This is a genomic window from Kitasatospora sp. GP82, from assembly GCF_029892105.1.
In the GTDB taxonomy this organism is placed as follows: domain Bacteria; phylum Actinomycetota; class Actinomycetes; order Streptomycetales; family Streptomycetaceae; genus Kitasatospora.
The window spans coordinates 113,640-170,449 of sequence record NZ_JARZAJ010000014.1; the positions used below are offsets into that span (position 1 = coordinate 113,640).

45 protein-coding genes and 6 pseudogenes are annotated in these 56,810 nt (G+C 71.1%); 22 read left to right on the top strand and 29 right to left on the bottom strand.

Features of this window, described 5'->3' with window-relative positions:
- Window positions 1-42 precede the first annotated feature (42 nt).
- Both P3T39_RS16850 and P3T39_RS16855 read right to left on the bottom strand, forming a co-directional pair.
- Window positions 43-882, bottom strand: a complete 840-nt coding sequence (locus P3T39_RS16850; RefSeq protein WP_280698475.1) for a class I SAM-dependent methyltransferase — start codon at window positions 880-882, stop codon at window positions 43-45.
- Between the two features lie 254 nt (window positions 883-1,136).
- Window positions 1,137-1,328: a hypothetical protein gene (locus P3T39_RS16855; protein ID WP_280698476.1), complete on the bottom strand. Its 192-nt coding sequence runs from the start codon at window positions 1,326-1,328 to the stop codon at window positions 1,137-1,139.
- A gap of 491 nt (window positions 1,329-1,819) precedes the next feature.
- Here P3T39_RS16855 and P3T39_RS16860 point away from each other — a divergent pair, with 491 nt between their 5' ends.
- Window positions 1,820-2,269: an RICIN domain-containing protein gene (locus P3T39_RS16860; protein WP_280698477.1), complete on the top strand. Its 450-nt coding sequence runs from the start codon at window positions 1,820-1,822 to the stop codon at window positions 2,267-2,269.
- A gap of 469 nt (window positions 2,270-2,738) precedes the next feature.
- Window positions 2,739-4,805, top strand: coding sequence for an HAD-IIB family hydrolase (locus tag P3T39_RS16865; RefSeq protein ID WP_280698478.1), 2,067 nt, complete (start codon window positions 2,739-2,741; stop codon window positions 4,803-4,805).
- 239 nt (window positions 4,806-5,044) lie between these two features.
- Here the strand turns inward: P3T39_RS16865 and P3T39_RS16870 are convergent, their stop codons facing one another.
- The 4 genes and pseudogenes from P3T39_RS16870 to P3T39_RS16885 form a co-directional block, all read right to left on the bottom strand.
- A complete protein-coding gene (locus P3T39_RS16870; protein WP_280698479.1) occupies window positions 5,045-5,932 on the bottom strand; it encodes an ABC transporter permease in 888 nt (295 codons plus the stop codon).
- The gene (locus P3T39_RS16875) at window positions 5,892-6,791 is read right to left on the bottom strand and encodes an ATP-binding cassette domain-containing protein (RefSeq protein WP_280698480.1); all 900 of its coding nucleotides are present in this window, start codon (window positions 6,789-6,791) and stop codon (window positions 5,892-5,894) included. The genes P3T39_RS16870 and P3T39_RS16875 overlap by 41 nt, the downstream gene beginning before the upstream one ends.
- Window positions 6,792-6,934: 143 nt before the next feature.
- A pseudogene (locus P3T39_RS16880) lies at window positions 6,935-7,375 on the bottom strand (MarR family transcriptional regulator); the annotation flags it as partial.
- A 51-nt stretch (window positions 7,376-7,426) separates the two neighbouring features.
- Complete coding sequence (locus P3T39_RS16885) at window positions 7,427-9,343, bottom strand: cellulase family glycosylhydrolase (protein ID WP_280698481.1); 1,917 nt, start codon at window positions 9,341-9,343, stop codon at window positions 7,427-7,429.
- A 606-nt stretch (window positions 9,344-9,949) separates the two neighbouring features.
- On the opposite strand from P3T39_RS16885, the pseudogene P3T39_RS16890 reads away from it, so the two are divergent.
- Window positions 9,950-10,285: pseudogene (locus P3T39_RS16890) on the top strand (transposase); the annotation flags it as partial.
- 83 nt (window positions 10,286-10,368) lie between these two features.
- Here the strand turns inward: P3T39_RS16890 and P3T39_RS16895 are convergent.
- Window positions 10,369-10,530 (bottom strand): annotated as a pseudogene (locus tag P3T39_RS16895) (aldo/keto reductase); the annotation flags it as partial.
- Between the two features lie 7 nt (window positions 10,531-10,537).
- Here P3T39_RS16895 and P3T39_RS16900 point away from each other — a divergent pair.
- Window positions 10,538-11,491, top strand: a complete 954-nt coding sequence (locus P3T39_RS16900; RefSeq protein ID WP_280698482.1) for a winged helix-turn-helix domain-containing protein — start codon at window positions 10,538-10,540, stop codon at window positions 11,489-11,491.
- A gap of 241 nt (window positions 11,492-11,732) precedes the next feature.
- On the opposite strand, the gene P3T39_RS16905 is transcribed toward P3T39_RS16900, so the two are convergent.
- Window positions 11,733-12,041 carry a hypothetical protein gene (locus tag P3T39_RS16905; protein ID WP_280698483.1) on the bottom strand — a complete coding sequence of 103 codons (309 nt, stop codon included), beginning with the start codon at window positions 12,039-12,041 and terminating at the stop codon, window positions 11,733-11,735.
- A gap of 213 nt (window positions 12,042-12,254) precedes the next feature.
- Window positions 12,255-12,413 (bottom strand): hypothetical protein, encoded by a 159-nt coding sequence (locus P3T39_RS16910; protein ID WP_280698484.1) that lies wholly within the window; start codon window positions 12,411-12,413, stop codon window positions 12,255-12,257.
- A 257-nt stretch (window positions 12,414-12,670) separates the two neighbouring features.
- On the opposite strand from P3T39_RS16910, the gene P3T39_RS16915 reads away from it, so the two are divergent.
- The 8 genes and pseudogenes from P3T39_RS16915 to P3T39_RS16950 all read left to right on the top strand — a co-directional run.
- Window positions 12,671-13,453: a hypothetical protein gene (locus P3T39_RS16915; protein ID WP_280698485.1), complete on the top strand. Its 783-nt coding sequence runs from the start codon at window positions 12,671-12,673 to the stop codon at window positions 13,451-13,453.
- 415 nt (window positions 13,454-13,868) lie between these two features.
- A pseudogene (locus P3T39_RS16920) lies at window positions 13,869-13,982 on the top strand (IS5/IS1182 family transposase); the annotation flags it as partial.
- 98 nt (window positions 13,983-14,080) lie between these two features.
- Window positions 14,081-14,818 (top strand): hypothetical protein, encoded by a 738-nt coding sequence (locus P3T39_RS16925; RefSeq protein WP_280698486.1) that lies wholly within the window; start codon window positions 14,081-14,083, stop codon window positions 14,816-14,818.
- Window positions 14,819-14,852: 34 nt separating this feature from the next.
- Window positions 14,853-15,122 (top strand): annotated as a pseudogene (locus tag P3T39_RS16930) (nuclear transport factor 2 family protein); the annotation flags it as partial.
- A 414-nt stretch (window positions 15,123-15,536) separates the two neighbouring features.
- On the top strand, window positions 15,537-15,827 hold the full coding sequence (locus P3T39_RS16935) for a muconolactone Delta-isomerase family protein (protein WP_280698487.1): 291 nt from the start codon (window positions 15,537-15,539) through the stop codon (window positions 15,825-15,827).
- Between the two features lie 97 nt (window positions 15,828-15,924).
- Window positions 15,925-16,296, top strand: a complete 372-nt coding sequence (locus P3T39_RS16940; protein WP_280698488.1) for a DUF4440 domain-containing protein — start codon at window positions 15,925-15,927, stop codon at window positions 16,294-16,296.
- 354 nt (window positions 16,297-16,650) lie between these two features.
- On the top strand, window positions 16,651-17,052 hold the full coding sequence (locus tag P3T39_RS16945) for a hypothetical protein (protein ID WP_280698489.1): 402 nt from the start codon (window positions 16,651-16,653) through the stop codon (window positions 17,050-17,052).
- Window positions 17,053-17,129: 77 nt separating this feature from the next.
- Window positions 17,130-17,351: pseudogene (locus P3T39_RS16950) on the top strand (MerR family transcriptional regulator); the annotation flags it as partial.
- 390 nt (window positions 17,352-17,741) lie between these two features.
- Here P3T39_RS16950 and P3T39_RS16955 read toward each other — a convergent pair.
- A complete protein-coding gene (locus tag P3T39_RS16955; protein WP_280698490.1) occupies window positions 17,742-18,269 on the bottom strand; it encodes a GNAT family N-acetyltransferase in 528 nt (175 codons plus the stop codon).
- A 308-nt stretch (window positions 18,270-18,577) separates the two neighbouring features.
- Here P3T39_RS16955 and P3T39_RS16960 point away from each other — a divergent pair, with 308 nt between their 5' ends.
- Together P3T39_RS16960 and P3T39_RS16965 are read left to right on the top strand one after the other, a co-directional pair.
- Window positions 18,578-19,549: a hypothetical protein gene (locus tag P3T39_RS16960; protein ID WP_280698491.1), complete on the top strand. Its 972-nt coding sequence runs from the start codon at window positions 18,578-18,580 to the stop codon at window positions 19,547-19,549.
- A gap of 1,010 nt (window positions 19,550-20,559) precedes the next feature.
- Complete coding sequence (locus P3T39_RS16965) at window positions 20,560-20,925, top strand: transglycosylase SLT domain-containing protein (protein ID WP_280698492.1); 366 nt, start codon at window positions 20,560-20,562, stop codon at window positions 20,923-20,925.
- A 167-nt stretch (window positions 20,926-21,092) separates the two neighbouring features.
- Here the strand turns inward: P3T39_RS16965 and P3T39_RS16970 are convergent, their stop codons facing one another.
- A complete protein-coding gene (locus P3T39_RS16970; RefSeq protein ID WP_280698493.1) occupies window positions 21,093-21,221 on the bottom strand; it encodes a hypothetical protein in 129 nt (42 codons plus the stop codon).
- An 833-nt stretch (window positions 21,222-22,054) separates the two neighbouring features.
- Here P3T39_RS16970 and P3T39_RS16975 point away from each other — a divergent pair.
- Window positions 22,055-22,696: a DUF4232 domain-containing protein gene (locus P3T39_RS16975; protein ID WP_280698494.1), complete on the top strand. Its 642-nt coding sequence runs from the start codon at window positions 22,055-22,057 to the stop codon at window positions 22,694-22,696.
- Between the two features lie 76 nt (window positions 22,697-22,772).
- Here P3T39_RS16975 and P3T39_RS16980 read toward each other — a convergent pair whose 3' ends face one another.
- A complete protein-coding gene (locus P3T39_RS16980) occupies window positions 22,773-23,642 on the bottom strand; it encodes an ABC transporter substrate-binding protein (RefSeq protein ID WP_280698495.1) in 870 nt (289 codons plus the stop codon).
- Window positions 23,643-24,125: 483 nt separating this feature from the next.
- Between P3T39_RS16980 and P3T39_RS16985 the strand changes: the two genes are divergently transcribed.
- Window positions 24,126-24,998: a polysaccharide lyase family 7 protein gene (locus P3T39_RS16985; protein ID WP_280698496.1), complete on the top strand. Its 873-nt coding sequence runs from the start codon at window positions 24,126-24,128 to the stop codon at window positions 24,996-24,998.
- An 89-nt stretch (window positions 24,999-25,087) separates the two neighbouring features.
- Here P3T39_RS16985 and P3T39_RS16990 read toward each other — a convergent pair whose 3' ends face one another.
- From P3T39_RS16990 to P3T39_RS17020, 7 genes are all read right to left on the bottom strand, one after another.
- The gene (locus P3T39_RS16990) at window positions 25,088-27,958 is read right to left on the bottom strand and encodes a condensation domain-containing protein (RefSeq protein WP_280698497.1); all 2,871 of its coding nucleotides are present in this window, start codon (window positions 27,956-27,958) and stop codon (window positions 25,088-25,090) included.
- Entirely contained in the window at window positions 27,955-29,772 is a 1,818-nt protein-coding gene (locus P3T39_RS16995) for a non-ribosomal peptide synthetase (RefSeq protein ID WP_280698498.1), read from the bottom strand. The genes P3T39_RS16990 and P3T39_RS16995 overlap by 4 nt, the downstream gene beginning before the upstream one ends.
- Window positions 29,773-29,830: 58 nt before the next feature.
- Window positions 29,831-31,699 carry an amino acid adenylation domain-containing protein gene (locus P3T39_RS17000; RefSeq protein ID WP_280698499.1) on the bottom strand — a complete coding sequence of 623 codons (1,869 nt, stop codon included), beginning with the start codon at window positions 31,697-31,699 and terminating at the stop codon, window positions 29,831-29,833.
- 28 nt (window positions 31,700-31,727) lie between these two features.
- On the bottom strand, window positions 31,728-32,900 hold the full coding sequence (locus tag P3T39_RS17005) for an acyl-CoA dehydrogenase family protein (protein ID WP_280698500.1): 1,173 nt from the start codon (window positions 32,898-32,900) through the stop codon (window positions 31,728-31,730).
- A gap of 88 nt (window positions 32,901-32,988) precedes the next feature.
- Window positions 32,989-36,108, bottom strand: a complete 3,120-nt coding sequence (locus tag P3T39_RS17010) for an amino acid adenylation domain-containing protein (protein ID WP_280698501.1) — start codon at window positions 36,106-36,108, stop codon at window positions 32,989-32,991.
- A 214-nt stretch (window positions 36,109-36,322) separates the two neighbouring features.
- Entirely contained in the window at window positions 36,323-37,630 is a 1,308-nt protein-coding gene (locus tag P3T39_RS17015; RefSeq protein ID WP_280698502.1) for a condensation domain-containing protein, read from the bottom strand.
- Between the two features lie 57 nt (window positions 37,631-37,687).
- Entirely contained in the window at window positions 37,688-39,025 is a 1,338-nt protein-coding gene (locus tag P3T39_RS17020) for an MFS transporter (protein WP_280698503.1), read from the bottom strand.
- A 451-nt stretch (window positions 39,026-39,476) separates the two neighbouring features.
- On the opposite strand from P3T39_RS17020, the gene P3T39_RS17025 reads away from it, so the two are divergent.
- Entirely contained in the window at window positions 39,477-39,674 is a 198-nt protein-coding gene (locus tag P3T39_RS17025) for a hypothetical protein (RefSeq protein ID WP_280698504.1), read from the top strand.
- 56 nt (window positions 39,675-39,730) lie between these two features.
- Here the strand turns inward: P3T39_RS17025 and P3T39_RS17030 are convergent, their stop codons facing one another.
- The 3 genes from P3T39_RS17030 to P3T39_RS17040 all read right to left on the bottom strand — a co-directional run bounded on the left by P3T39_RS17030 (window position 39,731) and on the right by P3T39_RS17040 (window position 42,413).
- Window positions 39,731-40,345, bottom strand: coding sequence for a thioesterase family protein (locus tag P3T39_RS17030; RefSeq protein WP_280698505.1), 615 nt, complete (start codon window positions 40,343-40,345; stop codon window positions 39,731-39,733).
- Entirely contained in the window at window positions 40,342-40,665 is a 324-nt protein-coding gene (locus tag P3T39_RS17035; protein ID WP_280698506.1) for a hypothetical protein, read from the bottom strand. Before P3T39_RS17035 ends, P3T39_RS17030 begins: the two co-directional genes overlap by 4 nt.
- Before the next feature lie 833 nt (window positions 40,666-41,498).
- Window positions 41,499-42,413: a LysR family transcriptional regulator gene (locus tag P3T39_RS17040; RefSeq protein WP_280698507.1), complete on the bottom strand. Its 915-nt coding sequence runs from the start codon at window positions 42,411-42,413 to the stop codon at window positions 41,499-41,501.
- A gap of 236 nt (window positions 42,414-42,649) precedes the next feature.
- Between P3T39_RS17040 and P3T39_RS17045 the strand changes: the two genes are divergently transcribed.
- Entirely contained in the window at window positions 42,650-43,405 is a 756-nt protein-coding gene (locus tag P3T39_RS17045) for a sulfite exporter TauE/SafE family protein (RefSeq protein ID WP_280698508.1), read from the top strand.
- A gap of 236 nt (window positions 43,406-43,641) precedes the next feature.
- Here the strand turns inward: P3T39_RS17045 and P3T39_RS17050 are convergent, their stop codons facing one another.
- The gene (locus P3T39_RS17050) at window positions 43,642-44,739 is read right to left on the bottom strand and encodes a chemotaxis protein (RefSeq protein WP_280698509.1); all 1,098 of its coding nucleotides are present in this window, start codon (window positions 44,737-44,739) and stop codon (window positions 43,642-43,644) included.
- A 138-nt stretch (window positions 44,740-44,877) separates the two neighbouring features.
- Complete coding sequence (locus tag P3T39_RS17055) at window positions 44,878-45,444, bottom strand: GNAT family N-acetyltransferase (protein WP_280698510.1); 567 nt, start codon at window positions 45,442-45,444, stop codon at window positions 44,878-44,880.
- Window positions 45,445-45,812: 368 nt separating this feature from the next.
- Here P3T39_RS17055 and P3T39_RS17060 point away from each other — a divergent pair, with 368 nt between their 5' ends.
- Complete coding sequence (locus tag P3T39_RS17060) at window positions 45,813-46,313, top strand: PucR family transcriptional regulator ligand-binding domain-containing protein (RefSeq protein WP_280698511.1); 501 nt, start codon at window positions 45,813-45,815, stop codon at window positions 46,311-46,313.
- A gap of 70 nt (window positions 46,314-46,383) precedes the next feature.
- On the opposite strand, the gene P3T39_RS17065 is transcribed toward P3T39_RS17060, so the two are convergent.
- The 4 genes from P3T39_RS17065 to P3T39_RS17080 form a co-directional block, all read right to left on the bottom strand.
- A complete protein-coding gene (locus tag P3T39_RS17065; protein WP_280698512.1) occupies window positions 46,384-47,619 on the bottom strand; it encodes a serine hydrolase domain-containing protein in 1,236 nt (411 codons plus the stop codon).
- A 191-nt stretch (window positions 47,620-47,810) separates the two neighbouring features.
- The gene (locus P3T39_RS17070; protein WP_280698513.1) at window positions 47,811-48,431 is read right to left on the bottom strand and encodes a hypothetical protein; all 621 of its coding nucleotides are present in this window, start codon (window positions 48,429-48,431) and stop codon (window positions 47,811-47,813) included.
- 163 nt (window positions 48,432-48,594) lie between these two features.
- Window positions 48,595-49,311 (bottom strand): hypothetical protein, encoded by a 717-nt coding sequence (locus P3T39_RS17075; protein WP_280698514.1) that lies wholly within the window; start codon window positions 49,309-49,311, stop codon window positions 48,595-48,597.
- Window positions 49,312-49,429: 118 nt separating this feature from the next.
- Complete coding sequence (locus tag P3T39_RS17080; protein WP_280698515.1) at window positions 49,430-49,891, bottom strand: MarR family transcriptional regulator; 462 nt, start codon at window positions 49,889-49,891, stop codon at window positions 49,430-49,432.
- Between the two features lie 108 nt (window positions 49,892-49,999).
- Here P3T39_RS17080 and P3T39_RS17085 point away from each other — a divergent pair, with 108 nt between their 5' ends.
- Entirely contained in the window at window positions 50,000-50,842 is an 843-nt protein-coding gene (locus P3T39_RS17085; protein WP_280698516.1) for an SDR family NAD(P)-dependent oxidoreductase, read from the top strand.
- A 270-nt stretch (window positions 50,843-51,112) separates the two neighbouring features.
- Here P3T39_RS17085 and P3T39_RS17090 read toward each other — a convergent pair whose 3' ends face one another.
- On the bottom strand, window positions 51,113-52,627 hold the full coding sequence (locus P3T39_RS17090) for a hypothetical protein (protein WP_280698517.1): 1,515 nt from the start codon (window positions 52,625-52,627) through the stop codon (window positions 51,113-51,115).
- A gap of 984 nt (window positions 52,628-53,611) precedes the next feature.
- Here P3T39_RS17090 and P3T39_RS17095 point away from each other — a divergent pair.
- Together P3T39_RS17095 and P3T39_RS17100 are read left to right on the top strand one after the other, a co-directional pair.
- Window positions 53,612-55,084, top strand: a complete 1,473-nt coding sequence (locus P3T39_RS17095) for a cytosine permease (protein WP_280698518.1) — start codon at window positions 53,612-53,614, stop codon at window positions 55,082-55,084.
- Window positions 55,085-55,287: 203 nt separating this feature from the next.
- Entirely contained in the window at window positions 55,288-56,637 is a 1,350-nt protein-coding gene (locus tag P3T39_RS17100; RefSeq protein WP_280698519.1) for a phosphodiester glycosidase family protein, read from the top strand.
- Window positions 56,638-56,810: the final 173 nt, after the last annotated feature.

Genomic DNA, 56,810 nt, shown 5'->3' on the forward strand with positions numbered 1-56,810 from the left:
CTCGCCGACTCACGCCAGATGCCACGGCCCGCCCGGCTCCGTTCAGCCGGTGGGACGGCGGGCGCCGGCGAGGACGGCGCCCGCGGGGAGAGCGACGAGACCGGTTCCGGGTTCCCGGTAGGGGGCCACGGCGGTGTCGTAGTGGTGCTTGATCGCCGCCGCGGTGGCAGGGTTCTGACGGGCGATGACCGAACCGGTCAGCGGCGTGCCCGCGACCACGGACGCCCACCATTCGTCCGGATCGACCCGGTGGAGCCATTCCAGGCCTTCCGCGCGGGGCTCGGTGAAACCGGCCTCGGCGAGGAGCTCGCGGAACGCCGCGGGACGGTCGTCGGCACCCGCGAGGAAAGGACCGGCGGTCGGGAGGTCGGGCGGATAGGGGATGCCGGAGGCTGCCACGGCCTCGCCGAAGACCGCTGTGGCCCGCATCGACGCGCGGTCCCAGCAGGTCAGCGCGAGCCTCCCACCGGGACGCAGCACGCGGAACAGTTCGGCAAGACCGGCTTCGGGGGCGCCGAGGTGGTTGATGACGAAGTTGCCCACGACCGCGTCGAACGAGGCGTCGGGGAAGGGCAGGTCGGGCAGTGCGGCGGCGTGGACCTCTGCGTCCGGGCAGGCGGCCTGGGCCCGCGCGGCCATCTCGGCGCTGGCGTCCACGGCGGTCACCCGTGCCGCGCGTGCGAGCGCGGCCGAGGCCACCAGGCCTGGGCCGGTACCGACGTCGAGGACCGCGTCGCCGCCGGCGACGCCCGCCAGGTCGAGCAGAGGTATGACGGTGTGTGCGGTCAGGCGGGCGAAGCCGTTCTCGTACGCCTCGCTGCGTCCGGCCCAGCCAGTCCGTTCGAAGGCGTCGAAGGCCGCCGCGTCCCACACTTTGATCATTTGGCGAGCATAGCGAAGCCGCGATCGCCCACCGATGGCGGTCCAGCCGGCGGCGTTCCGCCGATCCGCCGTGCGCTGCGCCGTGCGCGATGAGGTAGACATGTCGATGTGGCGGACAGTATTCGAATCGCGGTCGCGCAGAGCACGGTCACCTGTGACCCGTTGGCCAACGGGTCAGCAGTACGCGAACTGATGCTGGTGGCACGGGAGGCAGGCGCCCGGCTGGTGCAGTTTCCGGAGGGGGCGATCTCGGGCTACCCGTCGGGTGCCGAGGCGAAGCAGGCGCTGGCCGGCTGGCGCATCGACTGGGCATCCGTACGGCACCAACTGGAGTTCATCGCCGCCTTGGCGGCCGAACTCGGGCTGAACCTGCCGAAGCCCAAGCCGGGCCTTCGGCCCCAACTTCGCTGGAATCCGCCGGAGTTGGCTGGGTTGCGCTTGGTCATCTCTCCTCCCGGTAGGTACGTCAGGACTTTCTGGTCCGTCGGTGCCCGAAAACGGCGCTACTCTCGAAGATCTCTCACCGCCGACACCGCTGGCCCCAACGGGTCGTCAGCTGTTTGTAATCGAAAGATCTGCGCATATTTGCGGAATCGTGATTGGCTCTTTCCGACAGTTTCCGGCAAGCCCTTGTCGGCCCGAGGGAGAGTTCTCTAACGTCGTCACCGTGGTCGCCGCCGGTGCCTGTGGATCGGTTGAGCGTCCGCGCAGTCGCCGTCGGAGAAATGAGGCAGCAATGCGCAGAACTCGGATCGGACTCAGCTTCACGATCGGCGTGAGTGCACTCTCCTTGGCCCTTGTGCCAGGGGCCGCCGCTCAGGCCACTCACGGATCGTCCCGGCCACTCACCGCTTCGGGCCCGGCGGCCGGTATGCGCGTGGTAGAGGTGACGTCCACCGCGCAACTCCCGTCCGGCGGCTCTTCGCCGGGGAGCCGAGTGACGGGCAGCTTCGCGCCCCGTACCACCTACCACACCACCGCCTTCACCAACAACGACGGCAACGAGTGTCTCGACGGCGACACCAACACCATCCCCAACAACGGCGCCAAGGTCCAGCTCTGGGGCTGCAACGGCTGGAGCAACCAGAGCTGGTACTGGACCCCGGTGCCGAACATGCCGATCGGTTACTACACCATCCAGAACGGCGACGGCTGGGAGTGTCTCGACGGCGACACCAACACCATCCCCAACAACGGCGCCAAGGTCCAGCTCTGGGGCTGCAACGGCTGGACCAACCAGAAGTGGTACTGGAACGGCTCCACGCTGCAGAACGCCGACGGTTGGGAGTGCCTCGACGGCGACACCAACACGATCCCCAACAACGGCGCCAAGGTCCAGCTCTGGGGCTGCAACGGCTGGACCAACCAGAAGTGGACTTACCACTGAGCCGATTAGCCGCCCGGTGATCCGACGGGCGGCCGACGGTGGGGAAGCAGGCCGGTGCGTCCTGGAAGAGGCGCACCGGCCTTGTATGCCTTCCCCGCCGGAAGCAGTCCGTATAGCTGTGCTGCCGGAATATCGAACACCTCGCACCGCCCTTCTGGAGCGGCACAATTGCAGTACCGGCCCCGGTCGGCGAGCACGCCCGTCGGGCCGGGGGGCGGAGCGCCGAACCCGGTCGGCGGGCCCTGGCCTCCCCATCGGCGATGGTTGAAGCCACTCCTGCGAGTGGCTTGATCTTCCCTATGCCCCTGTAGCGTGCCTCGATGTCCAATATCTGACGTTCAGTCATCAATCTGACCAATGATGATGTATGAATAGGTGTTCGGTCAGCGTCGACGGCTGGTGGGGGCGCGGCGATTGAGCCGTACGCACCCTTTCGTATCCGGTTCCCCCGCCGACGAAGGGAGCCCGTGTGCGAATTCTGGTCGCCGACCTTGACGGAACCCTGTTGGGCGCGGACGTCACGGCCAGACGGCGTCTGCGCGACGCCCTGGATCGCCACCCCGAAGTGATGGTCGTCTTCGCCACCGGGCGCGGACTGCCCTCGGTGCGCGAGGCGCTGGAGGACCAACTGCTGCCCCGGCCCCGCTGGATCATCGCCGACGTCGGGGCGAGCGTTCTCGACGGTGTCGATCACGCTCCCGTCGAAGCGCTCCAGAGCGAGTTGCGAAGAGGCTGGCCAGGTGCCGAGCGCGTGCGCGCCGAGCTGGGCCGCTTCCCCCGACTGACCTACCAGGACGGCGTATCGCAGGACGGCCGCTGCTCGTTCTTCGTCCGCCCCCATGATCTGACGTCGGCGGTCACCGAGGCCGTGGAGGCCCTCGGCTGCGCCTGGGTCTACTCGGCGGACCGCTACTTCGACGTACTGCCCCGGGGTGTCTCCAAGGGCACTGCCCTGGCGGCCCTCGCCCGCAGACAGGGCTGGTCGCCGGCCTCGATCCTGGTCGCCGGTGACAGCCTCAACGACCTGTCGATGTTCCAACTCGGCACCCACGGCGTGGCGGTGGGGAACTCGGAGCCCGCGCTGATCGAGGCACTCGCCGGGCAGGAGGCGGTGCACAGGCCCGAACAGCCCGGCGCGGCAGGAGTATTGCGCGCGCTGCTGGACCTCGGCTGGGTGAAGGCCGACTCACCGCTCGTGATCGGCTACCACCGCCCGCCGGTCAACTGGACGCCGGAGGGCGGCTGGCGGGAACCGTCGAGCCCGAACGGCATTCTGCCAACGCTGCGCAGCCTCTTCGGGGGAGGGCTTGATGCGACCTGGGTGGCCGCCGCTGTCCTGGAGCAGGAGGAGCATGCGGCTCGCCTCGACGGGCACGGCACCAAGATCCCGTTATCCTTCCTGCGGCTGCTCCCCGCCGAGTGGCGGGCGTACTTCCACCAGGCGTGCAAGGAAGCGCTGTGGCCCGTGCTGATGTCCCAGCCCGAACGGCTGCACTTCGACCCGTCGGCGTGGGAGCAGTACCGAGCGGTCAACGAGCGCTTCGCCGAACGTATCGCCGGCGAGGCAGGGCCGGGCGGGACGGTCTGGCTGCACGACTACAACCTCTGGCTGGTGCCGGGAGTTCTCCGCAAGACCCGACCAGACCTGCGAGTCGGTCTCTTCCACCACACGCCCTTCCCGCCGCCCGAGGTGTTCGCGGCGCTGCCCACCGCCGACGAGGTCCGGGCCTCGCTCGGCTGCCTGGACTGGGCCGGTTTCCACACCGAGACCTTCGCCGACCACTTCAGGTCCGTCCTGGCGGACACCGCCGAGCCGCCACGGATCGGCGTCCACCCGCTCGGTATCGACCGCGATGCCATCGAGGCCCTGGCCCGCCACCGTGCTCACCGTGCTCCCCGTGCCCGGAAGCGTTCGGGCCAACTGGTGCTCTCCGTCGAGCGCCTGGACTACACCAAGGCCCCGGTGGAGAAGGTCGAGGCGGTCGCGGCGCTGCTGGCCCGCCGCCCCGAGCTGCGCGGGCGCCTCCGCCTCCGGCTCGTCTGCGCTCCGCCCGAGCCCGGCATCACCGCGTACGACGCGACACGGCAGGAACTCGAACAGCGGGTCGCCGAGGTCAACCGGCGCTGGGGGAGGGATGGCTGGCAGCCCATCGACTACCTGCCCCGCTCGCTCTCCTTCGCCGAGGTCATCGACAACTACCTTGCTGCCGATGTCCTCTGGGTCACCTCCTTGCAGGACGGGATGAACCTGACCGCCAAGGAGTTCATCGCCGCCCAGGCCGCCGTCGGTCTGCCCGGTGCGCTGGTGCTCTCCCGGCATGCCGGAGCCGCGGACGAGTTGGGTGAGGCGGCAGTGCTCACCGACCCCTACGATCTCGACGACCTCGCCGAGAAGCTGGCCCAGGCCCTGGCGCTCACACCCGCCGAGCGGCGGCACCGCCTGGCAGCCCTCGCCGGCCGGCTCGGCCACCGCCATCCGACGGCCTGGGCAGCCGAGATCATCGCCGCCATCCAGGGCCTGGGCAGCACCTCCTGACCGCAGCAACTCCCGGCGCCTGTCCGGCGTCTCCCGGCCCTCCAGTTCAGTCCGGTCCGGTCGGGTCGGGCGCGGACGGCAAGCGGATCGGGCCTCCCGGGTCGATCGGAGTCCCCTGGCGGGTCGCCACGGGGGTACCGGGGCCCACGAACAGGGCCCGCCACAGGCCCCGGCGGGGCGGGACGCCGACAAACCTACTCCGTTGTACGCGGCCCGAGGACAGGGTCCGCAGCGCCGGATCAGCGCGCCAGACGGCCCATCAGGGCGGAGGCGGCGACGATGCCGAGGACGTCGGCGAAGACCAGCACCGCCAGGTCCAGGCCGAGATGGGCGGGGGTGCCGAGAAGGAGTCCGCGCAGGGCGTCCACCTCGTAACTGAGCGGGTTCGCCCTGCTGACGGCCTGCAGCCAACCCGGCATCACGGCAACCGGATAGAGCGCGTTGGAGCCGAAGAAGAGCGGCATGGTGATGGCCTGACCGATGCCCATCAGCCGGTCCCGGGTGAGCACGATCCCGGCGATCGACATCGACAGGCAGGCGAAGAACGCCGAACCCAGCACCACCACCAGGGCGACACCGGTCAGCTTCAACGGGTTCCAGGTGAGCGAGACGCCCAGCGCGGCGGCGATCAGGATCACGACGACGGCCTGGATGACCGCTTTGACCCCGGCGGCGACGGCCTTGCCGATGACCAGCGCGGAGCGCGGTGTCGGGGTGACCAGCAGCTTGGTCAGGACGCCCGAGTCACGTTCCCAGATGATCATGATGCCGTAGAAGATGGCGATGAACATCGCGGACTGGGCGATGATCCCGGGTGCCAGGAAGTCCAGGTAGGGCACGTCGCCGGTGGGTATCGCCCGGATCCGGGTGAACGTCTCGCCGAAGATCAGCAGCCAGAGGGCCGGTTGGACGGCGCGGGTGTAGAGCTCGGTGCGGTCGTGGCGCAGCTTCTGCAGCTCCACCAGGCACATGGCGAGCATCCGGGCCGGGACCACCCGCCAGCTGCTGCGCGGGGGAGGTGGCACCCGCGGCAGAATCCCTGCCGGCGATGCACCGTCAGCCGCTGGTGAGCCGGGCACCTGCTGGTCAGCCGACGCGGGACGCGGTGCGGCGGGTACGGCGGACATCTCGGAAATCGCCTCCGTCCTCGGTGGATTCCCGGCCGTCGAGGCCGCTTCCGGCGTAGTGGCGGAAGACGTCCTCCAGGGTCGGCGGCATGGCGCTCTGCCCGCCGGGCCGTGCGGATTCGGCGGGAGTGAGCCCGTTCCTGAGCTCCTGCGGAGTGCCGGCGGCCTGGATCCGCCCGTGGTGCATCAGGGCCACCCGGTCGCAGTACTGCTCCGCCTCGTCCATGTGGTGCGTGGTGACCAGGACCGTCATCCCGGTGGCCTCCCGCACCTGGGTGATGTGCCCCCACACGTTCGTCCGCGCGATCGGGTCGAGTCCGATTGTCGGCTCGTCCAGGATCAGCAGCCGAGGTGCGCTGACCAGCGCCTGCGCCAGTTCGAGGCGGCGCACCATGCCGCCCGAGTACGTGCTCGCGAGCCGGTCGGCGGACTCGCTCAGCCCGACCGCCGCCAGCACCGCCTCGATCCGGGCGGTGCGCTCGCGCCTGGGTACGTCGAAGACCCGGGCGAAGAGCGCGACGTTCTCCCGGCCGGTCAGCCCGCCGTCCGCCGAGAGCTGCTGCGGCACGTAGCCGAGCAGTCGCCGCACCGCCATCCGCTCCCGCGCGCAGTCATGACCGAACACCTCCACCATGCCCGCCGGGACCGGCAGCAGCGTGGTGATCACCCGGATCGCCGTGGTCTTGCCCGCGCCGTTGGGCCCGAGCAGACCGAAGACCTCCCCGGTCCTGACGTCGAGATCCACGCCGTCCACGGCGCGCGTACTGCCGAAGGAGTACCGCAGACCGCTGCACCGCAGCGCTCTCGGCTCGGCGGTGTCCGCCGCCCGCTCGTGCTGTGCCTGTCCTGTCACGGCCATGTTCGTTCCTCTCCGTCCTGGCAGAACTCCTACGGGACGTCCTGCGGGACCCGGGGGACCCGGGGAACCTGCGGCCGGTGCTCGGGGACCTGCGCCAGGTGGTCCGGGATCCGTTCCAAGTCCTCGGTGAGCTGTGGCGAAAGCTCCTGCTGGAGGCTCTCGGCGAGCCGCCGAAGCGCGGGAAGAGCCGCCGTCAGGGCCGTCCGGTCCTCCTCGGACAGGTCGGCCACCCGCTCCCGGACCAGCTCGTTGCGCCGGACGTCCCAGGCGCGCAGCCGGTCGGTGGCCGCGGGCGTGACGTCCAGCAGTGCCGCGCGGCCGTCGAGCGGATCGGGCTGCCGGCGCAGTAGCCCGGCCCGGACCAGCTGGTTGACCAGGGTGGAGACCGAGTTGCCGGCCAGGTAGAGCTCCCTGGCTGCTGCCGAGACCCGGATCCCGGGCTGCGCGGCGACCAGGCGCAGCAGCTCCACCTGGGCACCCCGCAGTGGTGGTGCGCTCAGCCCACGGCGGAGCCTTCGCCGCAACACCCGCTGGAGGCCGACCAACTGCTCGGTGAGTTCGCCGGCGAGATCCTTCGGCGCCATGCGCCAATTTTAGCTCTCAAAAAGAGCTATCGACAGGGCGGAGGCCGTGTTTCAGGACAGGGCCCGGCACAGCAGGGCGTCCGGCGTGCCCTGGGAGCCGACGCGGGTGGTGAAGGCGATCCCGGCGGTGTACTCGGTCGGGGCGCACTGGCCCTTGTACGCGCCGTAGGCGAAGTCCCCACCGGGGTGGCCGCCGGGCAGGTTGTCGCCCCGGTCGAACCACACCGTGCGGCCGGCGGTGCCGAGACTGCTGCGCGCCGGAGCGCAGAGGGCGGCCGAGACGGTGGCACCCCGGAGGCTGTAGCCGATCAGGAACTGGCCCTGTGGGCACTGGAGTTTGGTGTAGCCGCTCGCCCAGTCCCCGCTCGGCGGCACATAGCGCTCGTCGCGAACGACGGTGTACGAGGCGTCGGTTGGGGAACGCAGGTCTCCGGCGGTGGCGTCGGTGCACAGTCCGCGACCCAGGGTGTGGCTGAGCCCGGTGAGCCGCTCGCCGTCCGGGCAGGTGGCCTTGCGGGCGCCGCTGTCCCAGTCGGGCCGGGCACGCATCCGCAGGGACTGGACCGCGTCGCCGTGGTCGAGGCTGAGCATGTGCCAGGCGGTGGTCGCGGCCACCGGGCCGGTCAGGTGCGGGGCCGTGACGAGGTGGTTCCAGTCGGTGGCCCGCCAGTCGGGGCTGTCGAGGATGCCCGAGCGGGTGCCCGAGGTGTCGAAGCGCAGCAGGGCCCAGGAGTCGCCCTGGCCGTTGCCGGACCAGCCGACCAGGGGCCAGTAGGCGAAGTCGGCGTCCATGGCGGTGAGGTAGTCGGTGAAGTTGGTGAACCAGGCCCGGGGTGAGGGTGCGCTCTCGTCCGCTCCGATGCCGAACTCGCTGATCCACACGGGTGCGGTGAAGTGCTGCCCGCTCTCGGCCTCGACATAGAAGGCCTCCTGGTACAGCGCGGACTGGAGTTGGTCGCGGGTCAGGTCCTGGTAGCGCGGGTCGTGGGTCTCGCCCAGGCCGGTGGCGCCGCTGTGGTTGGGGCCGGTGAAGCCGTAGAAGTGCGCCGAGTAGACGAGCTTGCCGGACCTGACCAGGGTGTTGGAGAGGGTGCGGACAGGGGTGAGCGTCGGGCGCCCGTGGGGGAGCCCGTCGGCGGGAATGCCCGTCCAGTTGATGCCCTCGATGATGATCAGGAGGTCGGGGTCGGCCTCGGTGAGGATGCGGTCCCCTGCCTCCTGGGCGGCCGCCTGCCAGTCGTGCCGGTCTCCCAGGCCCCAGTTGGGGTCGTCGAGGACGTCGCGGCGGACCTCGTTGTAGAGGTCGGCGCCGACGACCCGGTGGTTGGTGCGGTAGCGGCTCGCCATGGTGACCCAGTCGTCCTCCCACTGCCGGGTGGACTGGCTGGAGTTCCAGCGTTCGTTGCCGTCGATTCCGCAGCACCAACGTGTGGTGTTCGTATGGTTGTTGAGGACGACGGCGAATCCGTCGGCGGTCAGCGCCGCGACCACCGCGTCGTACACCTGCAGCGGGGTCATCCCGCGCAGCCGGGGGTTGGCGGCGACGGCGGAGTCGGGAACGGGCGTGCTGGTGTGGATCATCTGGTTGGAGAACGGCAGCCGGATGCTGTTCAGCCCCAGCTGGTGGAACCCGGACAGGATCGCGGGGACGGATGCCCGGTCCAGGCCGAGCGGGATGCCGTTGGAGTCCTCCCCGCTGTGGTGGTTGGCCGGGTCGTTGATATCGCCGGATCCGCTCCAGCTTCCCTGTGCTCCACCCCAGTTGCCCGACTGCAACCGGAACCTGTCCCCGTTCGTGTCCACGATGTACCGCCCCCGGGTCGACAGCGGCCCCGACCAGGAGTCGGCCAGAGCCCTTCCTTGCGCCGGAGCGGCGACTGCGGGCGGTCCGGTCAGCAGACCTGCGAGCAGGCCGCCGAGTGCGGTCAGGGCCAGCAGGCTGCGCAGGGCAAGTGTCTTCGTCCCCATGGATCGGTGCCTCGGCTCGGTCGGTGGCGGGATCGGGTGCGGCATGGGCCGGTTGGGCTGGGTCGGCCGGTTGGGCGGGTCGGCCGGGTTTGCCGGGTTTGCCGAAGCGAGGCTACCGGTGGGTAGGGGAGATCGGTAACCCCTGTGCGGCAAAGGGGTGTTGTTTCCGAGGTAGGTCGGTTTGCGAAGGTCGGGCTCCACCGGGTCCTCGACGCGCTGACCGCACCGCACGTCCTTCTCACCGGAGCCCTTCCCACCCCGTCCGGGCAATCCGTACGGAGTCGTCCGCCGTGGCCTGGCGCGCCTGGAGGGCAAGGGTGGTTCGATTCGAGTACGACACGATCACTTGGAGAAGCCCTTGAACGGACGGACCTGGACGGACTTCCCGGTAGCTCTTCGAGAGACGCTGGAAGCCGAGTTCTCACCCGTCGGGGATGTCGCCCCGGTCACGGGAGGGTTCACTCCCGGAGTCCGCGTCCGGCTGGAGGCCGACGGCGGCGCGGTCTTCGTGAAGAGCATCCCGTCCCGGGAGCCTGCGGTGAGGATGTACCGGACCGAGTGGAAGGTCGACCTCGCCCTTCCGGAGGGGATCGGACCTCGCCTGCTGAAGACCTCACGGGCGTTCGCAGCCGGGTACGGCTCCGCAAGGTCCAGCGGCAACAACTGCACTCGTGGAGCTTCCACCAGCTCGCCTCCTTCGTGGAGTACAAGGCGCGCCGGGCCGGAGTGCGGCTGGTGTACGTCGATCCGGCCTACACCAGCCGGCAATGCTCCGAGTGCCACCACGTCGAACGGAAGAACCGGGCGACGCAATCCGAGTTCGCGTGCCGCGCCTGCGGCGTCATGACGCACGCGGACCACAACGCATCCCGCAACATCGCCCGCAAGGGCGAGGCCGTATGGATCGCGGGGCGTGAGTCACGCGTCCCAGCCACCCCATAGGTGGTTCAGACGGAGGAGGCCACGCGCCAGCCAGCCGCGTCCTACCTCCAAGCCCGGTCGTTTACGGCCGGGTCAAGTTGACCTCATGCTCCGCCCTGGTGGAGGCGGTCCAGGACGGCCAGTTCGTCCTCGGAGAGGCGCAGAGCGCCGACGGCCAGGTTTGCGACCAGGTGATCCGGGTTGCCGGTGCCGGGGATGGCCAGCACGTGAGGACCGCGGTGCAGCGTCCACGCCAGCCGTACCTGCTCGCCGATGTGGGAAGTCGTGAGCAGCTTCCGGCTGCTGAGCTCCGGCTCCGCACATCCCGTGCACCAGCCGTGGGCTGAGCAGGTAAGGCCACGGCTGGCAGCTGCTGGGCTTGACCGTGGCTGGCTCGCCGAGTTGATCCCACCCTCGGGTTATGTTCCCGACTTCCTCAACCCGGCACCCACCGGGCCGACCCCCACGCTGGGGGAGGAGCTGGCCCAGGTCTTGGCCGCTCCGGTCGCCCGGGTACGTCAGGACCTTGACCACCTGGCGCACCATCAGGGGCGTCTCGGCCCCCGGTTGCGAATCCTGCACGCCGAGCCCCAGGTCCGTCCCCAGCCTCCGGCCGGGGGGACCCCCCTGGTCCGGATGGCGGAGGAGATCGAGACCTACTGGGAGCTGGCGCTCGCTCCCTACTGGGCGCGGATCCGGGCCGTGCTCGACGCCGACGTCTTCTACCGGGTCCGGCAGGTCGCCGAGCACGGCACGGGCCACCTCTTCAACGATCTGCACCCCTCCGTGAGCTGGGACGACAACGCGCTACGACTGGTTCGCCGACAGCGGACCCTCTCCCGGAAGACGGCAGGCGCAGGGCTGCTGCTGATTCCCTCGGCTTTCACCGGACCGGGTGTACACAGCCGGGTGACGCCGCCGGACCCGCCGCAACTCGCCTACCCGGCGCGCGGTGTCGGCTCACTGTGGCAGCCCAGGACTGTCACCAGGACCGCCGCTATCGCCGCCGTACTCGGCCGCTCGCGGACCCTGCTGCTGACCGAACTGGAGACTCCGGCCTCCACCACCGAACTGGCCCACCGTACGGGGCTCTCCCCGGCCGGGGTGTCCCAGCACCTCACCGCGCTGCGCGATGCGGGCCTGGTCAGCGCCCACCGAGCCGGCCGCTCGGTGCTCTACGCCCGCACCTCCGTGGCCGAATCCGTCCTCGCCGCCGCCTCATCGTAGGTGCTGTCAGTCTGTGCGTGCCCCAGACACGCCAGAAACCCGCCGCTGGACGGTCTCGGAGCGATGATGCCCCACAATCAGGTGTCCGCTCCTTCGAGTTGGCGTGGGAGACGGCTGGGTCGGAGCTCCTGGCGGCCGTGGCTCCCTCCTCCCCGCTCGCGCGGGGAGGACTGACCCGGCAGGACGGAATTCGCCAACAGCATCCTTCGGGAAGGCAGGGGGCGCTTCGTCGTGTCCGGGGTCAGGCGAGTTTGCTGCGGGTGCTGCCGGGCCTGACGCGGCCTCGGCTGGTGCGCGGGGGCCGGGAGGGGCGGCGGTCGGGGTGGGGCGTGGTCGATGCGCGGGCGGTGACTGCGGCCTTCATCGCGCGCACGGCGAGGATCACCGCGACGGCGGCGAGTGCTGCCGGTTCCAGGACGCCGCGTTCGCGCATGACGGCCTGGCAGCCGGAGCACCAGACCGCGCTCGCGGCCGCGCCGTCGGGGTAACGGAGCCCGATCGGCGGGAGGTAACGGACGGTGCACTCCTGGCAGACGAAGACGAGTCTCATCCGGTCACCACCCCAGCGCCGCCGCAGGTGTTGCACTGTGACCAGTACCGGTTCTCCCGGGCCACGGTGTTGCCGTTCTCATCCCGCTCGTAGCTGTGCTGTACCTTCTCGGTGCCGCGTGCCCCGCCACATGCGGGGCAGGTGCGTGGTTCTGACATTCCGCCACCTCCTGCACAGACGGTAGCGCTCCGAGCACAAGATCGGGGCGACTACTCAGCGGGCTGCGGCGACAACGTCCGTGTACTGCACGGTAGTCAGGTCCACCTCGGCGATGCCGGGCGAAGCAAGCACCGATCGCACGACGCTCAGCGCAGCGCCCGGGTCGTCCTCGGACTCCGCGACGGTCTCGACCTCGATGAAGGTTCCGTCCATCTCCGGGACACGGTCCTCAACCCCGTCGCCCCCGCCTTCGCCAACGCCCTGAGTGACGCTACGGGCGTGCGGTTCACCGAGGTCCCGTACCTCAGCGACAGGGTGTGGCCGGCGATCGAGCAGAACCGTTTGCGGGTTCGGGATTCGCGTTATGCCGTAGTCAGCTGATCTGACGGTATGTCAAGGTGTCTTCCGTCGGCCGCTGTCGAGGCAGCTTCGGCAGGCCACGACGGCCTGGTGGGCGGGTGGACGGAGGCATGATTTTGGACTCGGAGCGTGTGTCGCGGACGGCGGTGTCCCACGGGCTGGGCGCGCAGCGGGACAGGTACCGGTTCAACGGGCTTTTCTGGTTCGCCATGGCCCTGATGCCACTGTCGTGGGCCGCCGGTTGGGCCTCGGCAGAAGGGTTCGGTTGGGGAGCGGTGGCGGTGTACGTCATCCCCGCGCTGCCCATCGCCGCGGTGGGTGTCCTCGTCCGTACCAACAAGGCCGTCCACATCTTCGACGAGGGATTCGTGCTCACCGGAATGTGGGGGCAGGTGAAGCAGATCGGAACCTGGCCCGATGTGAGTCTGCGGATCAAGAGGGTGGTACCTCAGCGGCTCGGTCCCCCGCTGTGCGCCTACGGAGTCGCCGTCGCCGGTACCGAGAGCTTCGGCTTCGCAGCCCGGCAGATCGTAGGCGGCGGCCCCGAGCTCGCCCGGGCGCTGGTGCAGGGAGAGCTCTCGTCGGGGCTGGGCGGCAGTCTGCGCACGCTCGACGAGACCGGGTCGGTCGTCCTCGGCCGGATCCGGGTCACCTGGGAACACGTCGGCATGGACGCGAACGGCGACGGGCCGGCGGTGGGGATACCGATCGACCGGATCAGCCGGGTGTGGTTCAGGACGACTCAACGCCCCGGCGGTCTGCCTGCCGTCGGGGAGCTGTGCGTCGGCAGCGGGGGAGATCCGGCAGGGTACGTCACCCTGCGGTGTCCGCCGGCCGAGCTGGTCACCGCCGCTGAGCTGGTCGCAATCCTCGCGGGCAGGCGCGTGAACTGAGCAAGGTGGCGTAGACGTTCCCCGCCCCTCGGATGTGGCGTCCCAGCGATCGCAAGGATGTCAGCGACCGTCAGACGGCTGCGCGGGCGGGCGTGGAACCTCTGTCGCCCAGAAGATGCCCCAGAGGAGTCCGTACCCCGTCAGCGCGGCAACCGCCAGAGCCGGCAACAGGAGCGGGGCCGCGATCCACAGCGGGACCATGACGCTCCCACCGAGCCCGACGCCCAACTCCAGGACCCGCCTTGGCACGAACACCAGCCGCACACCCGCTGCCGCCGCCGACACAACTCCCGCCAACGGGTCTGAGCTTCGCATGGCCATGGGCCAAAGGTAGGTCCCGGTACAGGAATTCATAAGGGCCTGGAACCTTGGGCGCCGGCGCCGAGGATGCGTACTCCGGCCTGACGCATGCGCATGGGGCCGGATCCTGACGGCTCTGCAGGCCGCGGCCGAGGCCGAGGGGCGGCTCGACCGGAGCCTGGCGGGCGTTGGCTCAACGTCCTGCCGGGCCCACGAGCACGCCGCAGGGCCCGTAGGAGCGGAACGTCGTTGAAGCCGCGGTGAGTTGCCGGGGGCGTGCGAAGTGAGATCGGTACAGGGCATGAACCGGTCCTCTATGATCCACGGATGCCCACGACAGAGGTCGTCACCACCAGCGAGCGTCCCGATCTCCACAAGCAGGCCAAGGCCGCGCTCAGAGGCGGCTGGCCGACTTTCGTCCTTCACGACCCGCTCTCGAACAACTACCGCCACAAGGTGGAGGCTTACTTTCCACGCTTCGACGTGCTGCTCCTGGAAGACGGCGAGGTGGTGGCCGATGGGCGGGCAGTGGCGTTGCGCTGGGACGGCGACGTCGCCACGATCCCGGAGGGCTACGACGCTGCCCTGGTCAGTGCAGTGACGGAGCATGAAAACTCCGTCACGCCCGACACACTCTGCATCATGGCCGTCACCGTGCGACCTGATCGCACAGGTGGCGGACTGGCCGGGACGGTACTCACCGCGCTACGCGATCGCGCTGTCGAAGCCGGGCTGCAACATGTGATCGCCCCGGTGCGGCCGGCCCTCAAGGCGAAATATCCCCTGACTCCGATGGAGGAGTTCGCCCGCTGGACGCGCGGCGACGGCCTGCACCCCGATCCCTGGATCCGTACCCACCAGCGACTCGGAGCGACGATCCTCGCCACCGCTCCGCGTTCCATGGTCATCCCCGGAACCGTTGCGGAGTGGGAGAAGTGGACCGACATGACCTTCGCCCAGACCGGGCGCTACGTCGTTCCGGACGCGCTCGACCTCATCGAGATCGACTGTGAGCAGGACCAGGGGATCTACGCCGAGACCAATCTATGGATGCGGCACCTGTAGACCCCAGATCTCACCCCACCGACAGGCAGTAGGCCGGCCCGAGGACCGGCTGTCGCGCCGCATGTCCACGAACATCTTGGTCACGGTGAGTTCTGCGTCGGCGGCCACCGCGACCTTCTGCTTCGCAACGTACCGGGTCGACGGCTACACCGATGGCATGGTGCCACCCCAACTCCCCGCGAACGTGCGGCACTACGAGGACACGCTCCGCAAGGTCGAGGACACCTGGCTCCTCGCCAGCCGAGTCACGTTCCTGCTCTTCGGTGGAGAGACGGTGCATCTCAGCCACCTCGACCAGTCGTGACGGCATAGCCCGCCGTGACCGGCGAACAGGCCGTCGACGATGACTACGGCTGCCACTGTGAGCGAGGCCGTCGTGTCGTGGCTGAGGCGCTCGACATCCATCGACTGAGGATCTGCCGCAGGATCTCCCACCCTGCGGGGCGGTCCATTCCGCGACGGATCGGTGCCGTGCCGCGAACGCAGTAGAACCCTGCCGTAAGCCGGATGGGCCAATGAACTGCGGAATCCGTCGAATTTCGGCTCGGTGAATCCGCCAGCTGGCAGAGTCGACCGTACGGTCGGCTCGGCCGGTATCGGTTCGTGTGGCGGACTGCGTCATGATGCTGCCGGGTCTCGAAGAAGCGGTGAATTCCGCATCGCAGACGCTGCCGGTGTCGGTGTCGGGCACGACGCAACTGAGCGAGGAGAGGCACCCATGGAGTTCCTGGTCGACATGGTGACCACCGTTCCGGAGGGCACGTCCGAGGAGGCCGTGGCGGAGATCCGGGCCCGGGAGGCGGCGCGGTCGCGGGAATTGGCCGCGCAGGGAAGCCTGTTGCGACTGTGGCGTCCGCCGGTTGCGCCTGGTGAATGGCGCACGTGGGGCCTTTTCAGTGCGGACGACGCCGAGCAGTTGGAGCAGGTGCTCGCGTCGATGCCGCTGCGGGTGTGGCGGCACGACACCGTGACGCCGCTGTCTCCGCACCCGAACGACCCGGGGCGTTAGCGGGCGGGTGGCGCTGTCCCGCACGTTCGAGGCGGTGACCGATCAAGCGACGGCCGAAACCGCAGCCGTCCCGACTCCATCCGAGAAGAGAACCCTGATGAACAGCACGACAGACGGCGAAGCCGTCCTGCGCGGCGTCCTCGACCAGTGGAAAGCAGCCGTTGACGCACGCGAACCGCAGCGGGTCGCCTCCTGCTTCACCGAGGACGCGATCTTCCAGGGACTTCACCCCTACAGCGTCGGGCGGCAGGGTGTCGCCGACTACTACGATGCCCAACCTCTCGGGATGACGGCCGCGTACCGGATTCTTGAAACCAGGCAGCTCGCCGACGACCTCGTGCTCGGTTACCTGAGCGTCGACTTCTCGTTCACCGACCGGCCCACGCTCGGCGTTTATCTCAGCGTCCTGGTCAAGCACTCGGCGGACGGCTGGCACATCAGCCACTACCAGGTCTCCCGCCTCGACTGATGCTCCCGTCCTGTTGGGGTGGAGGCCTGCCCGGCAGCAGGCCAAGACGCTGCGCCCTGACAGAGTCAGGCCGTGATCTGCAGCTGGCCCTGGCCGCGTTGCAGCAGTAGGGCGATTACCGTTGCCCTCATCGAGGGCCTGGCAAAGGTCCCTGGCGCAGAGGACCGCGACGACGACTGCGGCGGCTGCGATTCGAAACCTGCGCGGCGTAGCACTGGGGTGACCTCCCGTCACCCATGAGGCTGGCGGCCGTTGTCCATGGCGTCGGGTTGTCCACAGGTTTCCGGCAGGTGTGCTGTCGTGGGCGTTTCCCCTACAAGCCGAGATTTTCGTCCACCCGAGGAGGCACATGCCATGACGACCAATGCCGACTGGATCACCCGGACCCGCAGCCGACTGACCGCCGACGATCTGACCACCCGTCTCGCCGGGGCCTGGACGCTCCTGGACGAGGCCGCCGGACTGGCGATCGAGGTTGCCGGGGTGGGCGACCAGCTCGCCGCCAACGGTGCTTACACCCTCGCCCTGGACGCCCGGGACCTGCTCGACCAGCCCGACGCGGACGACCCCCCGGGGGAGGCGTGGACCCCGCAGGACACCGTCGAACTCGGCCGGCTCCTGGAGCTGGCCGCCGACCAGCTCGCCGAAGCCGGGCTCGCCAGCCGGGACCCGGACCACGTCTACCGGCTCTCCCACGCCTCCCTGCTCTCCCGCCGGGCATCCCGTGCCCTGTTCACAGCCGGAGGCACGGAGTGAGCGGCGCCCGCTCCGGCATCGCGAGCTGACAGCAGACGGACAAGCGGGAGATTCAGCTCGCTACGGACCTTCACCAGGTCGTCGCGGCGGTCACGGCTCACTACGCGCAGGTCTTGGGCCGCCCTGACGACGTCGACCTCCGGCGTCGGCTGTTGACCCGGCTGGAGAGTGCGAACGACCCTCGCAGGGAGCGGTACTTTCAGCTGCTCGCGGTGATCAACGGCTGGCAGGCCCCGGAAAGCCTGGCGCCGGTGTTCGCCTGGTTCATCCAGGCCCTGTGTGCCCGGACACCGGGGTAGCGGGCCGGTCGCGACGCGGCAGACCGGACGGTTCACGTCATTTCGCCTTTCGCCCGGGTCGCGTTCGGCCGGCAGGAGGCAGTGCCCGAAGTGGGCGCGGACGCGGACCAGCGGACAGGAGCGGGTGTCGGTGGTGGTACGTCAGATAGCCTGACGGGATTCCGCGGAGGGACGAAAATTCGCCCCGGGCACAGTTGCCTGCCCGGCTCGACATGCAGCGGGCGGTCATTCGCCGGAGGTGCGAGGGTCCGTCCGGCGAAGACGCTCACCGGGTCGTGATCCGGGGCGGGGGCGGTACCGAAATCCTCACCTACGACCCGGCCGGCGAGCGGCCTGCCGATCTCGGCGATCACGGGGCACAGAGAGATCGCGTGGCGTCCCGCAGTTGTCTCAGCGCAGGTCGAGCCACATGGTGACGTCGTCCCGGTCGTCGCCGGAGGCGACCCGGATCGCTCCGGGTACTCGCCCGACCTCGGTGTACCCGCAGCGGCCGTAGAACTTCTCCAGGCCGTGTCCGCCGCGCAGGGTCAGCCGAAGCGCACTCAGGCCCCATGCACGGGCGATCCGCTCCGCCTCGCCCATCAGCTCGATGCCGAACCCCCGGCCCTGGAAATCGGGGTGCACCATGACCGCCTTGAGCATTCGCCAGTGGTCCATCAGCGCGAAGCGCATGTCCTCGAAGAACAGGAAGCCCGCCAGTCGCCCCGTCTCCGGCTCGCGGGCGACCAGCAGCCGGTCCGGGCAGCCGGGTTCGACACCTGCGAAGAGCTTCTCGGCGGCGGCCCGCACATCATCGACCGTCACCGGCGAGACAAAGCCGACGGCACCGCCGGCGTTGCTGGCATCCGTCCAGAGGCGGACGATCTCCTCGCGCAGTCCGAGGTCGGGCGTGGGGTCCAGAGTGAAGATCAATGTCATGGTCAAACACGCTATCTGACCATTACGCGGGTGGCAAAGGTATTACATGACAGCAGCTGGGCAACCGAGAGATCCCCTGCGGGAGCTGTCGCATCCCGCATCTCCACGAGGTGCCCGTGCCGGGCTCGGATCCGAACCGACTTATATCTGACGACCTGTCGTGATGCCTATAGTGAAGATCAGTTGAGCGCCACCGACGAACCTGTACGGTGCCGAACTCTCCGAGAAGCTCGGTACCGACGACGTGGGGGGCGGCCTTCCCCGAGCTTCTGATCGACGCACTGCCCCACCCCGGGTACGACCCGCGGATGTACCGCGTCGACGCGGTGGCACTGACCCGTCAACTCCAGGGGGAGGACGGCTCACGCGCCCTCCGCTGGGCGCTCCGCCTCCACCCGGCCGCCTACCGCGCCGAGCACGAAGCCGAGCTGACCGCGATCTACGTCCAGGCGACGCAGGACGCCGGCCCGCTCGGTCGGCTGCGCGAGGCGCTCGACGTCGCCGGCCACGGCCTGCGGCGGAGCACCGGCCTGGGCTCCGACCGGACTGCCGCTCAGGTCCTGGCGCAGGCCGCCCCGCTGGCTGTCGCCGTCGCGACTGGTGGCAGCGTGGCGAACCTGTTGTGGCTCTTCGCCCCCCGCATCCAGTCCATGCCGTCGTCCTCGCTCCCGAATGTGCTCATCCTCGCCAACCAGGGCCTCGTGCCGCTGCTCTGGCTGGCGGCGCTCGCGGCCGTCTGGACCGGGCGCTGGACCGTGGCCCGGGCACTGGTCGTGCCGGCGACGGTGCTGCGACTGGCCGACGTCCCGCTGCTCCTGCTCGCCCACTTCGACTTCCACGGCGCCCACACGGGCGCAGTGCTGAACCTGACCGTGCCGCTGCTCACCGGCGCCGTCGTCCTCGCCGCGCCCAGGGACCTGCTCGGCTCCTCCCAGTCACAACGCGGCGCGATCGCGGGCACCACCGCCCTGGCCGTCCTGCTGTGGGGGGCGCAGCTCGTCAACATCTACTACCCCCTGCCGCTGGCCCCCCGCACCACCCACGCACTCTGGGCCGGGGTCCTCGCGGTCGCCCTGCTCCTCGGCAGGCGTGACCGGTTGCCCGCCGCGGGCTTCGCGGTGGCCGTGCTGCCCAGCGCGCTGCAGATGACGGTGCCACTGCTGCACCCGCTCTCCCCCGCGGGCGCGGTCGCCCTGCTCCTGGTCCTGCTCAGCAGCGCGGTGCCCCTCCTCCGCGCGCGCCGGCGCCGCGCCCAGGTGACACCGCCGAGCGCGGCATAGCGGGATCCGTGGCCCCGGTCGGCGGCCCGGATCGGGCCGGGGCTTCTGCGGGGTCTCCTGCTAGCCCCAGCAGGCGTACCCGCTCGCGTTCTTCGACCTGCACCTGCGGCACCGGGGCCATCTGCTCGACGGCCCGAGCGTGGCCTCTCCAGAGGTGAGGTTCATTCCATGCAGCGATGGACCGCGGCGCTCACGTCCCGTGCTGCGGTCCGCGCTCCCCGGTCGGCGACGTACACCGGTGAACGGGTCACTGCGACTGTGGCCTGCCGGTGCGGCCCGAGCCGTGTCCACTCAACCCCGATTCACCGGCCGTGTTGGTGCAGAGAAGGCGCGCCTGATCCCCTCCGGCAAGCCGAAGCGCCAGCCCACTCTCCCACGTTCCGCCAAACTCGCACGAGACCCGCCTGACCTGCGGAAATGAAAGCCGGGCGGGGTTGTTTCCCGGCTGTTCGCCGCTCTTCCGGGTCCGGGTGCGTTTCCACCGGGCGGGAGCCCGGAAACGGGGTGATCTGGTGAGGGTGCTCACACCCGAATCGGGTCGACGACTGTCGATAGTTGATCGTCGGAGCCATGAGGGCCGGTCGGCCGCACCCGTCGGCCGTGATCGCGACGCACCCGTTTGACGACGGACCTTTCGGTCGACTCCGTCGCAGGTCAGAAGCTGTTTTTGAGCTATCGGAAAATATCCGTAATGCGAGGTTTGGGCTCCGGATGCGGGGGAACTACCGGTCGCTTCGCGCCCGTCAAGGGCCCTAGATCGCTACGACGAGGCGTCGTAGTAGGGGGGTCTTGGCGGGCGCCCGAAGTGCCGCTAACAATTGCCGCAGTCGTCAGAGACCGCGGCCCCCGCCGCGGAACCAACCCCTGGCACCGAACGCGGACGCGTCGTCGTGCCGCCGTGGTACCGCCCCAGTCCATGTGAGCCCCTGTCCGGCCACGTGGACTGAAGGGGCGGCGACACGGCCAACCCGATTGAGGTTTCTTTTCCTATGCCCGCTATCTCCGTTCGTATGCGTACCGGTGTCGCCCTGCTTGCTTCCGTTGCCGGCCTGACTGCGATGGGCGCCGTTGCCCCCGCCACCGCCTCGGCTGCGACCCCGCAGCAGATCGCCGCCCGGATCGTCCCTGCGAACCAGCTGGCCTCCTTCAGCAAGATCATCTCGCACGAGTCCAGCTGGAGGGTGACGGCCACCAACCCCTCCTCGGGCGCATACGGCCTGGGCCAGGCTCTGCCGGCTTCGAAGATGGCCTCGGCCGGTGCGGACTGGCGGACCAGTGCCACCACCCAGATCAAGTGGGCCTACAACTACATGAACTCCCGCTACGGCAGCCCGAACGCCGCCTGGGCCTTCTGGTCGGCCCACCACTGGTACTAAAAACCCCTGGTACTGAAAGCCCCAGTCACCCGGCAGCCACCCGCCGCGGCGCCCCGCGCCCGGCGGTGACGGCCCGGTGACCCGAAGGGGGCCCGCGCGGCCATGCCGCCCGGGCCCCCTTCGTCGTACCCGCGCGGTGCGGCTGCTGCCGTGCGCCGTCGGCCCCTTTACCGGTCGGCCGCAGTCACTGGCCCGTCCTCCTTGGGTCTGGCCAGGTTGGGCAACGTGGCCACGAAGGCGCCGAGTTCTTCCTGCTGCTCGGGGGTGAAGCCGCGCTTGAGTACGAGGCTGAGCACTACCCGAGCGCACGCTGAGGCGGGCTGGGAACCGCTTGGGTCCTGGAAGGGACGTGCCGTGACGCTGCGTGCCGAGTGACTGGCCGGCGGGTCCACGCGGCACTTCGGAACGAGTTCAGTGGCTCGGCTCTGTGGTGCTCGCCGCGCAGATCACCAGGTGCGTGCCGGTGGGCGCGGGCGACGGGAGGCGGGCCGGGCACGGGTCCGGGCTCCGGGTCGGGGCCGAGGGCTCCCAGTGGAACCGTTCTCCGGATGAGCCGTCCTGCATCGCGAGCGTCAGGCTCCCGCCCGCCAGCATCAGTACCAACCACAGCCCGACCGACCACCTCTGCAGCCGAGTCAACAGAACCCCCTCCGGTCCCCGATTTCCGCGGTCACTCTACGGGCTGCCACGGTCGGGTTGCGCACCGAGGCCGCCGACACCCCTCAGGCGGTCCGCCGGGTCGGCCAGGGCCATGCGCACAGCATTCCGCATCCCCACCATCTGCCGTACGGCGTTCATGTACCGCAGCTGTCACTCTTCTCAACTGGGCCGCGGACAGCGGCATTTGGAGGGGACATGAAGAAGAGGTTGAAGGCGCTCGCGGTAACACACGGTGGAACTACCCCGATGGCGGCGTGAGCGGCCCCGGCTGGACGAACATGCACGGTCGTTTGAAGTCGCCGAGCACCCACGCCCGGCCGCTCGGGCCCTCGTCCTGCCGGGACGCGCCGTCGGCCGGCGGACGCGGGCCGTTCCGTTACCGGGCTGCGACACTTCGTGGCGAACTGCCGATGTCCCGTAGAGCGTGGCTGAGGACGAGTGCAGATGCCGACAACCCACCGGAGTGATCATGAACTCGCGCCCGCTCAGGCTCACCACTGCCGCCGTCACGCTGGCACTGCTCGGTCTGGGGTCCGTCGCCTGTTCGGGGAGCAGCTCGACCGCAGCCGCGCCTGCCGCACCCGCCGGGCAGGCGGTCACCGCCGACCCGGCGTCCAGGACGACGACGCATGCCGCTGCGGTGACCCAGGCGGGAGCCCCGGCGGCCAATGCCCGGTGCCACACCGGCGAACTGCGCGCCGATGTCCAGATCCAGCCGGACCGCCCCGGAGCCGCGATGGTGATGCTGGTCAACAAGGGTTCACGGACCTGCACGGTCGACGGCTACCTGGGTTACGGCGGTCTGCTGGCGGACAACAGCCGGGTCGAGCTGGCGACCACCCGGGTGCCGTACCCGGGGAAGCCGACCCGGATCGCGCTGAAGCCGGGCACCACCGCCTTCTCCGGCCTGTCCTGGTCGGCCTGCGACAAGGCCGACGCGAGCTGCAAGGTGCTGGCGGGGCTGGTGGTGACTCCCCCCGACGAGACCACCCAGCTCACGGCGAAGGTCCTCGGTGTGAACGGCAAGGAGGTACCGCAGCTGCTGGTCTCGGCGGCGGGCCTGCGGGTTGGCTCGCTCCAGCCGTCCAACCAGGGCGTGCTGCTTCCGTAGCGTGACCCGTCCGGCGGCGCCTTGCGGGAGGCACCGCCGGACGGAATCCGACGGTCGGTCAGGTGGAAGTCGGGGCTCACAGACCGCCGTTGGTCACCGCGCTCGACACCTGGCCGGAGGTGACGCTCCACTTGCCGAGGATCCTGTCGTACTGGCCGTTCTGGATCAGCTGGTCCAGCGTCCTGGCGAGTACGTACTCCAGATCCGCACTGTCCTTGTTGACCGTGATCCCGTACGGACCCGACTGCAGCGAGCCGCCGGCCATCAGGAACCTGCCCGAGTGCTGGGAGGTGTTGTACTCGGCCACCGGGAAGTCGTTGAGATCGGCGACGGCGGTGCCGGCGGTGACCTCGGCCAGCGCCTGGTCGTCGGTCTTCAGCTCGTCAATCTGCAACGTCTTGTCGCCCTTGGCGCACGCCCCGACCTGCCGCTGGGCGATCTCGTCCTGAACGGTGCCGCGCTGCACGGCGATCGTGTGTCCGCACAGGTTGTCCAGGGTGCTGATGCCGAGCGGATTGCCGTTCTTGACCAGGATCGACGTGCCGGTGACGAAGTAGTCGATGAAGTCGACGCCGGACGTGGTGGGCCGGCCGTTGTCGTCGATCCCGTCCTGGCGCTGCTTGGTGTCGATGACCGCCGACATCCCGAGGTCGACCTTCTTGGCCTGGACCGAGGGGATCACGTTCTCGAAGGGCATGTCCTCGAACTCGACCTTCAGGCCGAGGCGAGAGCCGAGCGCGCTGGCGAGGTCCGGATCTATCCCGGCCGGCTCGCCGTCCTGGCCCTTGAAGTCGACCGGAGGGTAGTTGAGGTACGAAGCGATCCGCAGGACACCGGCCTCGCGGATGGCCCCAGGAAGGCGGTTTCGCAGGTCGGAAGCACTGTGGTCGGAGCCGGGGGTGGTGCTGCTGCCGCAGCCGGACAGCAGCAGACCGCCCACGCTCACAGCGACGACGGTGCGAGCGGGTCTGGCTGGTACATGGGTGTTTCTGGGCATGGTGATGCGATTCCTGAGGGAGGGAAGTGTGAGGGAGCGCCACCGGTGCTGCTGGGGTGGGCAGCGCGGACCTCGTCCCGTTGCCCTGTAGGCCGTCGCGGGATGGGCGTACGGCCGGTCGGCTGAGGTCCGCCGTCGGCAGGCGGTTCCGGCCATCCTCCCATCCCGTTGACCGAGGTCGGGGACGGGGAGGGCGCTGCGGGACCGCCTGTCCACGGGTTGGGACGGGAGGGTCGGGACGGCTTGTCGGGACCGCGACGGCACGGCGCCGTGGCGCGGCCGAAGACGGTGCCTGGCGCTCTTGCGCCAAGGAGGATGCGAAGAATGACGTGTTCGCGACATCAGGGGCGGGTAGGCATGCGGGACCGCCGGTCCGGGGCGAGGACCCTGGGCCGTTGCGGGTGATACCGCTCCGTCCCGAAGGGAATCCTCATGCCTTCCGACCGCGCCTCTGACCGGATGCCGTCCCCCCGTGCCGACGGTGCCGCCTGTCGTCCGGCCTCGCCCCGTACCCGCCGCGGGCTGCGGCTGGTCGGGGCGGGCGCCCTCGCCGGACTGCTCGCAGTCAGTACGGCGGCCGCAGCCTCGGCGGGTACGGGCCGGCCGGATGACCGGTCGGTGGCCGAGGTGCCCGGCGGGGCCGCCGCCCAGGTATCGCTGGCCGGCTGGGACCTGATCCTGCCGGTCGGCGCCTCCGGCGAGTCCTCGGGCAACCACGCCAGGATCCTGCGACCGGCCGCTCTCCGATCGCCCTACCTGACGCGCGAGTCGGACGGCAGCCTCAACTTCTGGGCCCCGTCGGTCGGTGCGACCACCATGACCTCCGCGCACCCCCGCACCGAGCTCGTCGGGCGCTTCGGCTGGACGGTCGGCCGGGCGAAGCACACCCTGAGCGCGACCCTGAGCGTCGGCCAGGTGCCGGGGTCCAGCCGTGATGTGATCATCGGTCAGATCCATGGTGCGGGCGAGGACAGCGCGATCCCCGTGGCGATGCTCCACTACGACGGCGGCGACATCCGGGTCACGGTCAAGCAGGACGCCGACCATGCCACGGTGTACAGGCTGCTCGGCGGAGTCCCGCTCGGCACCGCCTTCGGCTACACGCTGAGCGACAACGGCGACGGCACCCTGACCTTCACCGCACGCACCGGCTCGGGCGGCGCGGTCAGGAGGACCGTCCCCGTCCCCTCTGCGTACCGAAACCTGGCGGTCAGGTTCTCGGCCGGCGGTTACGAGCAGGCCACCGAGGCTCTCCCGTACGGCGACGGCGCCCGAGTGGTGTTCACCCGGCTCAGCGCTTCCTGAGTCTGCGGGTTTCCTGCGCACGTGATCAGCCATGCACTGCCCGGGGGCAGTGCATGGCTGCCGTTCGAGAAGGGGTCGGTCAGGCCGGGCTACCGCACCATCGCGGCGAGGACGCTGCGCCAGTCCTCGCCCGGCTCCTCGCGGAGCAGGTCGGCCAGCGTGTCGGCCCGGTAGTGCCAGGGGCGTCGCAGCTCGGCCTCGGCGTCCTCCCGCAGTTCCACCGTGCTCGCGGAGTTGAGCAGCCTGGCCAGCTCGGCGGCCAGTTCGGGCCAGGAGACATGGCCGGAGACGGCGTTCACCACCTGGCCGGCCGCCCGCTCCGAAGCGTCGGTGCAGCCGACCACGGCCCGCGCCAGGGCGGCCGAGTGGACCCAGGCGGCGCCGTACCAGGACCGGCCGTCGGCCGAGGGGTCGGGCAGTACGAGCGGCTGTCCGGCCTGCGCGGCCTGGTAGAGGGCTCCGGTGGATCCCCAGCGGAGCTGGTCGCGCAGGCGCCGGTGCGGACCCCAGACGATCGGCGACCGGACCACCGAACCGGCACCTCGGCCCCGCGTCCCGGCGGCGCCCAGGAGGATCCGCTCGCAGTCCAGTTTGCCCTGCCCGTAGGCGGTGACGGGAAGTTCGGCGGGCGCCCCCTCCACGACCTCGACGGCGGCCGGACGGCCGTAGGCGTCCACACTGCTGACGAAGACGAAGCTGCCCTGCCGCCAGCCGTCCACCAGGGCCCGCATGGCGGCGACATCGACCTCGGGCGAGGTGAAGGTGCAGGCCGCGTGGATGACCGCATCCACCCCCTGGACCGCCGCACGCAGGCTGTCGGGATCGGAGAGATCGCCCTCCGCCACCTCCACCCCCTCCAGCGCCACCAGATGCGCGGACTCCGGCCGGGCCAAGGCCCGCACCGGGCGGCCCTGCGCCATCAGCTCCTGGAGGACGGCGGCCCCGACACCGCCGGTGCCTCCGGTGAGCAGTACGGTCCCCTCGCGCACGCTCCGGCCGGGTCGTCCCGTCCGTCCCGCGGCCGCTGCGAGCTGCCCGGCCGCTGCGCGCCGGTCGGCCTCCCGCGAATCGAGCAGGGCGGCCACCTTGAGGGGAGTGCGCTGCTCCAGGATGTCGAGGCCGGTGAGCGGCAGGCCGGTGAGCACGCGCAGCCGCTCGGCGATCTGGACGGCGACCAGGGAGTGGCCGCCCAGGACGAAGAAGTCCGCCTCGGCGGCGGGTGAGACACCGAGCAGTTCGCCGAAGGCTGTCCGTACGGCCTCCACCCGCTCCCGGCCGGCCGTCGGATCCCCGGTGCGGGGGCCGGCGCCCGGCAGCCGGGAGACGTTCACGGTGCCGTCCGCGTCGAGCGGCACGGCGTCCAGCAGGGTGATCGCCAACGGCAGCTGGTCGGCGGGCAGTTGGGAGCGCAGGAGGATCCGCAGCTCGGTGCCGCTGGGCGAGCCCGGGCCACGGGGCACGGCATACGCCAGGGGCGGCAGGCCGTCGCGCACCACGACCACGGCCTCGCTCACCCGGGGGTCGGCGAGGAGCGCGGCCTCGGCCGGGTGGAGGGCGGTCGGCTGCGGCCGGAGCAGGGTGCCGGGCAGGTCGCCGAGTCGCTGTCCGCCGTCCGTGGCCACGGCCGTGAGCAGCGCGGCGAAGTCGGTGAGCAGCTGCCGGGCCGCCTCCCCGTCGAGGGCGTCGACGTCGTACTGCACCAGGCAGCGCGGCTGGGGGCCGTCCTCGACGAACAGGCCGAGGTCGAACTTGGCCAGCCCGAGGTCGACTTCGAGAGCCTCGGCCGCAAGGCCCGGCAGCCGCAGTGCGTCGGGCCGCTGGACCACGTCGCAGGTGACCGAGAGCAGCGGGGTGCCGTCCGTGCCGCGGGCGTCCGCGCCCAGCCGCTCGACGACCAGGTCGAACGGGACCTCGTGGTGTTCCTGCGCGGTGAGCAGCGAACTGCGTACCCGGTCAAGGACTTCGGTGAAGGCGGGGTCGCCGGAGAGGTCCGCCCGGACGGGGAGGGTGTTGACGCACAGGCCGACCAGCCGGCGCAGCTCCGGCCTGGAGCGGTGGCCGCTGACGCACCCGAGCGTGAAGTCGGCCGCGTCGGTGGCGCGTTGCAGGGTGGCGAAGGCGGCAGCCAGCACCACGGTGTACAGGGTCGCGCCGTGGCTGCGGCCCAGCTCCCGCAGCCCGACGAGGGTCTCGGAGGACAGGGGTGCGGTGGCCAGTGCGGCCGTCCTGGTCCTGGGGCCGCGGGTGGCTGGGCGGGGGAGCGGCAGCGGGCGGGCTCCGGCCAGGCGGGTGGTCCAGGAGTCGACCTGGGCGGCGAGTTCGGCCTCCCGTCCGCGCTCCCAGGACGCGAAGTCGGCGTACTGCAAGGGTGGTTGGGGTAGTTCGGCAGGGCGGTCCTCGAGCGCGGCCGCGTAGAGGGCCGCGAGTTCGGTGGTGACCACGGGGAGCGAGCCGCCGTCGACGGCGATGTGGTGGAGGGTGATCAGGACGGTGTGGTCGTCCGGGGCGTGGCGCAGCGCAAGGGCGCGCAGCACCGGTCCGGTGGCCAGTTCGAAGGGACGGGCCGCCTCGGCGTGCAACAGGGCCGGAGCCTCGTCGGGCGAAGCCAGCACCACGGGGACGGGGACCGGCGCCGTGGGCAGGACCTCCTGGTAGGGCTCGTCGCCGCGTTGCCCGTAGCGGGTGCGCAGGATGTGGTGACGGTCCGTCAGGGCGGTGAGGGCCGTGGCGAGCGCCTCAGGGTCGAGCGGTCCGCGCAGCCGGGCGGCCACCGGCACGTTGTAGAGGGCGCCGCCCTGCCCGAGCCGGTCCATCAGCCACATGCGCTGCTGGGCGTGCGAGAGCGGAGCCGGTCCGGTGCCGCTGCTGCGGGCGATGGCCGCAGGCCGGGCGCCGCCCGCCCGGCTGCGGGCCAGTCGCAGCAGGTCCGTCTGGGCCGGTCCGTGGTCGGTGAGGCTCATCGGGCGTCCTCCGCGAGCGGCGCTGTGGCCGGCTCGCCGTGGGCGGCCAGCAGCGCCCGCTCGACGAGCGCGGCCTGGCCGGAGACGGTCGGGTGGGCGAAGAAGTCGGCCAGCGAAAGCTCCACGCCCAGGTCCTCGCGGAGGTCGTCGACCACCCACATGGCCATCAGCGAGTGTCCCCCCTCGGTGAGGAAGTCGGCGTCCGGGCGCTCCACCGGTCGGCCCAGGGCCCTCGACCAGATCTCGGCGAGTGCCTGCTGAAGGGGCGTCAGTTCGACGCCGCCGCTCTGCGGGCGGTCGTCGGACCCCACCGGGTGGGTCCCGGTCAGTGCGCGCCGGTCCACCTTGCCGGACGTCGTGAGTGGCAGAGCGTCGAGGACGGTCCAGGAGGTGGGCACCAGATGGGCGGGAAGCCGGTCGGCCAGCTGGGCGCGCAGTGCGGTGGCCGAGGGCCGCCGCCCCTCGGCGGGGACGACGTAGGCGGTGAGCGCGGCGTCCTCCTGCCCGGCCCGCTGCACCACGACGGCGGCCTCGGCGACCTCGGGGTGCTGCCGCAGGGCGTGTTCCACCTCGCCGGGTTCGATCCGGAAGCCGCGGACCTTGACCTGGTCGTCGGCCCGCCCGTGGAACTCCAGTACGCCGTCCGGGCGGGCGGACGCCAGGTCGCCGCTGCGGTACATCCGCCCGTGGCCGGGTATCTCCCGGAACCGGTCCGCCGTCAGTTCCGGCTGCCCGAGGTAGCCGAGGGCCAGCCGGGCACCGCCGATCCACAGCTCGCCGCGCTCGCCGGGGGCCACGGGCTGCTGCCGCTCGTCCAGGACGGCGGTGCTCGCACCGCCGATGGGGCGCCCGATCGGCAGCGGGCCCTCGCAGTCGGCCTCCCGGGGTCGGTGCAGGGTGGTGAAGGTGGTCGCCTCGGTCGGCCCGTAGGCGTTCACCAGCTCCAGCCAGGGGAAGGCGCGCAGAACAGTCCGGGCGTGCTGTGCGGACAGGGCCTCGCCGCCGACGACCAGGGTCCTGAGCACGCCGAAGATCCGCGACTGCCGAGCGGCCAGGTGGTGGAAGAGGGCGGTGGTCAGGAAGGCGGTGGTGACCCCGAACCGCTCAATGTCCTGCGCCAGTTCCTCGGGAGTCGGCCGGTCGGCGGGGGAGATCATCACCGCGGCGCCGCGGGCCAGCGGGGCCCAGAGCTCGAAGGTCGAGGCGTCGAAGCTGGTGGAGGAGTGGAAGAGCACCCGGTCCTGCGGGCCGAGCGCGATCCCGTCCGCTGCCGTCACCAGATCGGTGATCGCGCGGTGCGGCAGCTCCACGCCCTTGGGGCGGCCGGTGGAACCGGAGGTGTACATCACCAGGGCCTTCGCCCCGGGCTCGTCGATCGACGGGTGTGGTGCGCCGACGCTCTCGCTGCCGCCGAGCTCGGCGTCGTCGAGGACCAGCGTCCGCTCGTCCGGGAGTCCGGCCCCGGCGAGCAGGGCCTTGTCCCCGAGGACGAGGCGCACTCCGGCGTCGTCGATCATCGCACCGGTGCGCGGGCGCGGGTAGGCGGGGTCGAGCGGGACGGCGTGCGCGCCCGCCCACCACACGGCGAGCTGGGCGACGACCAGTCGGGTGGAGCGGGCGGCGAGCAGCCCGACGGCGCTGCCGGGGCCGACCCCGCGCGCGGTGAGTTCCGCAGCCAGCCGTCCTGCGGCAGAGGTGAGTTGACGGTACGTCAGCACAGTGGTGCCGTCGGAGACGGCCAGCGCCTGCGGCCGCTGCTCGGCGTACCGGGCGACCAGTGCGGGCACACCGCCGGTCAGGGTGGTAGAGGACATGGGAGGTTCCCTTCCGGGTGCCCCGGCACGCGCCGGGGCACCCTGGTACGGCGTTCGGTCAGGAGGCGGTGACGGCGCTCGGACGCCGGGCCTCGACCAGCTCGGCGAGCCGGCGCAGATCGGGCTGGCGGAGCAGCTGCGGAGCGCGCAGCCGTACGCCGCACTCCTGCTCCAGCGCCACAAGCAGGCGGGCCGCCGCCAGCGAATTGCCGCCGGATGCCGCGAAGTTGTCCAGCGGGCCGAGCTCGGGGCGGCCGAGAAGCTCACGGCAGAGCCGCAGCACTGTCCGCTCGGTGTCCGAGGAAGCGTCCTCCTCGACGGGGGCGCTCTCCTCGGCCGCCAGCAGCGCAAGCCGGTCGACCTTGCCGTTGGCGTCCAGCGGGAAGCCGTCGACCAGCCGGACGAGCGTGGGCACGGCCTGCTCGGGCAGCCACTGCTTGACCTGCGGCAGCAGCTCGGTGCCGGCCGTCAGCGTCCCCTCGGCGGCGGGCTGGACGAAGGCGACCAGCTGCACGCCGCCCGCGACATTGCGCCGCGCGGCCACGGCGGCGAGGCGGACCCGGGGGTCGCGCTCGAAGGCGGCCTCGACCTCGGCGGGCTCGATCCGCACGCCGCTGACCTTCACCTGGTCGTCCAGCCGGCCGTGGAACTCCAGCACCCCGTCAGGCCGCATCACCACGCGGTCACCGGTGCGGTAGACCCGGTCGACGCCCTCGACGCCCTCGACGCCCTCGACGCCCTCGACGCCCTCGACGCCCTCGGGCGCCGGGACGAACCGCCGGGCGGTGAGCTCCGGATCGAGATAGCCGAGGGCCAGGCAGCGCCCGCCGATGCGCAGTTCGCCGGACTCGCCCCGGGGAACCGGGCGCCCCTGTTCGTCGGTGACGAACACGGCTGCGCCCGGCACCGGCAGGCCGATGGGCGGTGCCCCGGAGCCGTCCGGCGCCGCACCGGGGGACATGGTGTGCACGGTCGTCACCACGGTGGCCTCGGCCGGCCCGTAGGCGTTGTGGACGTGCGCGGTGACGTCCGGCGCGGGGTGCCGTCGCAGGCGGTCGCCACCGATCGACAGGTGGCGCAGCTCAAGGCCGCTGCGCCAGGGCAGGTCGAGCACCGGCTCGGCCAGCGGGGTGGGCAGCACGCTGACGGTGATCCGGGCACGGTGCCACCAGTCGGTGAGCGCGCCCGGATCCCAGCGCACCTCGTCCGGGGCGACGCTCAGCGCTGCGCCACCGGTGAGGGTCGCCCACAGTTCCATCAGATGCGGGTCGAAGGCGACGCCGATCAGCAGGCTGTGCCGGTCGCCTGGACCGAGGCCGGTCAGCTCCCGGTACCAGTGCAGCATGGCGCCGAGCGAGGCTTCGCCGACGGCCACCGCCTTCGGGGTGCCGGTCGACCCCGAGGTCAGCACCGCGTAGTAGGTGCCCTGCGGTGCGCCGACCGCGTCCTTCGGTGCCGGGGCGAAGGCGGCGACCACGGTGGTGGCGGCGTTCGCACCCGCCAGGGGCAGCGCCAGCGGCAGGTGTTCGGCGCTGCGGTGACCGGGCGGCAGCAGAGCCGGGTCGCCGATCAGACAGGCCAGGCGCAGGTTCTGCGCCACGGCCTGGAGCCGCCGTTCGCCCGGGCGCGGGCCGAGCGGCAGATGGACCGCGCCCAGGCGGGCCACCGCCAGGGTGACGGCCACCAGCGCCACCGAGTGGTCCAGGCAGACGCCGACCAGGTCGCCGGGGCGCACCCGCTCCCGCAGGGCGTCGGCCACCGAGTCGGCCAGCCCGTCGAGTTCGGCGTAGCTCCAGCTGCTCTCGCCGTCGATCAGCGCGGGCGCGTCCGGTGTGCGGCGGACCCAGTCGAGGTAGCCGTCCAGCACGGCGGCGTCCTGGTGCGGGCGGCCGTACCCGATGGAGAGGGCGGATTCACTGTTGGTCATGTTCTCGTCTCCGAGCTGTGGTAGCGGGTCAGCCCAGGCCCATGGCCCTGGCGACGATCACCTTCTGGACCTCGGAGGTCCCCTCGATGATCGTCATCATCCGGACATAGCGGTACAGGAACTCCAGCGGATGCCCGCGGACCCAGCCGGTGGCCCCGTGCACCTGCAACGAGCGGTCCACCACCCGCACCGCGGTCTCGGACGCCGTCAGCTTGGCCAGCGCCGCGTTCTCCGGCGCCTCGGTGCCCTCGTCCACCAGCCGGGCGCAGGCCAGGGTGAGCAGCTTGGACGCCTCCACCTCGGCCCGGCTGCTCACCAGGTGCTCCTGGACGTGCTGGTAGTTGCCGATCCGCTCGCCGAACGCCTGCCGCTCGCGGGCGTACTCCACACCCAGGCGCAGTGCGTACTCGGCGACGCCGTTGCACATCGCGGCGACCACCAGCCGTCCGCGCGAGAGGCTGTCCATGGCCAGTGCCATCGCGGCCCCGACACCCTGCTCGCCGCCGATGACGGCGTCCATCGGCACCCGGACCTGCTCCAGGAGCAGTTCGAACAGCGGCTCGCCGGACATGCCCTCGTAGCGCTGCCCGATCCGCAGACCGGGCTGGTCCATCGGCAGGACGAAGGCGGTGGCGCCGCCGTCGCTCCCGTCGGCGAGCTCGGTCGCGGTGACCACCAGGGCGAAGTCGGCCCGGTCGGCGTTGCTGACGAAGGTCTTGCGGCCGTTCAGCACCCAGCCGTCGCCGTCCCGCCTGGCCGTGGTGGTCAGCCGGAAGGCGTCGGAACCGGCGTGCGGCTCGGTTAGCGCCAGGCAGCGCGCCGCCTCGCCGCGCACCAGCGGTGCCAGGTAGCGCTCGATCTGCTCGGCACTGCCGTGCCGCAGCAGCGGGCTGGGGCCGTCGGAACCGGCCAGTGCGTACGGGGCCAGGATGCAGCCGCTGCGGCCCGCCGCGTGGTGCAGCAGCACCACGGCGGTGAACGGCATCCCGGAGCCGCCGAGCTCCTCCGGGTAGTCCCCGGCGTAGAAGCCGAGCTTGGCCGAGCGCTTGCGCACGTACGAGCGCAGCTCGGCGGGGACCTGGTCGGCGGTCTCGGGGAGCTCGGCGGCCAGCGGGACCAGCTCGCGGCGCACGAAGCTCTCGAAAGCGTCCACCAGTTCGCGGTGGCCGTCCTCCAGTACGGCGGAGGGGGCGGAGTTCATGACTGGCCTTCCGTCAATTCGGGTTGCGGGCCACCCGGGGGCGGCTGGGACTGGGAGCGGGCCGCGGGTGCGGCGGGGACGGGGACCGTCACTTGCCCGCTCCGGTCAGGGCCTTGGCCTGGTCGGCGAGCACGGGGTTGCGGAACAGGGTGCTCAGCGGCGGGCGGTGGCCCAGGCGGGGCTCCAGCCAGGCGGCGAGCTGCGCGGCGAGCAGCGAGTGCCCGCCGACCTCGAAGAAGTGCGAGTCGGAGGAGAAGCGGTCATGGCCCAGCACCTCCCGCCAAGCCTCGGCCACCAGGGCGAGAGCGGGGTCCGCGAAAGTCTCCGGCCCCTCCTCGGGGCGCTCGTCGCCGGGTGCGGGCAGCTCTGCCAGGAGGCGGCCCAGCGCGGTGCGGTCGGGCTTGCCGCCGGGCAGGGTCGGCATGGTCTCCAGCGCCACCCAGCTGCCGGGGACGAGCGCCCCGGGCAGCCGCAGTGCCAGTGCGGCGTGCAGCGCGGCCTGGTCGGGCTGCTTGGCGCCCTCCAGGAAGCCGACCAGCCGGGGACCGGCGGCGGCGTCGCCATCGAGGGCCACCGCGCAGGAGCGGCCGCCGAGTTCGGCGGAGGCCGCCGCCTCGATCTCCTCCAGCTCGATCCGGTAGCCGCGCAGCTTCACCTGGTTGTCCTGGCGGCCGAGGAACCACAGCCGGCCGTCGAGGTCGCGGTAGCCCCGGTCGCCGGTGCGGTACACCCGCTCACCGCCCAGGGCGGCCGGGGTCACGAACCGGGCGGCGGTGGCCTCGGCCTGGCCGAGATAGCCCTCGGCGAGCGCGGTACCGCCGATGGCGAGCTCGCCCACCGCGCCGGCGGGCAGCGGCTGGAGACCACTGTCGAGGACGTGCACCCGCACCCCCGGCAGCTCCGTGCCGAGCGGGATCTCGGCGCCCTCGGCCAGGTCGGCCCCGGTGATCTCGTGCACGGTCGAGGTGACGGTCGCCTCGGTGACGCCGTAGGCGTTCAGCACCGTCGCCCCGGTGTCCTCCACCAGGCCCCGCAGGGCCCGCGCGGGCAGCCGCTCGCCGCCCAGCACGAGCAGCCTCGGCGACCAGCGGCCGTCGCGCAGCGCCTCCCGCAACTCCTCGCGCACGGCCAGGAAGTAACTGGTCGGCAGATTGGCCACGGTGACCTGGCGCGCAGCCAGCACCGCGACCAGCTCAGGACCGGTCGGCACCTCGCGCTGCGGCAGCACCAGGCAGGCCCCGGCGGCCAGCGACGGCAGCACCTCCTCCAGCGCGACGTCGAAGGACGGCCGCGCGAACAGCAGTACCCGGTCGCTCGGGCTCAGCCCGTAGCGCTGCGCCAGCGCACCGACATACCCGGCCAGCGCCGCCCGGCCCACCAGGACCGGCTTGGGCACACCCGTCGATCCGGAGGTGTGGATGATGTACGCGGCCCTGTCCAGCACCGGCGCGGGCTCGGCCTTCGGGAAGGCCGGACCGTCCAGCAGGGCGGGCGTGCGTCCCTCGGCCGGCAGCGCGAGGGCGCTCTGCCGGGTGGCCAGCACCAGGGCGGGGCTCAACCGCTCCAGCAGCAGGCCGAGCCGGGCCGCCGGATCCTCCGGGGACAGCGGCGCGTACACCGCACCGGTCCGCAGACAGGCCAGCAGCGCGACCACGCTGTCCACCCCGCGCGGCAGGACGGCGGCGACGGGCTGACCGGGCGTCACCCCAGCGCCGCGCAGCCGCTCGGCGAGCTCGGACACCCGCCGGTCGAGGTCGCCGAAGGTCAGCCGCTCGGCACCGGCGATCACGGCGAGCAGGCTCGGGTCGTGCGCGGCGGCCGGGTCGAGGACGGCGGGATCGGCCTCGGAGATGACGGGCTCCACGGTTGCCGCCGGCGTGCCGAGGGCGGCCAGCGGGGCCTGCGGTCCGTCGAGGTAGGCGCGCAGCAGGTCCAGCAGGCGCCCGGCCAGCAGAGCGGCCACCTCCTCGCCCAACAGATCGGCGTCGTAGTCCCAGACCAGGGTCATCCCGGCGGCGCCGTGCCGCTGCCCGACCACCCGTCGGTCGTCGGGCAGCAGCACCAGGTCCAGGTCGAAGCGGGTGGTGCCGGTGTTGAACCCCTCGTACAGCGAGACTTCGAGACCCGGCGCCTCGACCTCCGGCAGCGCCGCGTCATGGGCGCTGAACATCACGTCGAACAGCGGGTTGTCCGCGCCGCCGGTGTGCAGCCCCAGCGAGCGGGTCAACTCCTGGACGGGAACGTCCTGGTGGGGCAGCGCGCGGACCAGGACGTCCGTGACCTCGTCCACCGCCTCCGCGGCGGGCGCGGCCGCATCGAGCCGCAGCCGCAGTGGCACGGTGTTGACGAACATGCCGACCGTGCCCTCGAAGCCCACCGGCCGGTTGCCCACGGCCGTACCCACCACCAGCTCGTGGTGGCCGCTGTGCCGGCGCAGCAGCTCGGCGAAGAGCGCGAGCAGCGTGCTGAACGGGGTGTGGCCCTCGCTGCGGCTGTGCTCCCGCAGCCGCTCGGCGAGGTCGGCGCCGATCGACTGCCGCAGCTGACCGCCGCGGTGGCGGCGGGCCGCCCCGGGACGGCTGAGCCCCGGCAGCGTCAGGTCGAACGGCGCGTCGCGCAACTCCCGTTCCCAGTAGGCCAGGCTGAGTTCGCGCGCCTGCGCCCGGGTGGCGGCGGTGTCGGTCCGGGCGTGCTCCTCGTAGGAGCGGGTGGGCGGCAGTTCGGCCTGCTCGCCGAGAACGTGGGCGCGGTAGACCGTGAACAGGTCGCGCAGCAGGATCGCGAAGGAGTGGCCGTCGTGGATCAGATGGTGCTCCACATGGATCAGGCGGTGGTGCTGCTCGCCCAGCCTGACCAGGTGCCAGCGCAGCAGCGGCGCCTGCTCGGTGTCCAGCGGCTCCTCGGCCTCGGCGGCCAGCAGCTGCTGGAAGGCGGCCTCCGGGTCGGCCTCGCCGGACAGGTCGCTGGTACGCAGCCGGGGCTCGGCCTGCTCGGCTACCCGCTGCCCGGGCAGCGCGCCGGACCGGGCGACCAACTCCAGCCGCAGGCCCGGGTGGTGGCCGAGCACTGCGGCCAGGCCCGCGCGCAGGGCGGCGGGGTCGAGGGTGCCCCAGAGATCGAGTGTCGCGGTGAAGTTGTAGGCGCGGCTGCCGGGCAGCATCTGCTCGTGCAGCCAGACGATCTCCTGCGAGGAGGAGAGAGCGAACATGGATGGTTCCCTTTGCTTGTGGCGGGTGGGGTGTCCGGGGGCGAGGCCGGCCAGGTCGGCAGACTTTTCTGTGGGCAGCGACCAGGCGCTCTCCAGGGGCGCGGGGCCCTGTTTGATCAACTACGTGCGCGAGAAACCCTGCGCCTCCGTAGAGCACTGGTCGTGCGCGCAGTTGATCAAGCAGGGCCCCGCGCCCCTGATGCGCTGTGCATGGTTACTGTCTGCGGAGTGCCTGCGGGGCGGGCCCCAGGTGGCGCTGAAGGGTGTGCAGCAGGTGCTCGAAGGCGGCCAGGGCTGCGGTCTCGGTGTACCGGCTCCGGTCCCAGGCGAGGCGGACCAGCAGGTCGTCGCCGTGCGAGGCGGAGACGGCGAACGGCGCCGCGAGCGGGCGTCCGGCCAGGTGCGTCTCCCGGCCGACCGTCCCGCCGAGTTCCAGCGGCGGGCGCCGGTGCAGGTCCTCGAAGGTGAGCAGGCCGTCCAGGGCGCCGGACCAGCGTGCCCCGGCCGAGCGTGCGGCGTGCACCACCTCGTCGAACGGGGTGTCGGCGTGGTCCAGGTCCTCCCACCAGGCGGAACTGAGCTCGTCCAGGTCGGTGGGACCGGCCACGGCCGGGTGGACCAGCGTGTTGAGGAAGCAGCCAAGGACCTGCGGTGCGGCGGGCGGCCGCCCGCCCCACGGGTAGCCGAGCGCGAGCGCGCGGTGGGCGCCGAACAGACTGCGGGCGGCAGCCGAGACGGCGTCCAGCAGTGCGGGGAAGACGGCGCCGCGCGCCGCTCTGACGGCGGCCGGGAGCCGCTCGCTCAGCATGCCGGTGGCATCCGGCGCTTCGGCCTTCACCGGCTGCGCCGTCCCGGCGCCGGTGAGGGAGCCCAGACGCGCGGCCCAGTGGGCGTGCGCCCCGGCGGACGAGGCGGCGGCCTCGGCGGCCAACTGGAGCTCCACCGCCTCGCGGTAGGCGTTCTCGGCTGCTCGCGGGTCCGCGTCGTCGAAGTCGTCGAAGGAGTCCTCCCGGTACGCCCGGGCGAGATCGGCGGTGACCATGCCGAGTGACTGCTCGTCACAGGCGGCGTGGTCCAGCGCGACCGCCAGCAACTCCTCTTCCGCCGCCCCTCGGGCCAGCAGCAGCCGCAGCGCGGGCCCGTCCGCCGGCCAGGCGAGCAGCTCGCGGCGGATGGCGTCCTCGGCCGTACCGCCGGGCGGCACCAGGACCTCCCGGACCTCGGCCGTGGGTGCGCCCAGCCGCAGCACGGGGGTGCCGCGCACCGAGGCGAAGGTGCCGTGCAGGGCGGGGTGGCGGCCTGCCACCCGGGTGGCGGCGCGCCGCAGGCGGGTCGGATCCACCGTCCCGCGCGGGAAGGCGAAGAACAGCGGCACGACGTCCGGGCGTCCCTGCGGGTCCAGTCGGCGGGCGAGCAGGAAGCGGCGCTGCGCACCCGTGAGCGGGAGCAGATCCGCCGATCCTGCGGAGGCGGTGAGCGAGCGGTAACGGGCGAGATAGGCGGTGGTGATACTGGCGGACATGGGTGGATCTCCGCTCTCGGGTTCGTGGAGGGCGCTGCGGTGTGTGCTCTGGGGTGCTCAGCGCGCGGGCTGTACTGGGGCCGCTTCGCCGGACGGCTCCTCGCCGGTCCCGGCCTCCTGCGCGGCCTTGTCGGACGCGGTCGCCTCGGCGGTGGTCGGCAGGTCGCGCAGCCGCCGGAGCGGTGAGAGGAGCAGCGGCAGCGGTACGGCGAGGAAGCCGGCGGCGCAGACCCACAGGGCGGCTCTGGGTCCGGCTGCGGCGGCGATGGCGCCTCCGGCCAGGGCGCCCAGCGGCATCGTGCCCCAGACCAGGAAACGCATGGTGGCGTTCATTCGGCCCAACAGTGCGGGCGGGCAGATCACTTGACGGAAACTCACCTGCGCGACGTTGTAGACCACCGCGCCGAACAGCACCACCGCCGAGCCGGCCGCGAACACCGGTGCGCCCGCCCCGCCCCGGGCCAGTGGCCACAGGACGGCGAACGGCGAGGTGAGGGCGACCGACAGCCAGATGAGCCTGGCCTGGCCGAACCTCTTGGCCAGCGGCCCCGCGCACAGCGCGCCGGCCAGACCGCCCACGGCCGACGCGGACAGCAGCAGGCCGATCGCGGTGGGGGAGAGGCCGAGTACCCGTACCCAGAAGACCGTCTGGACGGCGACGAGCACGGCGGAGAAGAAGTTGGACGCGGCGGTCGCCGTGGCGATCGTCCGCAGCAGCGGGTGGCGCAGCACGAACGAGACGCCCTCGGCGATGTCCGCGCGCAGTGAGCGGCCAGGGGCCGGTTCGGGACGTGGCTCACGGGTGCGGATCCCCAGGAGCAGCAGCGCCGAGGCCAGGTAGCCGAGTGCGTCGGCGACGATCGCCAGTGGCGCGCCGAGCAGTTGGACCAGTGCGCCACCGAGCCCGGGCCCTGCGACCTGGGCACAGGAACGTACGGTCTCCAACGCTCCGTTGCCCGCGACCAGTTGCTGCCGGGGCAGCAACTGCGGGAGGAAGGACTGGTGGGCGACGTCGAAGAACACCGTCGCCACGCCGGTGACCAGAGCCACCAGGTAGAGCTGGAGCATCGTCAGCACATGTGCGGCGGCGGCCGCCGGCACGGAGGCGAGGGCGAGACATCGCACCGCGTCGGCCCGGATCAGCACCGGCAGGCGGCGCATCCGGTCCACCCAGGCGCCGGCAGGTAGCCCCACCAGCAGGAAGGCGGCGGTCTCGGCGGCGGTGAGCAGGCCGACCTGGTAGGCCGAGGCATCGAGCACCACCACGGCGGTCAGTGGTAACGCCACCAGGGTGACCTGGCTGCCGAGTTGGCTCGTGGCAGACCCGGACAGCAGGAAGCGGAAGTCGCGGTGGCGTAAGAGCTCGCCACCTAAGAGGCGCTGAATGGCGTTCACCTGTGCGACTCTCGATGAAAAGAACCATTCAGGGCAACCGGTAGGAAAGATTCCGGACTTCTCACAGGCCCCCTGCGCACCGCTGTCCGCACGGGCCGAGGGCCGGACGCGGGCGGCGGTGCCGATGCCTTGGCCGCCGGGAAGCCATGGGCGGACTGGCTCCACTGCGGGTCCGGTGCTGTCCACCACACCGTCCGTTATGCGGACGGGCCTTGACCGTCCATCGGACAGACATCTTGAGATATGGCCTGATTGAGTGGATTATTATTGATTGTTCATCTCTTTGTGTAGAAGATGTGATAAGCGCCGTCGTCGGCAGGGCTCACCGGGTGCAGCTCGTCGAGTCGCGAGGTGCTCCTGCGATGCACCGTGGGGAGTGCACCGAAGGCCGGTCATTTCCAGTTCGGGTAAGCACAGTTGATCCTTTGTCGGGCGATCAGAAGGGTTGTACGTGTCCACGAGGAAGCGGCGTCAGCACCTGTTCGGTTTTCTGCTCGATCTGCTGCTTGTCCTGGGGCTGGGCATGGGATGGCTGCCCGTGAGTTCCTCGGCTGTGAGGACCTTGGTGATCGTCCTGGCCTCGGTCATGATGGGGTTCTCGGCGCTCGTACTGCTCTTCATCCCTCCCGGGGACCGGGGCCGCGGCTGACGGGCCGGTCCCCGGAGGGTGGTGCAGCGCCCGGCGTCGGCCGTCGCACCAGGACGCTAGGAGGAGCGGGCCTGTCCGTTCGCGGTCCGCCGTGCGGTGGCACCGTGCGGTGCACCGCCCTGCGACACCAGGTGCTTGGCCGTCCGGTAGCGCGTCGGGCGCTGCGGCGCGGTGGACGATGCGGACCGCGCCGGCTTCAGCAGTACGCGCTGCTGCTCGTGCTGCGCCGCCGTGCCGTGCGGGCCGGCCGACATGTAGGCGGACAGAAACCGGCGTTCCGGCTGGCTGAGTTTGCGCGAGCGGCCGGAGGCCAAGTCACGCGCGACCACGACGGTACGGGCCGTCATATAGGTCAGCGGATCGCGGCAGACATCCACCCGGACATGAGCAGAACTCCGCCCCAGTTGTTCCACCATCAGCCGGACCAGCAATGGATCCGGCCGGTGGTACAACTGTTCCAGATAGTCAATCTCATGACGTGCGATCAGGAATCCGGCCGGAAATAGGGATTCCCTGACGGACTTGGCATGGTGGTGGAAGAGATCGTGGATGCCTTCCTGGATGTACGAGACCAGGCGGGCATTGTTGATGTGGCCGTTCTCGTCGACGTCGCTCCACCGGGTCGGGCACCGCAGGATGTGCGCGTTCACGTTCGCGCGTGCTGCGCTCACTGCTTCCTCCGTCCTGCGCCGGCACCGCTGCCGACCGGGCCGGTGAGCAACGCCCGTCGGAGCCGGGCGTGGTAGGCGGAGTGCTCGGCGGCCATCTGCCCGGAGGTCCAGCCCTCCTCCGCCGCCTCCGCCGCGGTTCGCACGACCAGTGCGTCGAGTGCGCCGTCCACGGCCTGGCACAGTTCGGCGACTGCGGCGAGCCGTTCCGGGACACCGGTACTTCCGGTCCGGGTTCTGGTCGGGAAGGCAGTGAGTGCGTCCACCGCGAACTGAAGGCCGTCAGGGGAAACCGCCCCGATTTCCGGTCGGCAATTGTGCATGATGTCTCCCGAAACAGTGGATGGCCACGATGGCCAGGTGTGTGGGCCGTTCGCATGACTCCCCCGCGCCCCCGGTGGAAATGACGCTATCTCAATCCGGCTGCCTGTCATGCGGTTTGTGCGGGGAGAGGGGAGATTGCCCACCTTTGGAGTAGCAGAAAAGCTGCGCGCCGACCGTCTAATCGCCAGACCTGATGCAACGATCAGAGAATGGGCTGATTTTCGGGCTCTCCCGGAGCCCGGCGGCGTCGCCTGCCAGGTGCGCGGCAGGCGCCCCGGCCCCGCGCTGTTCAGTCGGTCCGGGCGCTGAACTGTCGGCAGGAGACGGCCGTTTCGGCCGCGTGGGCGGTCGTGAGAGCGGCGAACTCGTGGATGAGGGGTGTGTCACGGGTGCTGTCCCAGGCCAGGCAGACCCGGCCGGGGCCGGGGTGCGCAGGGCGACGCCGGGGCGGGTGCAGAACACCGCTGCGGAGCGCGGGAGAAGGGAGATTCCATGGCCGGCGGCCACATGTTCCAGCTGCCCTCCACGGTGCGCACGGACGGCACGCGCCGGCGCCCGGGGGAGCGCAGTTCGGTGGCGATGTCGCGCCATTCTGGGACGGCGTCCGGGTCCTGCACAGGTGCTCGTCGGCGAGTTCGGCGATCGCGACGCTCTCCCGGTCGGCCAGGCGGTGCCCGGCGGGCAGCACGACGACGCGTTGCTCGGTCCGCAACGGCCTGACCTGGAGCTCCCGTTGGTCGATGGGCGGGCGGACGAAGCCGATGTCGACGCGACCGTCGCGCAGGACGGCAACCGGCAGGCGGGCAACCGGCGTTTTGACGAGAGCCCGGGTTCAGCGCGCATGATCACGCCAGGGCGGCTGCTCCGCACAGTTCCGGGTTACGGTGTCGGCGAAGGCACGGGCCAACGGCGAGAGGGCGTCCCATCCGCGTACCGCCCACCCTGCCCACAGGGCGGGCAGCGCGGGGATGGGGACCAGGCGCAGTCCGGGATGCCCGGGACCGCGCCAGCCGGGCAGGGCGGGGACGATCGCGTGGCCGAGCCCCAGTTCGGCGAGCAGGATGGCGGTGTCCCAGTCGGCGACGCTGGTGTCGGAGGTCGGGTGGACGCCCGAGTGCGTCAGCCAGGCGTCGAGATGGGACCGCGAGGTCGAGTTCTCCGGGAGTCGGATGAGCTGGACGGTCTCCAGATCGGCGGGCTCGATGCGGGTCCTGGCGGCCAGTGGGTCGTCGGCCTTGACCGCCAGCGCCCAGGGGAGTTCGACGACGGGGCGCTGTTCGATGCCTCGGACGGGTGCCCCGATGGTGATCCAGGCGAGGTCCAGTCCGCCCGCGGCGAGCGCGTCGAAGCAGCTGCGACTGGAGTGCTCGGTCTGGAACTCCAGGCTGACCTGCGGAAAGCGCTGCCTGAAGGCGACCACGGCTTCGGACATGAAGTGCCGGACGGTGGTGGCTCCCGTGGTGATCCGTACCGAGCCGCCGTCGCCGCGCAGCAGGTCCTGAAGCCGTCGAAGCGCATGGTCGATACCGCCGATACTCTCGGCGGCCGCGGTCTGGAGCAGGTGTCCCGCCTGGGTGGGCACGACACCCCGGGGATGCCGCTCCAGCAGGCTCAGCCCCAGTTCCCGCTCCAGCCGTTTGACGTGCTGGCTCACCGCCGACTGGGTGCACGACAGTTCCCGGGCCACGGCGCTGAGACTGCCCGCCTTGCACACGGCGACGAAGACACGAAGATCGTCAAGAGTCACGGGATCCAAGCTATCGCTTGGGTGAGTTCAAGAAAACCCGACGATTGACTTGGGTCTCGGTCATGCCTGACGATCTTTGACGGGCCAGGGCGGCAACCCGTCCCCAGGACTCGGCGCCGATCCGGACGGTCGCTCGGTTCATGAACGGGTGCCGACCCGCCTGCCCTCCGTCATGCCCGAGATCTGTCGGGCCGACTGCCCCCTCGCTGCGTATGCGCGTCTGTGAAAGGTGACCTGTGGAAGCACTCGAGTTGGTGGCCGTCGGAGCCGCCGGTGTCGCTGCCGGTGGACTCAACGCGGTCGTCGGGTCCGGGACCCTCATCACCTTTCCCACCCTGCTTGCCTTCGGATATCCACCGGTGCTGGCCAACGTGTCGAACAACATCGGCCTCGTCCCGGGCGTGCTCAGTGCCGCGTACGGCTACCGCCGGGAGCTCAAGGGCCAGTTGGGCCGACTGCTCAGGCTCGGCATCGGGTCGCTCATCGGCGGCCTCGTCGGGGCACTGCTCCTGTTGCGGCTGCCCGCCCGGGCCTTCCAGGTGGTGGTGCCCGTCCTGATCGTGATCGCCTGTGTCCTGGTCCTGCTCCAGCCCTGGCTCAACCGCCGGCTGAAGCAGCTTCAGAGCCGCCCGCGCGAGGACGGCGGAGTCCCCGTGTGGCTCGGTGTTCTGGGGGCCGGGATATACGGCGGATACTTCGGCGCCGCCCAGGGCGTCCTGCTGATGGGTCTCTTCGGCAGTTTCCTCCGTGAGGACCTGCAACGCCTCAACGCGGTGAAGAACGTGCTGGCCTCCATCGTGAACGGCGTCGCGGCGGTCGTCTTCATCGCGGCCACCGACGTCGACTGGGCGGTAGCCGCGGTGATCGCGGTCGGTTCGACCCTGGGCGGCCTGCTGGGCGCACGGCTGGGCCGCAGGCTGCCGCCCAACGGACTGCGCGGTGTGATCGTCGCCGTCGGCCTCACCGCGGCCGTGGTCATGACCGCACGGTAGCCGACCGGGCGAAAGCGGGCCTGGACGACCTCACCGCAGGCGAAGTCCGCGCCGCCGGAGCCGCCCGGCGGCCTGCGCGACGCCGGGCGTCCCTCCCCCGGCCTCCGGCCGGGAGGTGCCCCCTCGGACGCACCGGCGAAGCACCCGAGCAAGACCCAGTACGAGGGCGCTTCGCCGGCACGCCCGGCCGGGCGCCCGGCGCCGCGCGCTGATCCGGCGGGAATTGTCGACAGGCCCTAGTACCGCAGGACGGCGGCGATCCGTCCCACGTCGGCCAGTTGGTCGTCGGGGACGAAGCGCACCCGCGCGCCCGTCTCCAGCGCCCGCTCGACGATCTCGTCGATGATGTCGTCGCGGGCGCCCTGGTCACCGGACGCGGCGGGGACCAGATGGTCACCGTCGTCACGGACCGTCGCCCTGTACGCGTCCTCGACCGCCACCAGGGCCGCGCGTCCGGCCGTCACGTTCTGCCAGACCTCGTCGATCCCGGCGCCGAACTCCTGCCGCCCACGGGCGGAGCTCAACTCCTGGAGCACGGCGGCGTCCTCCTTCTCCGCGTGGGCCTCGACGGCAGGCTGCACCGCCTGCCACACGGCTGCGGCCGGTCCCTGTGCCAAGCCGCCGTGCAGGACGTGGGAGGCCGCCTCCTTGGCAGTCGTGCCCACGCTGTCGAGCAGGGAGAGCGCCGCAGCCTCGCCGACCACGTACAGCGGGCGGGGCTCGGAGCCGAGAACCGCCCGCACGGCGGTGTCCACGTCCCGCAGAAAGTGCCGGGTCTGCTCGTCGCTGAAGGTACTGGGCAGGTCTCCGATCTGCTCCTGCCGCTCGGCGTCGGGGTCCTCCAGGCTCCGGGTCACCGGAAACGCACCGTTGGTGTGCTCGGTGACGCGTTCCTCGCCGCCGTTCCACAGACTGGCGTGGTCGGCGGCGACGGCCAGTACCCAGTAGGGCTGCTCGGCGGCCTGCGTCGCGACCAGGTTGCGGGTCAGGAAGGTGTCGGAGAGCACCACCCGGGCCGGTACGGTGCGGCTGAGCGACCACACCCGGTGCTCGCCGGGCGCGGCGAAGATGGCCAGCCCGTCCTCGGCGTGCACCAGATCGGCCTCTGCCGCGGCACGGTCCAACTGTTCGATGACATCAATCCGTTGGGCCCGGGAGACGGCCGGATCGGCCTCGATCCGCTTCCTGGCCTCGGCCAGCAGGTTGCGCAGGCGGACGGGGTCCTGCGCGTTGTCCGGCTCACGCCGGTGGGTCGGCATCAGGACCGACACCGCAGGGTAGGGACGGGGCCTGCGTAGCTCGGCCAGCACGGCGGGGCTGAGAACGGGGTGCATGGGGACCCTTTCCGAAGACGGTGCGCGCTCTTGTGTCTCTCGCAACCGTCCATCAGAACCTCCGCCCAAGCCCACATATATGCCTGCCTTGGTGGAACCCGCGTCACCGGTCAGGCTCCGGGAGACGACGGGCCGGTCTCAGGCCGCGGCCGCCTGACGTATGTGCAGATGACCGTCGAGCGGGAAGGGCGGCGTTGCGGGCAGCACCCTGTCGAAGCCGTACCGGGCTTTCTGTGCAACGCGGCACGATGCCAGGTTGTCCACCTGATGGAGGAGTTCGAGGCGTTCCAGTCCGTCGGCGACGAAGGTGTCGAAGGCCCAGGCGGTGAGAGCTTCCAGAGCACGGGGAGCCACACCCCGTCCCCGCGCGTGGGCTGCGGTCCAGTAGCCCACCTCGGCCGACGGCCTGCCGGGCGCGACTCCCTTGAGAACCACGTTGGCGACCAACTCGCTCTGGGCGGAGCCTGGTTGTGCTTCGAGAACCGCGAAGCCGAGCCGGTCTCCCGTTGCCCAGCCCTGTTGTTCGGCCGCCACCCACCGAGCCCCGTCCGCGTCGTTCTCCACACGCGCCGTCGACCGCTGACGCAGAACGGGATCGCGATACACCGCGACCAGCGCGGCGACGTCCTCCTCGCGCCAGGGGCGCAGAACGAGAGCGGGAGCGGACGGCGTCGCGTCCGCCTGCAATATGACGGAGGTGTTCACCGGGCGATCATAAGCGCGGAGCTCTCGCCCGACGCCCCGCCCCGGCCGGTGATACCCCGCCCCGGCGGGCGGTCACGCAACCTCTGCCGCACGCCGTCCTGTGAGGGCGTCCGACCTTGAGGGTCGTCGACAGCATGCGGGGAGGCTGCGACAGTGCGGTGTATTTTGAGGCTGCCGTCCAGCGCAGACAGCTCCGGCGACGGGAGACCCGGACCGCCGGACATCGAATGGCGCAGCGAGTTCCGGACACGGCTGCGCAACCCCGAGGGCTCCGGCGCCGTGCCGCCTGCTTCGGGTGGCCCTCACGCGGCGGGTCCGCAGCGGGCTCCCCGTACCGTCGGGGTCGCAACGATGGGGGTGAGGCAGCGGTGCCGGTGACGCTTGAGGACCTGCTGGCCGAACGGTCGCTCGGGCTCCGTCTGCTGGCCGAAGGCGGGAGCCTGCGCGAGCCGGTGCAGTGCGTGCATGTCAGCGATCTGGAGGACCCCACGCCGTTCCTGGAGCAGGGCCTGGTCCTGCTGACGGCCTGGCTGCTGCCGCGCGATCCGGCGGCGACGGACGAGTACGTGCGGCGGCTGCGGGAGAGCGGGGTCCGCGCGCTGGGATTCGGGTACGACGCGACGCAACGGCTGACGGGGTGTCCGCCCGAGCTGGTGGAGCCGGCGCACCGGCACGCCATGCCGCTGTTCGAGGTGCCGCAGTCCACCCCGTTCATCGCGGTGACCAGGGCGGTCGCGACGGCCGTCGCAGCCGAGGAGAACACCAAGGCACAGGCCCTTCACCGTACGGCCCAGGAGCTGACCAGGGCCGCAGCCTCCGACGACGGGGCGCGGCGGATCGTGATGCGGTTGGCGACCGCCCGGCAGTAGGGCCCGCGGCGCCCCGCAGCCGGCCCGGTCCCGCACAGGTGCTCTCCGACGGGTTGCGGGTATGAGGACGTCAGTGGGTGTTGGCGAGGGTCTGCTGCGGGCTGAGGACGGCGGCGACGAGGCGGTTGGCGAGGGCGGGAGTGCCGCCGTTGTCCGCCGTCGCGGTGCCCGCGTCGTAGACGATGCGCAGCCGCAGGTCACGCGTGGCGAAGACGCCGCCGGCGTAGCCGAGGTCGTGTCCGGTCTTGCCCCACAGGGTGGTGCCGTCCGGCAGCGTGATGGTCTTCAGGCCGACGCCGTAGCAGGCTTCCCCCTTCGCCGGGCCGGTGTTGCAGTCGCCGCCGTCCACGTACGGGACGGGCTTGCCGTCGCTGCCTCGGGGCAGGGTGAAGAGCTCGTCGAGCTGGGCGGGAGCCAGCAGCCGGCCGCTATACAGGGCGCTGACGAAGTGGTCGAGGTCGGGGGCGGTGGAGATCACGGCACCGGAGTCGTCGGCCTGTTCGCTGACGTCGACGGGCCGGCCGGTGCTGTCGGTGACGTAGCCGTGCAGGGCCGGCCGGGGCATCCGGGGGTTGCCCGCGGGCGCGGAGGTCTGGTTCAGGTGCAGCGGGCGCAGTACCCGGGCGGTGACCTCGTCGGCGAAGGAGCTGCCGGTCACCCGTTCGATGATCGCGCCGGCGACGCGGTAGCCGAGCGAGCTGTACTCCTGCTCGGTGCCCGGCGCGAAGTGCAGCGGCGGCGTGGAGCCGTCCGCCGGATGCAGGCTGGACCGGATGATCTCGTCGAAGGTGAAGTAGTCGAGGCGCTCGTCGAGGACCTGGTCGACGGTCGGATTCGGGATGCCGATGTTCATCGCGGGCAGCCCGCTGGTGTGGTTGAGCAACTGCCGGACGGTGATGGGCGGGTAGGAGTCGGGCAGCGCGCCGGGCAGGTAGTGCTGGACGGTCTGGTCGAGGTCGACCCGGTGCTCCGCCTCCAGCTGGAGCAGGACCACCGCCACGAAGGTCTTGGAGATGCTGCCGATGTGGAAGTGCGCGTCGGGCGGGATCCTCCGGCCGGTGAAGGCGTCCGTGGAACTGCCCTGCCACACCTGGTCGGGGGTGCCGACCCGGGCCAGCTGGCCGCCCATGTGGTCACCGGGCTGAAGCACCACGGCCGCGTCCAGCGCAGCGGTGTTCAGCCCGGGTCGGGACAGGGTGAGCACCGGACTGTGCGGTGCGGCGGCCGCTGCGGGTACGGCGGTCGCGGCGGCCAGGGCGGCGGTGGCCAGGGCCAGCGGGGTGAGGCGTCGCTTGAGGGCGTTCATCGGTGTCCTTCGGATGATCGAGGCGGGCATCGGTCGAACGCCCTCGGACATCGTGGTCCCTCAGGATCGGACGGCACATCAGGTACTACCCTTGATCACCCCGGAGACGGACCCCCAGTGAGCTCAGGGTCCGTCAGGGCGTCGGGCCACCGCAGTGCATCCGGTACCTCGACCAGTAGGCACCAGCGGTGTCAGTGGCCGCCGGTCGGACGCCGGCAGCCGGTGCTGTCCGGGTATCCGCCGTGCGCCTGCACCTGTGTGCCGGCCGGGGACATCGTGCCCTCCAGACACACCGGCGCGAGGTCGATGTCGAAACTCACCCCGGTGGGGCCGTTGGCAACGACAGTGATCCTGTCGCGTGCGTAGCCGAGGCCACCGAGGCGATCGCCGATCCGAGTGGTGGCGAACTCGTGCTTCGCGAGCAGCGGTTCCAGCGCCCGGGTGATGCGAGCGACCTCGGCCAGACCCTTGCAGCGCTCCTCGCCGTGCAGCGGGAGGGGCGTCATGAAGGCATGGTTGTCGGCGTAGTTGGGCGGTCCGTCCCCGGCGTTCGGCTCGGACACCGACGAGGACGTGGGCGCCGGCGGCGACGGGGACTCGCCCGGGCACGCCCGCTCGGACACCGAGGGCACGGGCGACTGCGACGACTGCGACGACTGCGACGACTGCGACGACAGGGAGGACTCGGAGGGCGGCACCGTGGCGGCTGCGCCGGTCGCGCGCTCCGTCCCGCAACCGGTCAGTGAGATCGCTGCGAGTAGCAGCGACGGCGCAACGGCGAGCACCGCACGGCGCCTTCGGTCGAGGATCATGCCGAGATCGTGCCCGACCGGGGGACACCGCCGCATGAGTACGCGTACTCAGAGGCCGGGATCACACCGTCGAGGCCGCGATCACACCGTCGCCCGTATCAGCCCAGGAGGCGCCCGGTGACACGGCCCTGATGCCCGGTGCCCGGTTGCCCGCCGGGGCCGGTCAGGACACCGCCGACCATGCCTGGTCGACCAGTGCGGCCACCCGGTCGGGGTGCTGGCGCAGATCGTCGCCGCCGACCTGGCGGATCTGGACCGTCAGCCCGGCGCCGGCGCGCTGGCAGTAGTTGACAACGACCGTTTCGGGCTTCGGCTGCTGCCCGGCCGGGGTGGGCTGGTTGTACAGGACGCAGTCCACGTTCCCGATGGTGAGGAGCTGGTCGGTGGGCACGGCCAGACCGAGCAGTGCGGCGTCCTCGAAAGGCACGTACGGCCTCGGCGAGGCGGCGCGTACGGCCGCCAGTGTGAACATCTGCTCGACCCCGGCGTCCGCGAAGCCCTGGACGACGGCCGGAGCGCCGCCGTAGGCCTCGGACAGTGACCGGGTGCTGTGCTCCTCGGCGGTGGTGACCTGGGCCGCCCGTTCGTCCGAGCCCTTCGCGCCGAGGTCCTTCATAGCCTTCTCCTGCCGCATGAATCCGCCGAGCGTACCGGGTGCGGAGATACCCGGGCCGCCCGAGCCACCCGAACCGAACGGGCCGCCCTTACCGCTGCCCGGGCCGCCGCCGGCGATCAGCCATAGCAGGCCGACCAGAGCCGCGCCGACCAGTACGCCGACGACACCGGTCACCACCGGCCCGGCCGGCCGGGAAGTCCGCTGTTGTGGCGCCAAAGTGCCGGATTGGGACGGGAGTTCTGACGGTGAGGTCGAGTCGCTCATCTCTCCAATGTGGCAGAAACGCGCCTGGCGGGTGACCGGTTCGGGTGGACGGGCATGCGTTACGGCAACCCCGGCAGGGCCGCCGGTACTGCTGAGCCGAACTGGGCTGCGGCGGCAGTCAGTTGGCGCGAGGCTGCTTGAGCTTGCGCCATACGGTCTCCAGGGCGTCGATGTCGCTCTGGTCGAGGAGTTCGGTGAAGACCGGGGCGAGGATCTCCCTGCGGGTCGCGTCCGCCGCCGCGAAGGCCGCGCGGCCCTGGTCGGTGAGAGCCACCCGGACGGAGCGGGCGTCGGTGGGGGAGGGGGTGCGGGTGACCATGCCGCGGGCGGCCAGGGCGTCCAGCACGCGGGAGACCTGGCTGCGGCTGAGCATGGTCCTGGCGCCCAGGTCCGAGGCGGCGACCGCCTCCTGCTGGCCGTTGAGCCAGAGCATCACCTCGAACCAGGACAGCGGCAGATCGTGGGCCCGGCTCAGCTCGCGGTCCACTCGGGCGGCGAGTGTGGTGCCCGCCCAGACCAGCCCGTAGAAGGCGTGGTCCTGGTCGGACATGGGGCCCATGGTGAGGTCGGCGCGGCTCATGGTGTCATCGTACCGGCTTGCGTGTGCGCGCACACATTATTAGTGTGTGTGTACACGCAAATCGACGCGGGCCTTTCGGCTCGCTCCGACCGAGACAAGGGCTGAGCCATGTCCAAGACTGTCCTGATCACCGGCTGCTCCTCCGGGATCGGCCTGGCCACCGCCGTCGCCGCCGCGCAGGCCGGCTGGCTGGTCGTCGCGACCATGCGCGACCTGACCAGGGCGGACGCCCTGCAGGCGGCCGCCGCCGAAGCCGGTGTCGCCGACCGGATCGAGGTCCGGCGGCTGGACGTCACCGACCCCGCCTCGGTGGCCGCCTGCGTGGAGGGTGTGGTCGCCGACCGCGGCCGGCTCGACGCGGTGGTCAACAATGCGGGCTCGGGTCACGTCGGCACCATCGAACAGGGGACGGTGGCCGATGTCCGCGCGGTCATGGAGGTCAACTTCTTCGGGGTGGTGGAGGTCACCAAGGCCGCCCTGCCGCACCTGCGGGCCTCCCGGGGCCGCCTGATCGCCGTCACCAGCGTCGGCGGCGTTGTCGGTCAGCCGTTCAACGAGGCCTACTGCGCCGCCAAGTTCGCCGTCGAGGGCTTCCTGGAGTCGCTCGCGCCCGTGGCCGCGACTACCGGCGTCCGGGTCACGCTGGTCGAACCGGGCGCTGTGGCAAGCGAGTTCGTCGCGAGTCAGAACATCGACATCCCGGCTGCACTGGAGGCCGCCGGCCCGTACGCGCCCGCGCTCAAGGGCTACCTCGAACGGACGACGGCCGCCTTCGCCACCGCAGCCCAGGCGCCCGCCGGCGCCGCTGCCACGATCATCGAGGCGCTGGACGCCGAGCGCCCGGCCCTGCGGATGCAGACCTCCGACGCGGCCCGCGGCTTCGTCGGCCGCAAGCTGGCCGACCTGGACGGCTCCAGCACCCTCGCGGTCACCGGAGCCTGGGTCGCCTGACCGGCGTCCGACCAGCCGTGGCCGGTGCCCTGGTCGCCGTTGTTGACCAGGAGCAGATGTGTCGTCCCCGCCGCCGGGTGCGGGGGCGCTCACGCGGGTGGGCACGCTGGGCAGCGGCAAGCCGCCACTGCCGTAGCCGGCGTAGGAGTAGTCCGGGATCCGGTTGCCTGGGCGTCCTGCCCGTACACCAGGTGGTTGTCGGCCCAGGTGATCCGCTTGCCGCTCGGCCCCACCACGCGCCGGGGTCGAGCACCGATCCGCCCGGTTCGCTCAGCGCAGTTCCAGGCCGAGTTCCTTCTCCAGCACGGTCGCCTGTTCGGGCGTGGCGAGAACGAAGTAGCTCTCGTAGTTGGCGTCCCTGAGGCGCACGAACCGGACCCAGTAGAACCGGCGCGTGTCGTCGCCGGGGTCGGGATCGACGTGGCTGATGAACTCCACGATCGCCGCGTGGTCGAGGTAGTCATCCGACTGGTGCTCGGTCGGTTGGGTCACCACGACGCCGTTGCGGGCGAACTCCAGGACCTCGCCGTACTCCTCGTCCTCACGCAACCGGACGTCGGTGATGGTGACCGCGCCGTCGGTGAGTGCCGCGGCGTCTTCCAGGATGCCCGTGTAGCTCTCCTCCAGATCGTCGACGTCGTCGCCGTGGGCCGAGATCGCCACACCGAACGCTTCGAGCGTGTCGGGCACTTCATGGGGTGTCAACTCATTGTGTGCGAAGTCGGCGTACTCCGCGAGGACGCTGTCGACCTTCTCCCGAGACACCATGCCCATGCGCTGGAGGAGCGCCCCCACGTGTGCGTACGAGGACGGCCTGAACCAGAACAGCACGTCCCGCAGCCTGTCCTCCCGCTTCCCGTCCACCTCCTCCTCGAGGAGCAGCTCACGCAGGCACCCCAGCGGAATCGCCGCGCCCCCGACCCGCTTGTCCGGCTGATCCACGAACGGCACGTCGGTCCACACGCTCTCCCGGGAGCCCGGGGTCCCGGACCCGGCGTCAGGATCGAACGGGATGTACTGCCACACCGCCCCCTTGTTCCGCCGGATCACCTCGCCCGTGTACCAGCAGGCGCCCTGCACGAACGGCTCGTCCCGCGAGGCGTCGAATTCGTCCACCGTGGCGAACCGCTGTCTCACGACGGCTTCCAGCCAGTCCAACGTGTCGGGGTGGAAATTCCACCTCCACGCTCCACCGAACGCGTTCTCGGCCCAGGCGGAGAGTGTCTCCCTCCGCTCGGCCAGCCACGCCGTCAGCGCCGGATCCTCCGGAAGCGGTGCCCTGGGGTCCACGTGCGGCGTGTGCTCCTTGACCGGCTCCCACCCCGGAACCGCGTGCTGCCGCGCCGTCACGGCCTGCCGCAGCCGCTCGACCTCCTCGGCGAACGCGATCCCGGTGCGGACTCGGAGGGCGTACGAGATCAGTAACATCGGCGCGACGGGCGAGAGTTCCAGTTCCCGGTCCGGCCAGACGACAGGCTGCCCCGGGAGGTCGTCGACCGGCCGAGTGTTCCAGCCCCAAGCACCGCCCGCGATGCCGAGCAGGACTTCGCCGAGATAGGCCATCGCACTCTCCATGAACTCCGTCCGCTTCCCGGGGTCCTGGATGGAGTCGTAGTGCTCCAGCAGGCGCGCCTCCAGAGCGTCCAGCGACTTGGGGGAGTAGTCGAAGGGGAAATCCTCGGGAAGGAGCGCCTTCTCCAGGAGCAGCAGCTGATACGGCAGGTCGCCGATCCACTTCTGAAGCAGATGCTGCGGCGAGTTCTCCGGCTGTGTCTCAGGGACCATGCGGACACTGTAGGGGCGCACACTGACAGCGTCCGTTTCGGCAGGTGGTGAGCCGACGGGAGCCGAACTGCCCGGAGCACAGCCGCAGGCTGTCTGACCGAGGTCTTGTCCCAGTCCGTAGGGCAGACCCCGGAGCCGGCGATGACCTGCGCGGGATGCGGATGCAGCGGGAGATCAGCCTCCTCGTACCACCCCGCGACGGTCTCGAGCTCCTGTCGGGTGGCTTGCTTCCAGCCGTGCTCCTTCCCTGGCTCCGGACCTCCGAGATAATCACCGTCGCTGTGATCACCGGAACGACCGGAGGCCACCGTTCTCCTCGATCCATGACTTCGTGACCCGGGAGTCCGTGCTGCGGCTCCTGCGGTCCGGCAATGCGCAGAGCCTTGCCGCCCCGGGTGGCCACGTGGCGGGAAGCATCGGCCAACGCGGGTGGAGTCTGCCCATGCGGCGGCGGCTTCCGCCGCCCGGACGAGCCCTCCAGGCCAACACGCTGACGCTGCAGGGAAGTCGTGCAGTGCTGACGGCCACGGTATTCAGGAAGGGTTCTTAACCATCCTTCATCATAGCAAATGCCGCGAACCGGCCACCGCCGATCCTGCTGCGGTGACGCTCCCGCAGGTCCGGGGCCTGGCCGTCCACGGATCTGGCGCAGCGTCACAACCGGGGCCGGCGCTACCGAACGGACGGTCACGTCCGGCCCTTCGCAAGGTGGAGGACGCGCCGGAGGCCCGCTGGACCCCGTGCGTCCGGGTCGGCCGGGGCGCCGCTCATGTGGAGTCCAGGAGCACTGCCGGCGGCTCATCGGCCGACTCGGCCGCCCTGCTCCACTACGTATACCTATTACAGTGTTGAGGACTAAAGCCGTGAACTAGTGGAAATCCGGACAAAGTAAGCTAGCCGTGACCGCGTGACGCGCGTAGAGTCCCCACTGTCCCTTTCAACTCAGGCCTCCCGCCCCGCTTCACACGCACGGAGCCCCCTCATATGGACAATGTGTCCACCGCCGCTTCCGAAGGCGCAATAGAAACCCGCGGTATCGAGCCCGTTCCGGACCATGAACGGCACGGCCGGGTCCGCGAGCTCTTCCCGACCTGGGTCGCGGCCAACATCAGCGTGTTGCTGCTCACCATGGGCGCGGCCCTGGTGGTCTTCAACCAGCTGAACTTCTGGCAGGTCCTGATCGTCGCCGCGTGTGCCGCGCTCGCGTCGTTCGGCATGGTCGGGCTGTTGTCGGTCTCGGGCAAGTGGGGCGGCGCGCCGGGCGCGATGCTCTCCCGTGCGACCTTCGGTGTCCGCGGCAACCTCTTCCCGGGCTCGATCCTGTGGGTCGCCCGCTTCGGCTGGGAGACGATCAACGCGGTCACCGGTGCCTATGCCGTACTGACCGTCCTCGACCTGCTCTTCGGCATCAAGAGCAACCCCGTGCTCATCGTCGTCACGCTCTTCGTCTTCGTCGCCTGCACCTTCCTGGTGAGCGGCATGGGGCGCAAGGCGCTGAACGTGTGCAACAAGTGGTCGACGTACCTGTTCGGTGTCTTCAGCGTGCTGGTGCTCGGCTACCTCGTCGCCAACATGAACTGGGGCGAGGTCTTCGCCAAGCCCGCAGGCTCGACCGCGATGATGATCGCGGGCATCGGCACCATCGCGGCCGGCGGCATCAGCTGGGTTCCCACCGGCCCCGACTTCGCGCGCTACCTTCCGCACGCCGCCTCCGGCAAGAAGATCGTCGGTGTGACGGTCTCGGGTGCCGCCCTGGTGGTGGTCCCGATGGTGCTGATGGGCGGGGTCATGGCGGTGGCCACCCCGGACCTCGCCAAGGCGCAGGACCCGGTCTCCTTCCTCGGCGACATCCTGCCGACCTGGCTCGCCGTGCCGTATCTGCTCACCGCGATCGTGGGCATGCTGCTGATCAACAGCCTGTCGATGTACTCGGCCGGCTTCACCGCGCAGACCATGGGCGTCAAGCTGCCGCGCGCCATGGCCGTCAGCATCAACGCGGTGATCTCCCTGGTCGGCGGTCTGATGCTGATGCTGGTCGCGAAGAGCTTCCTCGGCTCCTTCATCACCTTCCTGGTCCTGCTCGCGGTCTCCTTCTCCGCCTGGATCGGCGTCTACACAGTCGACATGCTGCGCCGCCGCTCCCGCGCCGTGCGGTACGACGCGGACGGGCTGATGGACACCGGCCGCACCAGCCGCTACTGGTACGCCGGCGGCTTCTGCTGGCAGGCGATGACGGCCTGGGCGATCGCTCTCGTCGTGGGCATCTGCTTCACCAAGTGCGACTGGTTCTCCGGCCCGCTGGCCTCCACCCCGATCGGCACGTACGGGCTCGGCTGGGCGGCCACCATCGCCATCTCCGCGCTGATCATGGCCGTGCTCCCGGCACCGCGGGAGAACACCCCGGCAGCCCCCGCGACCGACCCGGTCACCACCGAGCACGAGAAGGTCGCCGCGTAAGCGCCCGCGACCCGCTGCTCCACCCGAGGTCCCCTCCGCCGTCCGACGGCGGAGGGGACCTTTTCTTCCGGTCCGGTCGCTCTCCTGCCTCGGCCCCGGTGGGACGGGTCGTCGGCTTCGCGCACACCTCCCCTCGGGTGGATCCGGGGGACCCAGCGTCGTGCCTGTGCGTAGTTCCATATGCTTTTCCACACAGTGGCCTCATGAGGCCCGTCACCCGCGTCGCTGCCGCCTTTCTCCTGGTCTGTCTGACCACCTCCACCGACCCCGTCGCGGAGCCTGACGCCCCGCCGGCCGCTCCGGCCGTCCCGCCCGGGGGAGCGCCGGTGGCCGTACCGTCCGCCCCGCCCGGAGCCGCCCCGGTGGCCGGCCCCCAGGCCCCGCCCGTCGCGCCGCCCGCCGCCCCGCCCGACACCGTCCCGGTGCGGGATCTCCCTCCGCCCGAGCCGGTCGCACCCGGCGTGGACTACCGGGAGTTAACCGTGCCGGGCTCCCAGGGCAGCGCACACATCCACCTGCTGACGGTGGATCTGCACCGCCCCGAGGTGCGGGTGGGCCTGCTGTACCCGGGAGCGGTCACCGCCAGAGCCACGGTGTCCTCGATGGCCGAGGAGCAGGGCGCGGTCGCCGCGATCAACGGTGACTTCTTCGACATGACCGAGGAGCAGCACCCCGGCATCGAGGCGACCGGCTCCACCTCGGGCCCCGTCGTCCTGGACGGGCGTCCGCTCAAGGGCGCGGTGCCGGACGGGCAGCGGTTCGGCTGGACACCACCGTCCGACGACTCCACCGAGGACGTCATCGGTGTCGGGCCGGACGGGACGGCCCGTACCGCCCGTCTCACCCTGCGAGGCCGCGTCCGCACCCCGAAGGGCGAGCTGCCGCTGGGCGGCCTCAACCAGTACGCCCTGCCGGTGGACTCGATCGGCGTCTTCACGCCCCAGTGGGGCGCGACCTCACGCGCCCGCGCCGTCTGCGGCACCGACGACGACCGGTCCGCGCCCTGCACCGGTGACACCTACGAGGTGACGGTCCGCCACGGCCAGGTCGTGTCGGTCTCCGACGCTCCGGGCCGAGGCGATATCCCGGCCGACACGGTCGTCCTGCTCGGACGTGAGGCCGGTGCCCAAGCGCTGCGCGACCTGGCACCCGGCACTCCGGCCGAGGTGGACTACAGCTTCGCGTCCAGTACGAAGGCGCCGTTCGCCTTCGCTCTGGGCAGTCGCCTGTTGGTCCGTGACCGTGTGGCCCTGCCCGACCTGGACACCGCCGTCGCCGAGCCCCGCACGGCCGTCGGCATCGCCTCGGGCGGACACGTCCTGCACCTCCTCTCCATGGACGGCCGCGAAGGCACCTCCAGCGGACTGACCGTCAGCGAACTCGCGGACGTCCTCCGCTCCCTGGGCTGCACCGAAGCCGCCTCCCTGGACGGTGGGGGATCCGCCACCCTGGCGACCCGCGACCGCACCAGCGGCCACGTCACCGTCCGCAACAACCTCAGCCGCGGCGAGGAACGATCCGTCCCCAACGGCATCGCCGTCTTCCCCCGCTGACGCGGCAGCAAAGGGGGCCCGGCGCCCAGAGGCAGAGAGCGAGCGGATCACCATGTCGGACCCGGTGACGGCCATCGCGGTGCTGAAGGCCAGGCCCGGCCGGGAGGACGAGGTGGGGGCAGAAGCCCGGCCGGTGATCGAACCCTAACCAGTGATCACGCCGCAGTATCACC

What these genes read in the sequence shown, in the direction of transcription:
- P3T39_RS16850 (WP_280698475.1), bottom strand. Translation starts at nt 882, where the DNA reads ATGATCAAAGTGTGGGACGCGGCGGCCTTCGACGCCTTCGAACGGACT.
- P3T39_RS16855 (WP_280698476.1), bottom strand. Translation starts at nt 1,328, where the DNA reads ATGACCAAGCGCAACCCAGCCAACTCCGGCGGATTCCAGCGAAGTTGG.
- P3T39_RS16870 (WP_280698479.1), bottom strand. Translation starts at nt 5,932, where the DNA reads ATGTCCGCCGTACCCGCCGCACCGCGTCCCGCGTCGGCTGACCAGCAG.
- P3T39_RS16875 (WP_280698480.1), bottom strand. Translation starts at nt 6,791, where the DNA reads ATGGCCGTGACAGGACAGGCACAGCACGAGCGGGCGGCGGACACCGCC.
- P3T39_RS16885 (WP_280698481.1), bottom strand. Translation starts at nt 9,343, where the DNA reads ATGGGGACGAAGACACTTGCCCTGCGCAGCCTGCTGGCCCTGACCGCA.
- P3T39_RS16900 (WP_280698482.1), top strand. Translation starts at nt 10,538, where the DNA reads ATGTGGGAAGTCGTGAGCAGCTTCCGGCTGCTGAGCTCCGGCTCCGCA.
- P3T39_RS16905 (WP_280698483.1), bottom strand. Translation starts at nt 12,041, where the DNA reads ATGAGACTCGTCTTCGTCTGCCAGGAGTGCACCGTCCGTTACCTCCCG.
- P3T39_RS16910 (WP_280698484.1), bottom strand. Translation starts at nt 12,413, where the DNA reads ATGGACGGAACCTTCATCGAGGTCGAGACCGTCGCGGAGTCCGAGGAC.
- P3T39_RS16915 (WP_280698485.1), top strand. Translation starts at nt 12,671, where the DNA reads ATGATTTTGGACTCGGAGCGTGTGTCGCGGACGGCGGTGTCCCACGGG.
- P3T39_RS16925 (WP_280698486.1), top strand. Translation starts at nt 14,081, where the DNA reads ATGCCCACGACAGAGGTCGTCACCACCAGCGAGCGTCCCGATCTCCAC.
- P3T39_RS16935 (WP_280698487.1), top strand. Translation starts at nt 15,537, where the DNA reads ATGGAGTTCCTGGTCGACATGGTGACCACCGTTCCGGAGGGCACGTCC.
- P3T39_RS16940 (WP_280698488.1), top strand. Translation starts at nt 15,925, where the DNA reads ATGAACAGCACGACAGACGGCGAAGCCGTCCTGCGCGGCGTCCTCGAC.
- P3T39_RS16945 (WP_280698489.1), top strand. Translation starts at nt 16,651, where the DNA reads ATGACGACCAATGCCGACTGGATCACCCGGACCCGCAGCCGACTGACC.
- P3T39_RS16955 (WP_280698490.1), bottom strand. Translation starts at nt 18,269, where the DNA reads ATGACATTGATCTTCACTCTGGACCCCACGCCCGACCTCGGACTGCGC.
- P3T39_RS16960 (WP_280698491.1), top strand. Translation starts at nt 18,578, where the DNA reads ATGTACCGCGTCGACGCGGTGGCACTGACCCGTCAACTCCAGGGGGAG.
- P3T39_RS16965 (WP_280698492.1), top strand. Translation starts at nt 20,560, where the DNA reads ATGCGTACCGGTGTCGCCCTGCTTGCTTCCGTTGCCGGCCTGACTGCG.
- P3T39_RS16975 (WP_280698494.1), top strand. Translation starts at nt 22,055, where the DNA reads ATGAACTCGCGCCCGCTCAGGCTCACCACTGCCGCCGTCACGCTGGCA.
- P3T39_RS16985 (WP_280698496.1), top strand. Translation starts at nt 24,126, where the DNA reads ATGCCTTCCGACCGCGCCTCTGACCGGATGCCGTCCCCCCGTGCCGAC.
- P3T39_RS16990 (WP_280698497.1), bottom strand. Translation starts at nt 27,958, where the DNA reads ATGAGCCTCACCGACCACGGACCGGCCCAGACGGACCTGCTGCGACTG.
- P3T39_RS16995 (WP_280698498.1), bottom strand. Translation starts at nt 29,772, where the DNA reads ATGTCCTCTACCACCCTGACCGGCGGTGTGCCCGCACTGGTCGCCCGG.
- P3T39_RS17000 (WP_280698499.1), bottom strand. Translation starts at nt 31,699, where the DNA reads ATGACCAACAGTGAATCCGCCCTCTCCATCGGGTACGGCCGCCCGCAC.
- P3T39_RS17005 (WP_280698500.1), bottom strand. Translation starts at nt 32,900, where the DNA reads ATGAACTCCGCCCCCTCCGCCGTACTGGAGGACGGCCACCGCGAACTG.
- P3T39_RS17010 (WP_280698501.1), bottom strand. Translation starts at nt 36,108, where the DNA reads ATGTTCGCTCTCTCCTCCTCGCAGGAGATCGTCTGGCTGCACGAGCAG.
- P3T39_RS17015 (WP_280698502.1), bottom strand. Translation starts at nt 37,630, where the DNA reads ATGTCCGCCAGTATCACCACCGCCTATCTCGCCCGTTACCGCTCGCTC.
- P3T39_RS17035 (WP_280698506.1), bottom strand. Translation starts at nt 40,665, where the DNA reads ATGCACAATTGCCGACCGGAAATCGGGGCGGTTTCCCCTGACGGCCTT.
- P3T39_RS17050 (WP_280698509.1), bottom strand. Translation starts at nt 44,739, where the DNA reads ATGCACCCCGTTCTCAGCCCCGCCGTGCTGGCCGAGCTACGCAGGCCC.
- P3T39_RS17065 (WP_280698512.1), bottom strand. Translation starts at nt 47,619, where the DNA reads ATGAACGCCCTCAAGCGACGCCTCACCCCGCTGGCCCTGGCCACCGCC.
- P3T39_RS17070 (WP_280698513.1), bottom strand. Translation starts at nt 48,431, where the DNA reads ATGATCCTCGACCGAAGGCGCCGTGCGGTGCTCGCCGTTGCGCCGTCG.
- P3T39_RS17075 (WP_280698514.1), bottom strand. Translation starts at nt 49,311, where the DNA reads ATGAGCGACTCGACCTCACCGTCAGAACTCCCGTCCCAATCCGGCACT.
- P3T39_RS17080 (WP_280698515.1), bottom strand. Translation starts at nt 49,891, where the DNA reads ATGAGCCGCGCCGACCTCACCATGGGCCCCATGTCCGACCAGGACCAC.
- P3T39_RS17085 (WP_280698516.1), top strand. Translation starts at nt 50,000, where the DNA reads ATGTCCAAGACTGTCCTGATCACCGGCTGCTCCTCCGGGATCGGCCTG.
- P3T39_RS17090 (WP_280698517.1), bottom strand. Translation starts at nt 52,627, where the DNA reads ATGGTCCCTGAGACACAGCCGGAGAACTCGCCGCAGCATCTGCTTCAG.
- P3T39_RS17095 (WP_280698518.1), top strand. Translation starts at nt 53,612, where the DNA reads ATGGACAATGTGTCCACCGCCGCTTCCGAAGGCGCAATAGAAACCCGC.
- P3T39_RS17100 (WP_280698519.1), top strand. Translation starts at nt 55,288, where the DNA reads ATGAGGCCCGTCACCCGCGTCGCTGCCGCCTTTCTCCTGGTCTGTCTG.